The sequence below is a fragment of the Desulfovectis peckii genome, assembly GCF_055391705.1.
In genome coordinates, this window is the sequence record NZ_AP042409.1 from 747,913 (window position 1) to 805,583 (window position 57,671).

The window sequence follows — 57,671 nt, forward strand, 5'->3', positions numbered from 1 at the left end:
CACCTTGGGGCTTAACCACTTCAAAGCCCAGTTCCACCAAGCTGTTATAAAATAAATCTCTCTTTTCCCGGTAGGCATCAATATCCACACTTTCTCTTTGCAGACCGGCAACTAACCGCTGCATTAAGGCCGGAGCGTTTACATAACCCAAAATGCGGTTGCTGAAGATCATGGCGTTGACCAGTAAGTCTACCTGCTTAATTTTAGGGCTGGCGGCAGCATAGCCGATGCGCTCGCCGGGCAGGGCTAAATCCTTACTGTGAGAAGTAACAATAATGGCATTGTCGATGTATTTAAATACGTTAGGCACTTCTAAGTCATAAGCAATTTTGGCGTAGGGTTCATCGGAAATTACATAAATAGGCCGACCGTATTCTTCTGATTTGCTGTTGATTAATTGTCCTATTTCAGCCAGTATTTCAGCGGGGTAGACTACACCGGTCGGGTTATTGGGTGAGTTAATAATGATCGCCCGGGTTTTGGCGTTAATTGCTTTGCTTAACGCCGTTATATCCGGCATAAATTTTTCGTCGGTGCTTACTTCACGCAGCACCCCGCCGTGATTGTCCACATAAAAGCCGTATTCTACAAAATAGGGTGCCAGGGCAATAACTTCATCGCCGGGATTTAAAATAGCTTTCAGCACGACATTTAAACCGCCGCCGGCACCAACCGTCATGACCACATGATCTGCCGTTACCGGAAGCCCACTGTCTTCTGCAATTACATCCGCTATTGCCTGTCTTGTTTCCGGATATCCGGCATTGCTCATGTAGCGGTGCATTCCCGGTATCGGATTTTCAGCCAGTTTTTTTAATTCTTCGTGAAACTTTTTCGGTGGTTCAACAAAGGGATTACCTAAAGAAAAATCAAATACGTTTTCTGCGCCGTAAATTTTACGCAGTCGGTCACCTTCTTCAAACATTTTACGAATCCAGGATGACTTGGATAAAGATTGCTCAATTTTATCCGCAATTACCTTCAAAAATATCAACCCCTACCTAAACTTAGTAACTTTAATAATAATATTGTATATTAGTAGAAAAATAAGCGCAATTAAATAAGCAAAATATGTTATTATTCAGTATTATACCAAATGAAAGGAAGTAAATTATGGAATTAACCGTTAAAAAGATATCCGGGGTAAAGGGAGTATTAACAGTACCCGGTGATAAATCAATATCCCATCGGGCGGTAATGTTGGGAGCATTGGCACAAGGGAAAACAGAAATTCACAATTTTTTAACCGGAGAGGATTGCCTGGCCACGATCAAATGTTTTCAGTCAATGGGGATAGAAATAAACAATGAACACGGGGTAATTACCGTTTACGGTAAAGGGCTAAAGGGCTTAGTGGAACCGGAAGATGTACTAAACTGCGGCAATTCCGGCACGACAGCCCGCTTAATGTTAGGCATTTTGGCCGGCCAACCTTTTTTTAGTGTATTAACCGGAGACAGTTCGCTGCGCCGCCGTCCGATGGAGCGGGTGGTAAAACCGCTGATGCAAATGGGAGCTTCTTTTATGGGCAGAAAAAATAGCTCACTACTGCCTCTAAGTGTAACCGGCGCCAAATTAAAGCCGATTCACTATCATTCACCGGTAGCAAGTGCCCAAGTAAAATCAGCGATACTTTTCGCCGGTTTATTTGCCAACGGCACAACGGTGGTAGAAGAACCGGCACTTTCCCGGGATCATACCGAACGCATGCTGAAAAATTTCGGCGCCCGGGTGGAAGTGGTTAATCATACCGTGGCGATTGAAGGCTGTCCGGTATTGACGGGACGGCGAGTTTTTGTTCCCGGAGACATTTCATCCGCTGCCTTTTTTCTGGTGGCGGCGGCAATAATGCCCGACTCTGATTTAACAATTAAAGATGTGGGGTTGAACCCCACCCGAAACGGCATTATCGATGTGTTGAAAGAAATGGGGGCGAATATTACCGTATCCCGCCAGCGGACCGAAGGGGGTGAACCCGTTGGGGATATCCGGGTGCAGGGGGGTGAACTTACCGGTACCGTGATTGGGGGCGAGATAATCCCCCGGCTGATTGACGAACTACCGGTACTGGCAGTAGCGGCAGCGGTAGCTCGCGGTAGAACGGTAATCAAGGATGCTGCCGAACTGCGGGTAAAAGAAACCGACCGCATTGCCGCCACGGCGGCAGAACTGGCAAAATTCGGTGTGAAAATTGAAGAAAAACCGGACGGCATGATTATCGAAGGAGGCCGAAAATTGACCGGTGCTGTTTGTCACAGTTACGGTGATCACCGCATAGCAATGGCTATGACTATAGCGGGCTTAGTGGCCGAAGGCCAAACTACCGTGCATGGGGCGGAGATTATGGATATATCTTTTCCGGGCTTTGTCGATGCATTAAAATCTATTGTTGTAGAATAATAGCTGTAGGTTTTTTTCCTTTCTGTTGTATAAAAAAAGGAATTTTCTGTGATATGTCGAACTTATAATATGTTTTGGATGTTTTTGTTTTAAATTTTGACTTAAACAATAGATAATAATAATTGAGTTTTTATTACGAGGGATAATATGAAACCTAATTTTAATGTGGCTATTGACGGTCCGGCCGGGGCCGGTAAAAGTACCATTGCCAAATTATTAGCCAAAGAATTGGATTTATTATACATAGATTCCGGCAGTATGTATCGAGCCATTACATTAAAAGCTTTGCGATTAAAATATGATTTTAATAACCAAGCTTTATTGGCGAAATTGGCCAAAGAAAGCCAGATAGATTTATTTTATGATAATGACGGAAACTATCGGGTAAAATTAGATCAGCAAGATGTGACTAAGGAAATTAGGCATCCGGAAGTATCACAGCATGTATCCTATGTGGCTAAAGTGCCTGAGGTAAGAAAACACCTGGTCAGCCGACAGCAGCAAATGGCGGCAAAAGGCAGGGTAATTATGGATGGCCGTGATATAGGTACCAGGGTTTTGCCTAATGCAGAAGTTAAGTTTTTTTTAACCGCTACCATAGAAGAAAGAGCTAAAAGGCGGCAGTTGGATTTAGCCCGGCAGGGCTATCAAGTGCCGCTGGATAAACTAATTAAAGAGTTATCAGAGCGAGATGAGATAGATCGCAATCGCAGTGTTGATCCTTTGGTGCCGGCAGCCGATGCAATTATTGTCGATACTACCGGGATGACAATTAATCAGGTGGTTGAGCTGCTCAAAAAACATATTGCCGACAAAGGTTTTGGAGGTTTTAATTAATGTTTTATGATTTCGCCAGGGCTGTTTGTCGGATAGTTTTATTCATCTTGCGCCGCTGGAAAGTTACTGGTTTAGAAAACTTTCCTGCCGAAGGCGGAGTAATTGCAGCGGCCAATCACACCAGTTATTGGGATCCGGTAATCATCGGCTGTGCTATTAATCGTCGGATACATTTTATGGCTAAAGCAGAACTTTTTGATATACCTCTGTTGGGTTTGCTGATTCGCAAACTGCATGCTTTTCCCGTTCACCGGGACAAATCTGATCGCCGTGCGCTGCGGCAGGCAACAGAGGTATTAAAAGCCGGGAATGTGCTGGGGGTGTTTCCGGAGGGAACCCGCAGCTCCACCGGGGAACTGCTGAAACCGCATTTAGGGACAGCATTAATTGCCTTTAAAGCAGGTGTACCGATTGTGCCCATTGCCCTTATTGGGGCACGGGGTTTTTGTGGAAAAGTAACGGTACAAATCGGTAAGCCCGTGCCGCTGCCGAAAGTAACCGATAACAAACCCCAGCGTCAGGATTTAGAAAACTATATAAATCAAGTAATGCTTGAAATTTCCCGTCTTATTGGGGATAAGTCAGCTTGAGGTGATTTTTTTGGAAATATTGGTGGCGCCAAAGGCAGGTTTTTGTTTTGGTGTAAAACGGGCAATTGATATTGCGGAAAAGGCTGTCAATGAAAAAAGCGGGCCGATTTACACATTGGGTCCGATTATCCACAATCCGCAGGTAGTGAAGAAACTAAGCCAAAAAGGCGTTAAAAGTATAGATAATGTTTCTGACGGAGATCCGGGGGATTTAATTATCCGATCTCACGGTGTAAGTCCCGATATTTTGGAAGAAGCCCGTCAGTATGGACATAATATATTAGATGCCACCTGCCCTTTTGTGAGTAAAGCGCAGCAGTTGGCAAAAAAACTTACCGAAGAAGGTTATCAGGTTGTTGTGGTTGGTAACCCTCACCACCCTGAAGTCCGGGGGATTGTGGGCTGGACGGGCGGCAAGGCGTTGGTAGTGGAAAATGCCGAACAAGCAGAAAAGGTTACAGGCAATGGCAGGGTTGGTGTGTTGGCACAAACTACCCAACCTGTTGAAAATTTTGATCACGTGGTTCGTACCCTACAACTAAAAGGGTTTGAAGTAAAGGCGTATAATACCATCTGTCACGCTACCGGGCAGCGTCAAAAAGCAGCGCGGGAGCTGGCAGAACAAGTAGATGTGGTGGTAGTGGTAGGGGGAGCAAACAGTGCTAATACCGCTAAGCTTACCCAAATATGTCGACAAACCGGCACACCTACTTACCAGGTAGAAAATGCGTCTGAATTAAAACCTGAGTGGTTTAAGGGGGTTAAACGAGCCGGATTAACAGCCGGTGCATCTACACCGGACTGGGTTATTGAGGAGGTAAAGTGTAGGATGAATGAATTAGGTGAAACTATGGAAATGCAAGGACAGGGCATGGAGGGAGCAGTAGAAATAAGAAATCTGCAGCCCGGCGAAGTGGTAAAAGGAACAGTTGTGCAAGTTAATCAGGATGAGGTTTTAGTTGACGTTGGAGCAAAATCTGAAGGGGTTATTCCCAAGAGAGAGTTGACCAGTTACCAGGCCGACCCCCAAGATGTGGTTAAGGTTGGCGATGAAATAGAGGTTGAGGTTATCAAGGGTGAAGATGAAGAAGGCAAAACAATTCTTTCTAAAGTACGAGTAGATGTTGCCAAAAACTGGGGTAAACTGGAAGAAGCGATGGAAAAGGGTACCGTAGTTGAAGGAGTTGTTCGGGAAGCCGTTAAAGGCGGACTGTTGGTAGACGTAGGTGTGCGGGCATTTTTGCCGGCATCACTGGTGGAAATCGGCTATGTAGAAGATCTCACCCAGTATGTAAATAAAACAATAAAGGCAAAAGTAATTGAAATGGACAAAAGCAAGCGCAAAGTAATTCTCAACCGTAAAGTTGTTTTAGAAGAGGAAAGGGCTAAGGCACGGGAAGAGCTGTTTAACACCTTAGAAGAAGGTCAAACCGTTAAAGGTGTGGTACGCCGTCTGACAGATTTCGGCGCCTTTATTGATATCGGTGGGGCTGACGGTTTACTGCATATTTCTGAAATGGCTTGGTACCGCATTAATCACCCGTCAGAGGTTGTTAATGTGGGCGATGAAGTTGAAGTGAAGGTACTGAAAGTAGATAAAGAAAATGAAAAAATATCACTGGGCTTAAAGCAGCTTTTACCCAACCCCTGGGATAATGTAGTTGAAAAATACCCGGTAGGTGATATTGTTACCGCTAAAGTAGTTCGCTTGGCTCCCTTTGGTGCCTTTGTTGAGCTTGAACCGGGTGTAGAAGGTTTGGTGCATATTTCTCACCTAGCCGATCATCATGTAGAAAAACCGGAAGATATAGTTTCTGAAGGAGAAGAAATTAAGGCAAAGGTGCTGTCGGTAGATCCGGAGCAAAAGAGAATTCGCCTCTCTATCCGTGAGGTTAATAAAGACAACGCCAAACGTCAGCCGAAAAAGCAGCAACCAAAACCCCAACCGGCACAAACCCATGAGGAATCTGAGGGTATTGGCATTAACCTCGGCGAAGTTATGCCGGAAGAATTAACCAAAATGCTTAAAGACAATCAATAAATATCTATTGAGATTTTAGCAAAAGATAAATCCCAAGGTATTAACCTTGGGATTTTTTTATTTTCCCGGAAAATGGTTTAGGAGGCTGACAATGAAAAAACTGCTGTCGCTGATCATTTGCATTTCATTAATAGTCAGTTTGTATTTTCCGTCAGTGTCTCTGGCGGGCGGTAGTTGGAGTCCGACAGCACTACTTACTATTAAAGAAAATGACCATTCGGTGGGGCACAGTTATGAAGTGGTTGATAAAAACGGTGAATTGATTACCACCACTTCACGCCAAGTTTACCGTGGCGATGAAATTATTCTGCCTGACGGCCGGCATTATCGGGTGACGCGTGTTAACAAAAATCAAGCCATAGCCAAACTATTGGGACGGGATAAAGATTATCTTTCATGGGTAGCTTACTTTAAAGAAACCGCCGTTCCGGTTGCCGATATAGAAGAATTTAAAAAGCGGCCGGTAGGCATTTATCACACCCACACTGCCGAGTCATACTTGCCCACCAGCGGTCAGGCATTGGAAGCCTTTGACGGTGATATTTACCAAGTGGGTGAAGTTTTTGCAGACAAGCTGCAAAAACATAAAGTTAATGTTTTATATTATAAAACTCCTCATGATCCGCACAACAACACCGCTTATATGCGTTCCCGCCGTACGGCCAGCGGCATATTAAGAAATAATCCGATTGCATTATTTGATCTGCATCGGGACGGCGTTCCCGATCCGACGCAATATCAGGCAAATGTTAACGGTGAACAGATAGCAAAAATTCGCCTGGTGGTCGGCCGACAAAACCCAAAATATGAAGCCAATACTGATTTTGCCAAAAGGTTGATGGCTTACGCCGAGCAGCAGTACCCCGGTATTGTTAAAGATTTGTATATGGGCAAGGGAAACTACAATCAGGATTTGCTTTCCACGGCAATACTTTTAGAGGTAGGTACTTATACCAACACGCTGGAGGAATGCCAAAAGGGAATCGCTATCTTTGCCGATGTGGTGCCGGTGGTGCTGGGTTTAACCGGGGTAGACGGTAAAAAGGCAGAAGGGGCGGCGGCTGCCCCGGTAAAAGGTCACGAGCAAAGTGCTTGGAGAACGGCGCTGTCTTTAATTAGCCTTACAGCACTGGCTGCGTTGGCATTTTTCCTGATCAGCACCGGCCGTTTAGAAAAAGTTGTAGAAAATGCCGCTAGTCAAGCGCAAAAAATATTAAACTTACCCACAGTGGCGGCAGTGAAAGAAAGAACGGCTAAAGCAATGCACAGCCTCAATATGAGAGTGCATAAGTTTTTTCCAAAGACAGCGGGGAATAGAGGCCGGTTGATTAAAGGCTTAAACCGCTTTGTAGCAGCAACACCGGCTGCTAAACCGTTAAAAAATAAAAAAAAGAAAGATTAACTTTAAAGGCATAAATATTTTCTTATCAGGTTAGTCTACAGAGATGAAAAGTATACCAAATGAGGAGGCAGAATAATGACCCAATTTCCTTTTGGTTTAATAGCTTTAATTATTGTATCTTTCTTAATTTATTTCGGACTGGCCCAACGGGTTTTGGATCGCATGCGGCTCAGTGATAAAGCGGCGTTGGCCATAATTGTGGCCATGATTATCGGCAGTTTTATCACCATTCCGTTGCCAATCGCCGGGATTAGAGCTTCAATAAACGTGGGCGGTGGGCTGATTCCGATTGCTTTAGCCGTTTACCTTTTGGCGAAAGCAGGTACCACCAAAGAATGGGTGCGGGCTTTAGTAGCCACTGCCATTACCGGGTTGGTGGTGTATTATTTAGGCTCATGGCTAATGAGCGGTTTACCTGAGCCCGGAGGCCGGTTCGCAGTGATAGATTCAATTTACTTGTTTCCGCTGGCTGCCGGTATAACCGGATACTTAGCCGGGCGCTCCCGCCGATCTGCATTTGTGGCGGCAACTTTAGGTGTCGTTTTGGTAGACGTATTTCATTTTATTTGGCTGGTACGGAGCGGTGCCGTCGGGGGCACGGTAGCTATCGGCGGTGCAGGGGCCTTTGATGTTACGGTATTGTCCGGTATTGTAGCCGTACTTTTAGCCGACATATTTGGAGAACTGCGGGAACGTCTGCAGGGAGGACCGGAAAGCGAAGGCCGCCCGAAAGAACTGTTGGCCGGCTTGCGCAAACCGGAGGTGAACCGCAGCGATAAAGAAACAGAGGAAAGACGCAATGAATCGCCGCTGACTATGGAAATGGGGGAAATGGATGTTAATGAGCGGATACCTACTCCGGCGGAAAAAGGCGATCTTTTTCGCGGGGAAGAAATAGTTGAAACTATTGAGGAAGATACCGGTATTGGGGGTGAGGGCCGTGAAAAAAAATAACTATAGGTTTACACTGGCGGCAGTAATGCTGAGCGTCGGTGCTGTGCTTACGTTTTTAGCGGCAACAGATTTTTCCCTGCCGGTCAAGCCGGCTTTAAGTCCGACAGCGCTGGTCAAGGCCGACGCCGATGACTTTGTCGATCATACTGTCGGCCGTACAATGGAGATATTTGACGAAAGCGGTGCGCTGATTACTAAAATGGCCAGTAATGTGGGTGTAGGCGATCAGGTGATAAAACCGGACGGACGTCACTACGAAGTGAAGAAAGTGGATGGTAGCAGAGCAACGGCTAAACTGTTGGGTGCAGATAAAGAGTATTTAGCCTGGGTTGATTATTTTAATAACTTGACAGAAGTGCCGGTGGCAACTAAAGAGTGGAAAGATCGTCCGGTGGCAATCTATCAAACCCATACCGATGAGTCTTATGTGCCTACGGAAGGCACCGAATCAAAGCCTTTTAACGGGGGAATTTTAGAAGTTGGTAAGCATTTTGCTGAAGGACTGAAAAACAAAGGGTTAAATGTGATCTATAACGATAACAAACACGATCCGCACGACAATAATGCTTATATGCGCTCGCGGCGTACAGCCACCGAATTGATGAAACAAAACCCGATTGCCATGTTTGATGTGCACCGTGACGGCATACCTGATCCTAGCTATTATAGTGAGAATATCAGCGGAAGGGATGTGGCCCAACTTCGCCTGGTAGTAGGCAAACAAAACCCGAAAATGTCTTCCAATATGGATTTTGCCAAGCGGTTAATGGCTTATGCGAATAAAGAGCATCCCGGCATCATTAAAGAAATTTTTGTTGGCAAGGGGAACTATAACCAAGATTTAATGTCCACGGCACTGCTCATAGAAGCCGGCACCCATACCAATCCTCGTGAGCTGGCTGAGGAAGGGATAGCTTTGTTGGCTGATGCAGTGCCGGTAGTACTGGGGGCCACCGGCGGGCCAACACCGGGCGGACCCGGTGCGGAAACCGGCAGTGACGCCGGGGCACGGGGTGGCTGGAAAACGGTAGCCTGGATTTTAGGGGCTTTACTGTTAGGTGGCGGTGCATTTCTGTTAATCAGCACCGGCAGTTTTAAAGGAGCGGTTGAAAAATTAGGCGGTATCGGTAAAGAAATGACCGGTTTTTTGGCCCCGGCTCGCAAGAAAGAAATTAAGGTAGGCCAAAAACGGTCATTACAGGATAAAATTGACGATGAAGATACCGGAGACGAAATCAGAAATGACTAACTGGGGGTAACAATTGTGGAACTGCATGGCCATATATTGGTAATTGCCGTAGGTACCTTTTTTGGCACACTGACGAGGTTTATCCTGCTGCGGGTTGATTACCGGCAGTATCCCGGTTACCCCCACGGCTACATTGTGCACATGTCCCTAGGGTTTATTGCTTCCGCCCTAGGGGCAGTGGCCGTTCCGGCCATCTTGGAAAAAGATTTTGCCGCTTTTACTTTTTTGGCATTGGCAGCGCAGCAGTTTCGGGAAATTCGCACCCAAGAAAGAAACACACTGGAAAGCTTGGAGGAGTCGGAACTCATTGAGCGTGGCAAGGACTATATTGAAGGCATTGCCCGTACTTTTGAAGGGCGCAATTATTTAGTAATGATTACCGCTTTTATTACCGCCCTGGCTACGCAAATCGGCCTGAGCACCGGAATTGACTGGTATATCGGAGCGGTCGTGGGTTTTATTGCTTTAGTCATCAGCCGCAAGTATATGACCGGCAAAGTCATCGGGGACTTGTGTGTAGTAAAACCGGTTAAGTTGCGCTTTGAAGGGCCCACTTTGTATATTGAAGATGTTAATATAATTAATGTTGGTTTAAAAAGCCGCCGGGAGAAAATTTTAAAAGAAGGCTTAGGCGTGATGATTCATCCTAAAGACGACAATGCCCGGGCAACAATTCACGACCCCGGTCAGCGCCAGGTAATAGCCCATACTGCCGGTGTCATTTTAGGCACCAAAAAGGATGTAGACATACCGGAATTCAGCCCTGTTTTACGCAAAAACCCCGATACGGGGGCGGTGGCGATGTATATCATGCCGGTTGAAAGGGATATCAACGCTTTGATTGAAGCGGTAAATCGCACGCCGGTATTAGAAACCGCTTACAGCAAGCCTTTAGCAGCTAGGGCAGGTCGCTATGCTGCAGATTAAACAAAAAAGAGGTGCAGGAAATGTCTGTCGAAATTACCGGAATGATTTTAGCGGCTATTACCACCGAACCCAGTGAGGTGGGCGGTGGAATGCCGATTTTTTATGTTCAAAATACCGATGAATTACAAAGTAAGGCGATCAGCTTGGCTAATATTTTAGATGGGATGGTGCATGAAGTGACGCCCAATACACTAATCATAGTTAAACACTAAAAGCTTGACTAAATTTCCCAGGTATTAGATAATTTATGAAGTAATAAAATGGGGGTTCTTATGTTTAAGGGACTTAAAGTTTGCGAGGTTAAACCAAACAGCATTGCAGCAGAGTTGGGCATTGTGCCCGGGGACAGAATTTTAGAAATTAACGGTGAAAAAGTGCGGGATATTATTGATTACCGATTTCTTACCGCAGACGAAGATTTAACGCTAAAACTGGTAACCGCTGCCGGTGAGGAATGGTTAATGGAAATAGAAAAAGATTACGATGAAGATCTGGGTTTGGATTTTGGCACTGATACTTTAGGTGGGTTAAAAAGATGTAGGAATAAGTGCCTTTTTTGCTTTGTAGATCAAATGGCACCTAATATGCGCCAATCTTTGTATGTAAAGGATGACGATTACCGCACCTCGTTTTTGCATGCCAGCTTTATTACTTTAACCAATGTCACAGATCAGGAGTTGGAGCGCATCATTAAGCAGCGTTTAAGTCCGCTGTATATATCGGTACATACCACCAACCCCGAACTGCGCCGCAAGATGATGGCTAATCCCAAAGCCGCCAATATTATGCGGCAGCTCACCGCTTTAAGTGAAGCCGGCATTGAGATGCATACGCAGGTGGTGTTATGTCCGGGAATAAATGACGGCGCGGAACTGGAACGTACGGTGCGGGATTTGGCCGGCTTTTGGCCGCAAGTCAGATCGTTGGCAGTAGTACCGGTGGGGCTGACCAAATACCGGGAAGGTTTAGCGCCGTTGCGTGTATTTAACCAAGATGAGGCCCTGGCGGTAGTAAAACAGATAGACGGGTGGCAGCGGGAGTTTCGCGCTAAGTTTAACTACCCCTTTGTTTTTGCCGCAGATGAATTTTATATTGAAGCAAAGCTGCCCATTCCCCCCGATGAATACTATGCCGACTACCCACAGACGGAAAACGGTGTGGGGCTTGTGAGGTTATTTCTCGATCAATGGGCGGATGTGGAGAAAAGGCTGCCAACAAAGATTTGCCCGGCGAAGAAAGTTTCGCTGGTGACCGGTTCTTCTGCTTATAAAATTATAAAAACCGTAGCGGACAGATTAAACCAAATTGAAGGGCTGACCGCTGAACTTTATTGTGTACCCCATCGGTTTTTCGGAGAAACGGTAACCGTGGCCGGATTGCTAACCGGCAGTGATTTGCGGCAACATTTGCGTGGCCGCGACTTAGGAGATCTGCTGCTCATTCCTGAAGTGATGCTGAAAGATCAAAAAGAAGATGTTTTTTTAGATGATATAACAGTTGATGAGTTGGCGAAAGAGTTAAAGGTAAAAATATTGCCGATAGACAGCCCCTACGGGCTGCTGAAAGCACTGCAATAGAGGGTTAAAACAGGAGCTTTTTTGTATAAACTTTAGAATAATTAAACTTTAAATAGAAAGGGCGTGAATTGATTTGCCGAAGCCTATTGTAGCAATCGTCGGTCGACCTAATGTCGGCAAATCTACCCTGTTTAATCGAATCATTAAGAAGCGGGTGGCGATAGTAGAAGATGAGCCCGGTGTGACCCGCGACCGGTTGTATCACGATACTGATTGGAACGGGCGGGAATTTACCCTTGTAGATACCGGTGGCATTGAATTTAGCGATATTGATGATTTTACTGCTCATGTCAGGCGGCAGGCTGAACTGGCCATCAAAGAAGCTGATTTGATTTTGTTTGTAGTAGACGGACGAGCAGGGGTGAACCCTACCGATGTTGATGTTGCTGCGGTACTGCGGCGCACGAATAAACCGGTGATCCTGACAGTCAATAAAGTAGAGCATTTTGATGCCGTGAAAATACCCTATTATGATTTTTATGAACTGGGCTTAGGCGAACCGATACCGATTTCCGCCGCCGAAGGGATGAATACCGGTGAACTGCTGGATAAAGTGGTGGAATTATTACCTCCGCCGGTAGAAGAGGAATACGATCAGGATGCAATTAAAATTGCGGTCATTGGTCGCCCTAATGTGGGCAAATCTACCCTGGTTAATGCCATTTGCGGCGAGGAAAGGGTTATTGTCAGCAATATACCGGGAACCACCCGAGATGCGATTGATACTTTTATTGAACGTGACGGCAAACATTATGTACTTATTGACACTGCCGGCATGCGCCGACGAAAGCGCATTGAAGAGCCAACGGAACGCTACAGTGTAATTAGGGCACTAAGGGCAGTGGATCGTTCCGATGTGGTTTTAATGGTTATCGATGCGGTAGACGGGGTTACCGAGCAAGATAAAAAGATTGTGGGATATGCAGAAGAAAAAGGTCGCGCCATTATTTTGGTGATCAACAAATGGGACTTAATTGAGAAAGACGAGAAAACCATGCTGCGTTACAATGAAGAGATCAGAGAGCAGCTGGGCTTTGTGCAGTATGCTCCCACCGTCTATATATCAGCCTTAACCAAAAAAAGAGTACCCAGAGTATTAGAATTAGTAGATTATGTCATCGAACAGCATAACCTGCGCATTGCTACCAGCAGTTTAAATCAGCTGGTACGCGAAGCCGTTATGCAAAATCCGCCGCCTACCGATAAGGGCAGACGTCTAAAATTTCTTTATGCCGTGCAGAGCGGTGTTGCTCCGCCGACATTTATTTTCTTTGTCAATGATCCGGAATTAATACACTTCTCTTATAGGCGTTATTTGGAAAACTATTTCCGTTCTGCTTACGGTTTTGAAGGAACACCAATCCGTTTTGTTTTCCGTAAACGCACTGAAGAGGAGTAACCTGTGGGGGAAGCAGAATTGGCAAGTATAGTAATTACCTTATTAATTGGGTATTTATTAGGCTCGATACCGACGGGCTACATTGTAGCCCGCCTATGGAAAGGCATTGACATTCGCCAATATGGCAGCGGCAATATCGGTGCCACCAATGTTTGGCGAACTTTAGGCCGTACCGCCGGTATATTGGTATTGATTGCTGATGCCGCTAAAGGTGTGATACCGGTTTTAATCGCCCGCTATTATTTTGGCGGCACAGAGGCGGAAATAGCTGCCGCAGTAGGGGCGATTTTAGGGCATAGTTTTCCTCTGTTCTTAAAATTTAAAGGAGGCAAAATTATTGCTACCGGAGGCGGGGTAATATTTGCCTTTTCCCCACTGTCCGGGCTGATAGCACTGGCAGTTTTCTTGCTGTTCTTAGCGCTGTTTCGCTATGTTTCCCTTAGCTCAATTATGGCGGCAATCAGCATACCGATAAGCTTTTATCTGCTGGATATGGATTTGCCGTATCAGATATTTGCCCTGTTAGCCGTTAGCTTTGCTATTTATAAACATCGTTCCAACATTCGACGGCTTATTAACGGGACAGAATTTAAAGTAGGACATAAAAAATGATCGCCGGGAGGGATGACAATTGAAAAAAACAGTTGCGGTAATTGGGGCGGGAAGTTGGGGAACGGCACTGGCGATACAATTGGCAAACAAAGGATATAACGTAAAGATGTGGGCCCGCAATGAAAACATTGTTAACACCATAAATGAACAGCGGGAAAACATTCGTTATCTGCCGGGAGTAAACTTACCGAAAAACCTCACGGCAAGCACTGACTTACCGACGGTGCTGGCCGAGGCAGATGCGGTTTTATACAGTGTGCCTTCGCATGCTTTTCGGGAAACTTTAGTTAAAACATTACCGTCATTACCGGAAAATGCTGTCATCATCAATGCAGCCAAAGGGATTGAAGAGGACAGCTTAAAACGGATGTCTGAGGTGTTTAGCGAAGAAGCCGGCAGCGAGCAACTAAACCGTTACGTTGTTTTATCCGGTCCCAGTCATGCGGAAGAGGTTGGCTTAAGCATACCTACCGCTATCGTTGCCGCTTCTAAAAACATGGGGCGGGCGGAATATGTGCAGGATTTATTTACGTCTAACGTGATGAGAATTTATACCAACCCTGATGTGGTAGGCGTAGAGTTAGGCGGGGCACTGAAAAACATTATTGCTTTGGCTACCGGTATTGCTGACGGTTTGCAGTTTGGGGATAATACCAAAGCGGCCTTAATGACCCGGGGACTGGCGGAAATAACCCGTTTAGGGGTGGCCATGGGGGCAATGCCCTTAACCTTTGCCGGTTTATCCGGGCTGGGGGATTTAATTGTTACCTGCACCAGCATGCACAGCCGCAACCGACGGGCAGGGATTGAAATCGGCAAGGGTAAAACTTTAGAACAAGCATTAAGCAGCGTACAAATGGTGGTAGAAGGAGTAAGAACCACCAAGGCGGCCAAAACGCTGGCCGCCCGGCTGAACATAGAGATGCCGATTACCGAACATACCTACAAAGTACTATATGAAAACTATCCGCCTCGGGAAGCGGTGATGGATTTAATGGGACGAAGCAGTAAACCGGAGCTGGAAGAGGTTGCCCTTGTTAAGTGGAATCCTCCAAAAGCCGGCTGCTAGATTCCACGTAATCAACTGCCTCTTCACCGAGCAGCTGTTGTACGCAATTTTTTAACCATTGCTGTACTTCTTGACAATTTTTTGCTTCTTCAGCGATTAGCATCAGACTGTGTTTAAACTCTCCGGCCTCTTTTGATATATACCGGGCGGCAAGATTTTGGCCTTGAGCGGTGGCGTGTAAGGCCGAAGTCTTGCCGTCCACCGGTGTAATGGAAATTAAATCTTTTTTATATAGTGAACGGGCAATGCGACTGGCGGTTGAGCGATTCCACAGGCAAAGATCTGCTAACTTACTCATCGACAATCCCTCATTGGCAATGATTGTTAACAAACTGATTAATTGAGCCGGAGTGAGGTTAAACTGGCTTAGTTCTTTTTCCCACAAAACATCCAGGCTGTGGTACAGACGCCTAAGATACATGATCAATTGCATTCGTTGAGCCAACATTGGGTCATCAGCGCAGGGATGCTGTTTTAACAAAGCTTTCACCACCGATTGCTTGGAACGGGGTGCGGTTAATTTTTTTTCGTTATCGCTTTTGCCTGGGCTTAGCTGGGAGTTGTCGTTGCGTTTCAAAATAACCACCTCTGCAATAAAATGTTTAAACAAGTGCCCGGCAAAAAAAATTTTTTGCCAAAAGGCGCTCTTTTTTGACAGTCTGTTTTTTCCTTTAGTCTATGGGATTAAGTCAAATAATGTTCCACAATATGGAAGATAAAATGGCAGAAAAAAAGTTATTTTTCTGTCATTTTTTTACTACTTTGAATCATAAAATTAATCAGTGATTTATAAAAATTAATAGTCTGATGACTGGTTGTCATATTATCGCTGGCTGCTCATATATATATAGTGTTATTGTATGTTACTGGAAAAAAATCACTCTGACGGGACTGCCCGACGCCGGATAACCCTATTGCTGGCGGAGGAGGGATGCGCGATTTTATATATACGTTAAATAAAATAGGTTTTATTATATATTCTTTCTAAAGGAGGGAGCGTGTGCATGGAAAAAATAGATCTTTTCCGTGATATTGCTGAACGTACCGGCGGAGATATTTATTTAGGCGTAGTCGGTGGTGTGCGTACCGGCAAGTCTACATTTATAAAACGGTTTATGGAATTGACGGTTATTCCTAATATTAAAAATATACATGAAAGAGAACGGGCAAAGGATGAGCTGCCTCAAAGCGGCGCGGGTCGCACCATTATGACCACGGAACCGAAGTTTGTTCCCAATGAAGCAGTTGAGATTACCATTAGTCCTAATTTACAGGTTAAAATGCGCCTGGTTGACTGTGTAGGTTACCGGGTGGAGGGGGCACTGGGCTACGAAGAGGAAGATGGGCCGCGGATGGTAACCACGCCTTGGTTTGAAGACCCAATTCCTTTCCAGGAAGCGGCTGAAATCGGAACTCGCAAAGTAATTGCCGAACATTCTACAATCGGGGTAGTGGTAACTACTGACGGTTCAATAACTGATATTCCCCGGGAAGATTATGTTGATGCTGAAGAGCGGGTAGTTGCGGAACTTAAAGAGTTAGGCAAACCTTTTGTGGTTTTAATGAATTCCATTCATCCGCACTCGGATGAGGTAATCAATTTATCACAAAGCCTGCAGGATAAATATGATGTTCCGGTGCTGCCGGTTGACGTAGCGGAATTAACTCAAGAAGACATTCTTTACATACTGGAGCAAATTCTCTTTGAGTTCCCGGTGAATGAGGTGAGCATTAACCTGCCTTCTTGGATTGAAGAGTTGGAACCCAAACATTGGCTTAGGGATAAATTTGAAGATGCCGTTAAAGCCACTGTTCATCACGTGCGCCGGCTGCGTGATATAGAAACCGCCGTGGAAGCATTGGCCGATTATGATTTTGTTGAACAAGTAAACTTGCTCAGCATGGATATGGGCACCGGTTCGGCCAGCATTGAAATGGTGGGTAAAAAAGATTTGTTTTATCAAGTACTGTCTGAAGAAATCGAGTATGAAGTTAAAGATGAGGCAGATGTTCTCCGCATGATGCGGGAGTTTGTAGTGGCAAAACGTGAATGGGACAAAGTTGCCGATGCTTTTGCAGAGGTGCGGGAGCATGGCTACGGTGTAGTTACCCCCAGGTTGGATGAGATGAACCTGCAAGAACCGGAGTTAATTCGCCAGGGCAGTCGTTTTGGGGTTAAACTAAAGGCCAGTGCTCCTTCGCTGCATATAATTCAAGCCGATATTACCACTGAAATAACTCCGATTATCGGTACGGAAAAACAGTGCGAAGAACTGGTAAGATATATGCTGGAAGAATTCGATGATAACCCGCAGAAAATCTGGAAATCGGAAATCTTTGGCAAGAGCCTGCATGATTTGGTAAGAGAAGGCATTCAAAACAAGCTGCATCGGATGCCGGAAAATGCGCAAGTTAAGTTACAGGAAACACTGCAGCGGATAGTAAACGACGGCGGTGGTGGATTAATCTGTATAATTATATAAAAAATTTAGGCTTTCGTCACAGCTTTATAGTTGGACGGAAGCTTTTTTATGTCTAATATATAAACAAAAAATATTGTCGTTTACGGGCATTAATGATATAATGTCTACCATACAAAGAAATTAATCCACCCCACAAGGACAGAATGGAGAGATAGGATTGGCAGCTAAAAAAGATGCCCGTTTTTTTTTGGTTCGGGAAGACATTTTGCCTGAAGCAATTTTAAAGACCGCGCAGGCAAAAGAATTGCTGCGTAAAGGACAAGCTGCTACGGTAAATGAAGCGGTAGAAAAAGTAGGGCTGTCCAGAAGTGCATTTTATAAGTATAAAGAAGGTGTATTTCCCTTTTCTCAGTGGTGCAGGGGGAAAGTCGTTACCATTTCACTGGAATTGGAGCACCGCTCCGGTGTGTTATCTAATCTTTTAAACAGCATTGCCCAAGTACATGGAAATGTGCTGACTATTAACCAAAATGTTCCTTGGGAAGGGGTTGCCGGCGTAACACTTACCATTGAAACAGCAGAGCTGAAAGGGGATTTAGAACAGTTAGTAGCCATTATAAAAAGATTAGACGGTGTTAGAAGAGTGGTAGTAGTCGGTCAAAATTAATCAATTTATTTATAAAACCAATGGTGGAAGCGGAGGGAATACAATGTCGGACAGAGTAATTAAAGTCGGTCTTTTAGGAATGGGCACGGTAGGGCGTGGGGTTTATCGGGTGCTCACAAAAAATGCCGATGCTATAAGCTCTCGCATCGGAGCGAAAATAGAAATTAAGAAAATTTTAGTGCGCGATGTGACCAAAGATCGCGGACTGGAATTGGAAAAAAATATCTTAACAACTAATATTGACGACATTATAAATGATCCGGAAATTGAAATTGTTGTCGAAGTGCTGGGCGGAATACATCCGGCGCTGGAATATGCGCTCAACGCCTTAAATAAGGGTAAAAGTGTGGTTACTGCCAACAAAGATATGATAGCCGCCCATGGTAAAGAACTGTATCAGGCGGCAGAAGAAAATAACTGTGACCTGCTGTTTGAAGCCAGTGTAGCCGGTGGAATACCGATTATTCAAGTAATGAAGCAAAGTTTAGCAGCCAATAATATAGAACAGGTTTTTGGCATAATTAACGGGACAACCAATTATATGTTGACCAAGATGACTAAAGAAGGTTCAGATTTTGCCGAAGTACTTAAAGAGGCCCAAGCAAAAGGCTATGCGGAAGCTGACCCCACCAGTGACATTGAGGGATATGATGCAGCCCGCAAAATTGCCATTCTCTCATCAATTGCTTTTAACACTCGCATTACTTTAGATGATGTTTTTGTGGAAGGTATTTCTAAAATCACCAGGCATGATATTGCATATGCCCAAGAATTGGGATACATTATCAAATTATTGGGCATTGCTAAAGAGGATAACAACGGCATTGAAGTGCGTGTGCATCCCACGCTGATACCTCAGGACCATCCTCTGGCCGCAGTAAATGATGTTTTTAATGCGGTATTTGTTAAAGGTGACGCGGTAGGGGAAACAATGTTTTTTGGCCGCGGTGCCGGAGAACTGCCTACCGCCAGTGCAGTGGTGGCGGATATTATGGATGCCGCACGTAATTTGCTACATAACGTGCCCGGTATCATTGGCTGTACTTGTTATACTCAAAAAGCGCTTAAACCGATGACGGAAACTGTCAGCCGCTTTTATGTGCGCATGGTAGTAGTTGATAAACCGGGCGTGTTGGCTTCTATATCATTAGTATTTGGCAACAAGAATGTAAGTTTGGCTTCGGTAATCCAAAAAGATAAAGCCGGTTCGGAAGCTGAACTGGTGCTGGTTACTCATCAAACCAAAGAGGAAAATATGCAGGACGCCTTAAGTGATCTGCGGCAACTTTCCTGTGTAAAGGAAATTGCCAACGTCATTCGCGTTGAAGGGTAGGGATTAAATGATTCGTGTGCAAGTACCGGCGACAACGGCAAACTTAGGACCGGGATTTGATACCCTGGGAATGGCGCTGAAACTTTACAATACCGTAGAGATGCAGTTGATTCCCAAGGGTTTGGTTATAGAAATATTCGGAGACGGAGCTTCGGATATTGCACGCAATGAAAGGAATCTTGTTTACCGGGCAGCGGTAAAAGTTTTTGAACAGACCGGTTATCAACCCTCCGGTTTGAAGATTAAGCTGACCAACCAGATACCCCTCAGCCGCGGTTTGGGCAGCAGTGCGGCTGCCATTGTCGGTGGAATTGTGGCTGCCAATAAACTTGCCGGCAGCAAATTGAGTACTGAAACATTGCTCGCTTTGGCTACGGAAATGGAGGGGCACCCTGACAACGTGGCCCCGGCACTGCTCGGCGGTATTGTGGTATCTGCCGCAGTGGAGGGGGAAGTGCAGTGGGCAAAAATTCAGCCACCCTTGGGCCTAAAAACTGTGGTGGCGGTTCCTGACTTTAAATTGTCAACCCGTTCAGCCCGCGAAGTACTTCCCGGACAGGTATCGCTGTCAGATGCAGTGTTTAATGTGAGCCGCACGGCATTGTTGGTGGCGGCCCTTTGTCAAGGTGACTTAAGCAAACTAAGCTATGCGATGGAGGATCGCCTGCACCAGAATTACCGGGCAGCGCTGATCCCCGGTATGAAAAAAGTGCTGGCGGCGGCAAAACTGGCCGGGGCTAAAGGTGTGGTTTTATCAGGTGCGGGGCCGACAGTTATTGCTTTAGCTGATGATAACTTTGATTTAATTGCTCAGGTAATGCGCAAAACTTTCCACGAGAACGGGGTAATGGCTAAAGTAATGGTGTTGGAACCCAGTGCTTCCGGAGCACGAGCCTTGGAAAGGATCTAAACTTTTATCTTTTATTGACTTGCTTGCGAGAAATATCTTTTTGCAGTAAAATACTACATTATAAAAACACCGCATACATATGAGGCAGGAGTGAATATTTATAAATGTTAGTAGTGCAGAAATACGGTGGTAGTTCGGTTGCTACTCCTGAACACATTAAGCGGGTAGCACGCCGCGTAGTGGAAAGACGCAAAGAAGGAAATGATCTGGTAGTGGTAGTATCGGCAATGGGCGATACTACTGATGAGTTAATTAGTTTGATGAAAAAAATATCCCTTCAACCTTCCGAAAGGGAAGTGGATATGCTGCTCAGTACCGGAGAGCAGGTTTCGATCGCGCTGTTGGCGATGGCCATCCAGGAGTTGGGTTTTGAGGCCATATCCCTTACCGGTGCTCAAGCCGGAATTAAAACCAATTCTGTGCATAATAAAGCTAAAATTGCCGCGATAGATACCAAAAGGGTAGAAAATGAGCTGAGATGTGGGCGAATAGTTATTGTTGCCGGATTTCAAGGCGTAGATGAAAACAACGAAATCTTTACCTTGGGGCGCGGCGGTTCTGATACTTCAGCGGTGGCATTAGCAGCGGCATTGAAGGCAGATGTTTGCGAGATTTATACCGATGTTGACGGAGTTTATACCACTGATCCGCGGCTTGTACCTGAAGCCAGTAAGTTAAGTGCCATTTCTTATGATGAGATGCTTGAACTGGCCAGCTTAGGTGCCGGGGTACTGCATCCGCGGTCGGTAGAATTGGCTAAAATGTACAACTTACCGTTGCATGTCCGCTCCAGTTTTAATGACAACCCGGGTACCGTTGTTCAGGAGGTCGAAAAGATGGAAAAAGATTTAATTGTCAGCGGCGTTACTTATGATTACAACGTGGCTAAAATAGGTTTGTTTGAGGTTCCCGATATTCCGGGCATTGCCTATAAAATATTTGATGCGTTGGCAGCGGAAAACATTGACGTTGATATGATTATTCAAAGTGCTATGCGCGGTAATAACGTTAACGATATTTCTTTTACCATTGCCCGCAATGACCTGCGCAAGGCGCTGACAGTAGTGGAAAGGTTAGAGAAAGAAATTGGCTTTCGAGGTTATACCCATGCCGAAGACTTGGCCAAGGTTTCCATTGTCGGTGCCGGAATGATCAGCCGTCCCGGTGTTGCCGCTAAAATGTTTGAGGCAATGGCTGAGGTAGAAGTTAACATCGATATGATTACTACATCGGAAATAAAAGTTTCTTGTGTAGTGAAAGAAAGCGATGCAGAAAAAGCGGTAAAAGCTATCCACAAAAAATTTGCCCTGGATAAACTGGAGTAAGTAGATTATGTACGCCAATAAAGGGGCTGAAGTGCTGCGAGATAAAGCTATGCAGTACTTCAGCTTTTTGCTTGTAGGGACAAATTTACCTGCCCTTTCTCGCCAATGCTACGCTGCTTTTAAGCCGCCAAGGCATTTGAACTTATGCTTTCGATTAGCCGGCGCATAGAAATAAACGGGCTTACCGCCTCCGGCTGCCGGGCGGCAACAGTCCTCGGCGCTAATCCTCCGGGGATAATATTACCTTTCGCCGTAAAAGGCAGGGATGCTTCCCTGCCTTTTATGAGCTTGACGTTTCAAAACACGATAAACGCGGTTTAATATTATGTTCATTTACTTATTTGCCATCTTTCTTGTAACCGTCCCAGTGCACCAGCTCCTCCAATTCCTTTCTTTTTTTCTTCACTTGGCCGCGATCGGCCGGATAGCCCAGGGGCAGCAAGGCAATTGGTTCTAAGTTTGCGGGCAGCCCCAGTATCTTACTGCACTCATAAGCGTTAAAAGCACCGATAAAACAGGTACCTAGATCAAGTTCCGCAGCTGCCAACATCATATGATCAATGGCAATGGCAGCATCGACATCGCAGTAGTCCTTGCCGTCAGCCCGCCGCCAGGATTGGCTGTGATCCCCGCAGATCACAATAATTATCGGTGCCTGCTGCAGCCAATCTAAGCTGTAAGTGGCGGCTACTTTTTTCCTTATTTCTTCATCCTGCAGTACGATAAACCGGAAGGGTTGATAATTTACTGCAGTAGGAGCCAGCCTGGCCGCTTCCAAAACCTGCAACAATTTTTCCTTTTCTACAGGCTGATTGCTGTACTTTCTTACCGAATATCTTTTTTTCGCCAGCTCTAAAAATGTCATATCTTAAATCACTCCCAAACCGTTGGTGTTAGTTTTTTAACATTATGGAATATTATACAAATCTTTTTATGGTGCAGACAAGCTGACAGAAAGCAGAAAAGCAATGAGCCGGCTTATTTAAAACAGAAAGAGATAAATTATGCTTTTAGCGGTTGTGGTTTTTAGCAATAATAAACGGTGCTATAATATTACCAGAACATACTTTCTGTTTTGAGGTGCAATTATGGATTTGGCCGAAAAATTTAAAATATTAACCAACGCTGCCAAATATGACGTTTCTTGTTCGTCCAGCGGAAGCTCGCGAAAAAATACTCCAAATGGAATCGGAAACGCTGCCGCCAGCGGCATTTGCCACAGCTGGACCGCTGACGGACGCTGTGTGTCGCTGCTGAAAATTTTATTATCCAACTGCTGTACATTTGATTGTGCTTACTGTATAAACAGGGTTTCCAACGATCTGCCGCGGGCTACTTTTACACCGCAGGAATTAGCCGATATAACGATAAACTTTTACCGCCGCAATTACATAGAAGGCTTATTTTTAAGCTCGGCGATACTAAAAAACAGTGACTACACTATGGAACTGCTGCTGCATACCGTGCGTTTGCTGCGCCGGGAATATAAATTTAACGGCTATATTCATGTAAAGGCCATTCCCGGAGCGGATTTTTCACTGATTGCCGAAACCGGAAAATATGCTGACCGCATGAGCGCCAATATTGAACTGCCTACCGAAAAAAGTTTAAAATTACTGGCGCCGCAGAAGAAAAAATCCCTCATCTTAAGCTCGATGGGTGGCATTCATGCCAAAATTTTAGAATATCAGCATGATAAACGGCGCTATAAAAAGGTGCAACCCTTTGTCCCAGCCGGACAAAGCACGCAGCTAATTGTAGGAGCAACTGCAGAACATGACTTGCAAATTATCAGGTTGACTGAGGCCCTTTATAAAAGCTATCGGTTAAAACGGGTTTATTATTCCGCTTATATTCCGGTTTCCAATGATCCGAAACTGCCGCAGGATGCCAAACCCCAACTGGTAAGAGAAAACAGGTTGTACCAGGCCGACTGGCTTTTGCGCTATTATGGCTTTTCAGCCGGTGAACTGCTCAGCGATGACAACCCTTACTTAGACTTAGAGCTGGATCCTAAGGCCGGTTGGGCGTTGCGGAATCTGCACCTGTTTCCTGTGGAAGTAAACAAGGCAGATTATCAGCTGCTATTGCGTGTGCCGGGAATCGGCATAAAGTCGGCGAAAAAGATAATTGCCGCCCGCAAAGTGGGCCCCCTTAGCTATGAACACTTGTCAAAGCTGGGCGTGGTGCTTAAACGGGCGCGCTACTTTATTACTTGTAAAGGCAAATATTACGGAGATGCCCCCTACAGAGAAGATACCTTAAGAAACCGCCTAATAAGCGGTAAAAAAACAAAATACCGGCAGCTTACTTTATTTTCCGATCAGCTGTCGCTGCCGGATGCGCAGGATATGCTTACTGCGGTGACAGGAGAGTTATAATTATGAATTACTATCTTTATGACGGCAGTTTTGAAGGACTGCTCAGCGCGATATATCAGGCTTACTATCATCATGAAAAACCGGATGTGATTATGCCGCGCCGGCAGTACCGTGAAGGCTTATTTATCAGTCCGGTCGATATTACAACAGATCTGGCGAAGGCAGATAAAGTTTACCGGGCAATTATCAAAAAAATATCACCGGTATCACTAAGGGCGGTTTATCGGGCTTATCTTTCCGAGTTAAAAGGAATTGAAAACGATATCTATCATTATCTGCGCCTGGGGTTTAAAGTGGGCAAAGCAGTAGATTTACATCTTACTAATCAGCATGTAAAAAAAGTCCACGATGTCAGCCAGAAGGTGAGCCGAGAAAAACACCGCATGTTGGGTTTAATACGCTTTCAACTGCTGGCAGGCGGTATTTATTACGCCCCCATTGAGCCGGATTATAATATTGTTGGTTTGCTGGCACCCCACTTTGCCAAACGATTTGCCGATCAAAAATGGGTTATTCACGACTTGCGTCGGAATTTGGCTGCCCTTTATAACTGTGAGGAGTGGATTTTAACCCCTTTGGCCGATAAAAACTTTGTATTAGCAGAGCAGGAAACTTTTTATCAAAATTTATGGCGGGATTATTATAAAACAGCCGGCCTGCCCGAGCGGGAAAATCCCAAACTTATGCGGCAGTTTATGCCTACCAGATACTGGAAACACCTAACTGAAAAGCAGTAGTTTTAGCTTTTTAAATAAAGGTTAATTCGCAACTGCTATAATTGTAGGATTTCTTTGACATATGTTCAAAAAATGCCTTAAAATATTGCCAAGGGGGTGATGGGGGTTTGTCGCGACCACCGAAGTGCAGACGGGTTGAGTTTATACCGGAAATTACTTATTTTAAACCTGCCGGTGTACCGTTGGTTAAGTTGGAAGAAATATCATTGAATATAGAAGAACTGGAAGCGATTCGCTTAAAAGACTTAGAGGAACTGGAACAAGAACAGTGTGCCGAAAGGATGCAGATATCCCGACCGACCTTTCATCGCATCTTAGTTGCTGCCCGCAAGAAAGTTGCCGAAGCATTGGTAGAAGGTAAGGCCATCAGAGTTGAAGGAGGCAATTACAAACATGTCGGTGATGGCTCACCCGGAGGCAGGCGCTGCCGAAGGAGAGGGAATAAAGGGCAAAACTTTTAATACTTAATATACTATAATTAAATATTGTTATGCAGATGGGGGGAGTGGAGATGTCAGGATTAATACCCTTTGTAGTGGAGCAAACCAGCCGTGGGGAGCGCTCGTACGACATTTATTCCCGCCTTTTAAAGGATCGGATCATTTTTTTAGGTGGGACGATTGATGACCCGGTAGCTAATTTAGTAGTTGCTCAAATGCTGTTTTTAGAAGCTGAAGATCCGACAAAGGACATTTATTTGTATATTAATTCTCCCGGCGGTGTAATTACTTCCGGGATGGCCATTTATGATACTATGCAGTACGTTAAATGTGATGTTTCTACCATCTGTATGGGTCAGGCCGCCAGCATGGGTTCTTTTTTATTGGCTGCCGGAACACCGGGCAAGCGCTTTGCATTGCCCTATTCGCGGATTATGATTCACCAGCCGATTGGCGGTGCTCAAGGTCAGGCAACAGATATTGATATTCATGCCAGAGAAATATTATACATGAAGGCTACGTTAAATAAGTTGCTGGCTAAACATACCGGTCAACCCCTAGAGAGGATTGAAAGGGACACCGAGCGCGATTTCTTTATGTCAGCCGAAGAGGCCCGAAAATACGGCATAATTGATCGAGTGATTGCGCGGAAAAAGTAATACCGACAAAGGAGTTGCATTACTGGGAGCATTTAAAGAAACGGGCAGGGGATGAACCCTGCCCATATAGGTGAAAGGGAGGACACGGCCTTGACCGTGCCGCTGGTTCAGATAAGCGGGACGGTCAAGGCCGTTCTTTTTTTCTGCCAAAAATACATTAATGGTTTAATGGAATTGTTATTGTTCAGAAACCTTCGGTTAAATGCCTTGGCAGCCCTTCAAGAAACGGTGCATTTAAGAGGCGAAAGGAAATAATTATTATTTTTTACTCTTGGGGGCACTCTAATTTAAAACGCCTTGGGGGTGAACATGTGGCTAATATTTCTTTAGAAGATATTAAAGCAGCCCGCGAAGTATTAGCCCATGTAGTGCGTAAAACCGACATTATAAACAGTCCGTTTAGTGATTTATGTGACAGTGATGTTTACCTTAAACTGGAAAACCTTCAGCGTACCGGTTCATTTAAACTGCGCGGTGCTTATAATAAAATATATAATTTAACACCGGCGCAGCGGGCAAAAGGGGTAATTGCCTCTTCAGCCGGCAACCATGCGCAAGGGGTGGCACTGGCGGCAGCGGAATTTGGCATTAAATCAACCATTGTAATGCCGGAAACCGCGCCGTTATCAAAAATATCAGCCACTAAAAGTTATGGTGCCAATGTGGTGCTGCACGGTTTTAACTATGATGATTGTTATGCTAAAGCTGTAGAAATACAAAAACAAACCGGAGCGGTATTTATTCACCCCTTTGATGATCCTTACATAATTGCCGGTCAGGGTACACTGGCGTTGGAAATACTTGAGGAACTGCCGGATACCGACGCCATTTTGGTGCCGGTTGGCGGCGGCGGACTACTTGCCGGTATTGCGCTGGCAGCCAAAACAATTAACCCGAGAATTAAAATTATTGCCGTCGAAGCGGCTAATGCTCCTTCAATGAAATTTTCTGTAGAGAAGGGAGCAGTGAGCCGCTTAGACAGTGCAGCTACTTTTGCCGACGGTATTGCGGTAAAAATGCCGGGCGAACATACCTTTGAAATTGCCAACAAATATGTAGATCGCTTTATTACCGTGGAAGAGGACGAAATAGCCAACGCTATACTGCTGTTGTTGGAGCATTTTAAACTGGTGGTTGAGGGCGCCGGAGCAGTGACCATGGCCGCAGTGTTAAACGGCTGTTTAAAAATGCCCGGCAAAAAAGTAGTGGCTGTAATCAGCGGTGGAAACATCGATGTAAATTTATTATCCAGAATTGTCGATCGCGGCTTGGCCAAAGCCGGCCGCAAAACAGAACTGACCACGGTCATTCCTGATCAGCCGGGCAGCTTGCATAATATGTTGCGCATTATTTCTGAAATAGGGGCAAATATTGTGGAGATACACCACAACCGCATCACGATGGAGGCAGAACTAAACTGGGCACGGGTAGATTTAGTAGTGGAAACTAAAGATAACCGACATTTACAAGAATTACTGACCAAACTGCGGCAGCATGGGTATCAGGTAACGAGAAGAATGTAGTATTGGCAAAGGCACAGACAGAGGGTAAATATGAGCCGTAACAACCAACTTTAAACAAACAGAAGCTTCCGCTTAAGCTTAATTGGCTTAAGGGAAGCTTCGGTTTGTCAATTTTGTGGTAGTTGGCTAATTATTAAAGTTTTACTTCAGCATTTCAACCAAATCGGTTTTGGGGTCGCCGATTAGTTTAAGATTAAAGTTGTCCTGCAGTACTTTCAGTACGCCGGGGGTAATAAATTCCGGCGGGGTTGCGCCAATGTAAATGTTCTGTACACCTAAGCTGAACAAACCAAGCAAAATGGCAACGGCCTTTTGTTCAAACCAAGAGAGCACAATGGTTAACGGCAACTCGTTAACTGAGCAGTTAAAAGCTTCGGCCAAAGCAACGGCAATTTTTACTGCGGAAATTGAGTTATTGCATTGTCCTAAGTCAATGTAACGTGGAATATTGGTTCCCGGTACGGTGCCGTAGTCTACGTCATTGAACCGGAACTTACCGCAGGAAGTGGTTAAAATTACACATTCCTTCGGCAGGGACAAAGCCAGTTCGCGATAGTAATCGTTGCCTTTACCGGGTTTGTCGCAGCCGGCAATGACAAAGAAGCGTTTAATTTTTCCGGCTTTAACTGCTTCAATAATTTCCGGAGCCAACCCTAAAACTGTTTCGTGGTGGAAACCGGTAACCATTACTTGGTCAGATTCTATATTAGCTTCCGGTAAAGAGAGTGCTTTTTCAATTACCGGGGTGAAATCATCGTTTTCAATTTTAGTTACGCCTTCCAGGCCGGCTACATCATAAGTGAAGAAACGGTCAGCATAGCTGCCGCGAATTGGCATTACACAGTTGGTAGTTGCTAAAATAGCACCGGGGAATTCTTCGAATAATTTTCTTTGATCGAACCATGATTTACCAATGTTACCTTTTAAGTGCTTGTATTTTTTCAGTTCCGGATAACCGTGGGCCGGTAGCATTTCAGAGTGAGTGTAAACGTTTACCCCTTTGCCTTCTGATTGTTCCAGCAGTTTTTTCAGGGCAAACAGGTTGTGACCGGTAACTACAATGCACTTACCTTCAATTTTATTTGAGCTTACCGTTACCGGCTGGGGCACGCCAAGTAACTTAGTATGTGCTTTATCCAGCATATCCATTACTTTTACAGTGGCTGTACCCACTTTCATAGCCATGTTAATGGTTTCTTGTAAGTTAAAGTTTACGTTGGTCAGTGTGGAATACAGCGCTTCTTGAATAATGGCATCTACTTCCGGGTCGGTGTAGCCCAGCTGTCTGGCGTGAGTAGCATATGCAGCTACACCTTTCAAACCGAAGATGATAGTATCCTGCAAGCTGGCCAAATCAGGATTTTTACCGCAAACACCTATTTTAGTGCAGCCGCCCTTGGGTGTTTGACCGCATTGGTAACAAAACATTTCCCGCGTTTCTTTTTGCTTTTTGTTTTCTTTACTGAAGAAAGATATCATTATAAATTCCCTCCTAATTTTTATTTACGTACCTTTCATTGATTATGGTTAAATTATACCGGGTTAAATAATTGAGGAATATGATGGAGATCACACTGAGTGTATGATCTTGATCACATTCTTACCGCTGTTCTAACAACACCGGCCCCCCAAAGAAAGGATGTATTTATGAGGGCAGGCAGGTGTGCTTCTTATGGCCAGGATGAAATTATATAAATATGAAAACGGGCAGGTAAGCTTCCTGCCCGTATGTTACTCCATAAAAATATTGCGATCGTATTTATAGCCGCCGAAGTCGATATAACCGGCTACTTTTGCTTTTGGCGGTAGCGTTACTCCTTGCAGCACATACTCTTTAAACACGTTAAACCCGGTGCGGTCAACAATATAGCCGACGTGCTCTTTGGGCAGCGTGCGGTCAATATGCTTGTCAATGTAGGTGTATAGGTTTTCGCACACTTTAAGCACCGTGTCCCGATCTACCCAGTCTAAGAACGTGCGGGCAATGCGCGGGTTTTTCTTGCCGGTGCGGCCCATAATGACCATTCGGAAGTATTGTCCGCCCCGTGTCCAAGCTCCGGTGGGGCATTTTAACACGCACTCGCCGCAGCCGATGCAGCGGTTGGCATCTCTTCTTACTTTGAAATTTTCTTTGGTTAAAGCTCCGGTAGAAACCTTTTGACAGTTTTTCACGCAGGCACCACAGCTAATGCACCGGGAAGGATCGTAAACCGGTTCCACCTGGCCGATTATACCGATATCCTGCATGTGTACTTTACTGCAGTCGTTTGGGCAGCCGGTAATGGCAATTTTTACATGGGGATCATTGGGGTAAATTACTTTTTCTACTTGATAGGCCAAGGCAGTGGTGTCAAAAACAGCATTAGGACATACCCGATTGCCGATGCAAGCGGTAACATTGCGTGTGCCGGCGGCGGGATACCCTGCCTTGGGGTTGTCAATGGCCACACCCATGTTTACTTCTAACTCATCAATTAATGGAGCAATTTTTGCATTTATTTCTTCCATCTTGTCAAAGGGGATACCCGGTATTTCAAAACCTTGGCGGGTAGTAATGTGTACCGTACCGTTGCCGTAAGTTTCTGCAATTTCCTGAATTAAGCTGAAATACTTTACCGGCAGATGCCCTCCGGGCACTCTTATGCGTAAGCAAGTAAGGTTTCTGTCTTTAGTAATGCGCCAAGCGTTTTTAATAACTTTTTTCGTATTAATGGACATATTTTCACCCCCCAATCTAATCCAGCAGCTTTTTCGCCTTCGGATAATTAAACACCGGGCCTTCTAAGCAGACATAAGTGTCATCAATTTTGCAGTGTCCGCATTTGCCGACACCACAGCACATTTTCCGCTCAAAGGAAACCCAAATGTTGTCTTCCGGAATGCCGCGTTTTAGGAATTCCTGTACCGAAAATTTCATCATTACCGGCGGTCCTACCACTACCACCTTGGTAGTTTCCGGTTGGGGAATATCCAACTCCGGTATAAACTTAGTGATTAAACCAACGCGTCCGTTCCAATCGGCTTGTCCGTCCAATTGATCCACGGTGGCGATGACATTGATTTTTTTGCTCCAAGCTTCTAATTCATCTTTAAACAACACATTTGTCGGTGATCTAAACCCAACCAACAAATCCATTTTGGTAAGCAAATCAGGCTGGCGGTAAAAGTGATTAATAATACTTTTTACCGGTGCCAGTCCGGTGCCGCCGGCGGTGACAATTAAATGGCTGCCGTAGAAATCGGGTACCGGGAAGTGATTGCCGTAAGGCCCGCGAATAAACAAGTGGGAGGATTGCTCTAATTGATGAATGACATTAGTAACTTTACCCACTCGGCGAATGGTCATTTCAATATAACCGTCTCCATAGTCGCTAATAGATATCGGGCATTCACCCACACCGGGGATAGATACCTCGGCAAACTGTCCCCATTTGGGTTGGAAATTGCTTTCTAAGCGGTAAGTCCACTCCACGTCGGTTTGCTTTTTAATATCCAATATTTTGGCCTTCACCGGCAGGTAGTAATTATTAGCCATTAGTTTCCACCTCCTCGGCTATATCCGCCAGTTTATTGACGCAGCGCACATAGGAAATATATTCCGGGCAGACATCTTCGCAGCGGCCGCAACCAACACACATTGGTACGCCAAAGCGTCTTTTATAGTCAGAGATTTTGTGCATTACTTTAAAACGCATGCGCTGCCCCAGCTCTTTGCGGTAGCTGTGTCCGCCGGCTACGTCGGTAAAGCCGTCAATCATACAGCTGGCCCAAACTCGCCGTCTTTCGCCGCACTGCGGGTTGTCGACATAAAATATGTCCTGCACGGTAAAACAACTGCAGGTAGGGCAAGAAGTGTTGCAGCGTCCGCAGGCAACACAGCGGGAAGTGTATTCATCCCACATCGGATGTTCGATCACTTTAGCCAAATCTAAATGCTCCGGTATCTTAACAGACAGCTTGTTTTCAGTAACAAATAGCGGCTGCACCTCACAAGCGGTGCCGTATTGAGAAAACAGGCCGTCAATGTCTTCTTTAACATCACAAAGATAGATGTCCTTTTCCTTGCGTATTGAGGCGCTGTAGTTTTCGGTAGAATTAGTGCCAAAAGAACAACAAAAGCAGTTGTCAAATTCAGTCGGGCAGTCCATCAAAATAAATTTTAATTTGCTGCGATATTGCTGATAGTAGTAATCCGGATAGGGGCCGTTTTTTAGCATTATGTTATCTAGCCGCTCAACTGCATGGATGTCGCATGAACGCAGAAAAATAACAATCGGCTTTTGAGCAATTTTCGGCTCGCGATATTCATCTTCAGTGAAGTAAAACAGTGTTTGATTAATTGGATAATAAACTTCTTTCGGAGAGAAGTAGCTTTTGCGATCAAAAACCACATCCGTTATCTTTTCAATTTCACCGTAGCCGACAACATCGGTGTCGGAAAAACGCCCTTTGCCTTTTAAAAGTACCGGTGCGTAGATACGGTGACTTTTCTTCAAATCTGTCAACAGCCTATTAAAGGCGTCAGCTGTAAACTGGTAACCCACATTTTTCGCCACCTTTCTTATAATGTTTAATGTATATTAACATAAACCCGGTTAACTGTTCATGATTTAGATCATAGTTTAGTAAAAAAACTCGCCCCAAAACAAACTTTGCACTGATGGTAGAAACCCGCCCCACAATGGACAAGCCCAGGGAAGATATATTACAATGAAAATGGATAAATAAGTTAAGGAGAGTATTGTCTTGCCGGAACTACTTAAAGCTTTACATAAATACTTCGGATTTGCTGATTTTCGCCCCGGTCAGCGTGAGGTAATCGAACAAGTGCTAAAGGGTACGGATTTGTTAGCCGTAATGCCTACCGGGCGCGGCAAGTCTTTATGTTATCAGCTGCCCGCTTTAATGATTCCCGGGGTAACGTTGGTGTTCTCCCCGCTGGTAGCATTAATGAAAGACCAAGTAGACAGTATGCATACCCTAAACCTGCATCAGGTCACTTTGTTAAACAGTCAATTAACCTGGGAAGAACAGCGCGAGCGCATGCAGGGCATTCGGCGCGGACTTTACAAACTGATTTACGTGGCTCCGGAACGCCTGCGCAGCCGCAGTTTTATCAATTTAATTTCCGAAATACCGCCGCAAATGGTAGTAGTAGATGAAGCACACTGTATCTCACAATGGGGGCACGATTTTCGCCCCGATTATCTATTTTTGAAAGATTTTATTAACAGTTTGCCCAAAAGGCCGACCGTTTTGGCACTTACTGCAACTGCCACACCGCGGGTGCAGCAGGATATTTTAAAACAGTTGGGCATTGAAGGGGCAGCCAAAGTGGTGGCCGGCAGTGATCGCCCTAACCTTTATTTAACGGTAAAGCGTCTGGATAACGGGGAAGAAAAATTAAAAATGCTGTCCAAAGTATTGGCTCAAGAAACGGGTAGCGGCATTATTTATGCCGCAACGCGCAAAGAAACGGAAGAAGTGGCACAGTATTTAATTTCCCGCCTGAAAATCAATGCCGCTCCCTACCACGCCGGCATGGGTGCTGACCAGCGGGCTGAGGTGCAGGACGGCTTTATCAGCGGAAAATATTCGGTGGTAGTGGCTACCAATGCTTTTGGCATGGGCATTGACAAGCAGGATATTCGCTTTGTGGTGCATTACAGCATTCCGGCCAGTCTGGAGGCTTATTATCAGGAAGTGGGACGGGCCGGCCGGGATGGGCTGCCGGCTCGCTGCACGCTGTTTTATACCAAACGTGACCGTGCTTTGCAGGAGTGGATGATTGATAACGATGCCATTACTCGTGAGCATTTGGTAATTTTATGGAAGGCCTATCAGCGTTCTTTAAATAACGGGCATGCGGTTTTAAATTTAGCTGAATTAGCTAATGTAGAATTGGATGAAAACCGTTTGCGTTTGCTGATTAGCGCATTGGAACGTCATGGTGTAATGTCGCTGGTGGAACGGAACGGAGAGTACATGGAAGTTGCCAGCGGACAGGTGGCAATGGGCCCCAAGATAGCACAAGGGATACTGGCAGAAGCACATAAACGGCAGATGGAGCGGCGCAGCAAACTGGCTGCCCTGGTGAACTGGATCAACACCGGATACTGCCGTCGGGAGGTACTGCTAAAATATTTTGGCGAAAAGTTGCAAAATCGCCCGGAAAATTGCTGCGACAACTGCAGTGTGGCGGATAAGGAGGAAGAAGAGTATTCCTTTGAACCGCTGGAAGTGCTGCATTGTGTGCGTCAATTGCGATATGGCGTAGGGCGCACAAAACTGGCAGCCATTCTTCAAGGCTCTAAAGCCAAAGACATTCTGGAGCGGGATTATCACTTGCTGCCCCATTACGGAAGACTAAAGAAACACTCCCAGGCGGCGATTTTAGCCATGGTGGATCGACTGCTTGGTGACGGTTACTTGATGGTTGATGGAGACCGGTATCCGGTGGTGGAGCTTACTCCTAAAGGATGGGAAGCGATTTCGCTGGGCAACCCACTGCCGCTGCCGCCGGAGGCTGTAAAAAGCTCAAGCCCGTCCTCTAAAAAGCCGGATGATCGGCTGCTTTCGGCGTTGAAGGAATACCGCAGCAGCTTAGCCAGAAAGTTTCAAAAACCGCCCTTTTTGTTTTTTCACGATCGGGTGTTAGAGGAAATTGCCGCTGTTAAGCCAACCACAATGGAGGGCTTAGCACGCATTCCCGGTATCGGCGATAAAAAGTTGCAACAGTACGGCGCAGATTTATTGGCCATTATTGGCTACCATAAGTAAGCATTGATGTGCTATTTCCTGCCGGTCCGAAAAGAAATGTTGCATCTAGCGAGAACGGGCGGAGGTGAGATTCTCCCCACAGGCGGGAAAAAGGAAGTGTTAGCGATAAAATGGGGGCGGCAGGCATACTGACCCGTAAAGAAACGTTGCGATAAAAGACGCCAAGGCATTTGACCTTATGCTTTCGATCAGAAAACTAAAGCTTTCGCCTACGCCCTAAAGGGCTGGCCGGAACCTAAGTTTTCTTTACGTATTGTAAATGCCATGGCGGCAAAGTAACGTTACATTTACGAAAACGGGCAGGGGCGGAACCCTGCCCTTGCAGGTGAAAGGAAGAATTATCGGTAAAATGTAGGGGTCGGCAAGCAGGCCGACCCGTTAGGAAACATTACATTGGTGATAAGCGGGCAGCTGCAGCACTGCGAACTGGCAGTGCTGCAGCTCTCCAAAAACAAACCGCCGGTATTGTAAAAGGCTAAACTTATGTCCGTGGTATACAGATAATTTGGCCGACGCGCAGGTTATCGGGGTCAACATCCGGGTTAGCCCTTCTGATTGCCTCTACGGTAGTGTTGAAGCGCTGGGCCAGTCTAAAGAAAGTGTCGCCTGCTCTGACGGTGTACTCGAAAGTACCCCGCGGGCATCTGCCCGGCTCAGAAGTTTCCGGTATACAGATAATTTGGCCGACGCGCAGGTTATCGGGGTCAACATCCGGGTTAGCCCTTCTGATTGCCTCTACGGTAGTGTTGAAGCGCTGGGCCAGTCTAAAGAAAGTGTCACCTGCTCTGACGGTGTACTCAAAGGTACCCCGCGGGCATCTGCCCGGCTCAGAAGTTTCCGGTATACAGATAATTTGGCCGACGCGCAGGTTATCGGGGTCAACATCCGGGTTAGCCCTTCTGATTGCCTCTACGGTAGTGTTGAAGCGCTGGGCCAGTCTAAAGAAAGTGTCGCCTGCTCTGACGGTGTACTCAAAGGTACCCCGCGGGCATCTGCCCGGCTCAGAAGTTTCCGGTATACAGATAATTTGGCCGACGCGCAGGTTATCGGGGTCAACATCCGGGTTAGCCCTTCTGATTGCCTCTACGGTAGTGTTGAAGCGCTGGGCCAGTCTAAAGAAAGTGTCGCCTGCCCTGACGGTGTACTCAAAGGTACCCCGCGGGCATCTGCCCGGCTCAGAAGTTTCCGGTATACAGATAATTTGGCCGACGCGCAGGTTATCGGGGTCAACATCCGGGTTAGCCCTTCTGATTGCCTCTACGGTAGTGTTGAAGCGCTGGGCCAGTCTAAAGAAAGTGTCGCCTGCTCTGACGGTGTACTCGAAAGTACCCCGCGGGCATCTGGGCTGCGGTGATCCCGGTATACAGATGATTTGACCCACACGCAAATTATCTGGATCAACGCCGGGGTTAGCTCTTCTGATAGCTTCTACAGTTGTATCAAATTGTTGGGCTAAGCTGTAGAAGGTGTCACCTGCTCTGACGGTGTAAGCAAATGTCCCCCGTGGGCATGGTCTCGGCCCCGGATCCGGTACTCTGGGAATACAGATAATTTGCCCGACACGTAAATTATCAGGATCAACCCCCGGGTTTGCGGCCGCAATTGCTACTACCGTAGTATTAAATCTCTGTGCCAAAGAGTAAAAGGTATCGCCTGCTTGTACGGTGTATTCAAAAGTGCCGCGGGGACATCTTCCCGGTCCCGGTGCTACCGGCACACAAATTGTTTGACCGATTTGTAAATTATTCGGATCAACACCGGGGTTTGCATCAATTAAGGCCTGTACGGTAGTGCCAAATCTGCGGGCAATAGCAAAATAGGTGTCTCCTGCGCGAATAACGTACGGCATTGTTCCACGCGGACATCTGTCCGAATCAACACCCGGGATACAAATTACCTGGCCGATGCGCAATCTATCCGGTTCTACATCGGGGTTGGCATCCATTAATTCATCTACCGATACATTAAATCGGCGCGCAATAGTGAAGAAAGTGTCGCCTGCTCTAATGGTGTAAAGTCTTCCTCCCGGGCAGTCCGGCTGCTGGCGGGATTCAACATCTGCCGATGCTGATTGTTCCTGAACTGTAGCCCGTCCGGGAATACAGATTGGCTGGCCTACCGAGATGTTATCCGGATCTTGAATTTGCGGGTTTGCCTGCAGCAAACGCTCTAACGTAATGTTATTGCGGCGGGCAATATTAAACAGTGTATCGCCCGGTCTGACGTTATAAATGGTGCCTCCCGGGCAGTTAGGCTGTGTGCCGATTGGGATGCAAACTACCTGACCGATTCTAAGTCTATTGGGATCAACGCCGGGGTTAGCCCGAATGATTTCATCTACACCGACACCAAAGCGCTGGGCCAGTCTAAAGAAGGTGTCGCCGGCCTGAATAGTATATTCCCGAGTGCCCGGTCCGCATACACCGGGTTCTTGACCGGGGATACAAATAACTTGGCCGATGCGCAAATTATTGGGGTCAATGCCGGCGTTAATTTCTAAAATAGCGTTAACGGTAGTGTTAAACCGTTGCGCCAGCCGGAATAAGGTATCACCGGATCTGATGGTATAAGCAAATGAGCCCTCCGGACATTCGCCATCTATTGCCCGCGGTATACAAATTCTTTGACCGATGCGTAAATTATTGGGATCAATACCCGGGTTTACCCTTATTAGTTCATCTAAGGATACGTTAAAGCGGCGGGCAATAGCAAACAAGGTGTCGCCCGCTCTAATGGTGTAAAAAATTCCGCTTTCGCAGGGCGGTTGACGGGTTAAATCACTCATGATATTTATCAGCTCCTATTCAGAGGTTCTATCACATATTACGTAGAAACAGTCAGAAGAGTGATTGATGTCGACCAAAAAATATAAAAATCTTTTTAGGGGATTCAAATTATGAAAGTTATTAAAATTGTTTTTCTGCCAATTGCCGCGGCAGTGCTGGCTGTTTTGTTTTTTGGTTTAAGCGGGGTAAATTTGCTGCCAAAATGTGAGGTAGAGAAAATAGTAGCAGCAGTAGACAAAGATACCGACGGAATATATGACGCCGATGACATAGTACAAGGGGCCAGAAAAGAGGTAGCTAACCAACCCCGTTACCGTGATGCTTATTACAGCGGTGGTTATCCGCCGGAGAATGAAGGGGTGTGCACTGATGTGGTTTGGCGCGCTCTGAAAAACGCCGGTTATGACTTAAAAGCAATGATGGATCAAGACATTGCTCAAAATATAAGTCACTACCCCAGAGTAAACGGCAGTCCTGATCCTAATATTGATTTTCGCCGGGTGCAAAATCAAATTGTTTTCTTTAGTCGGTATGGCAAAAGTTTAACCACTGAAGTTATACCTTGGGATGCCGAAAATTTAAAACAATGGCAGGGTGGGGATATTGTTATGTTTGGGCCAAATTATGAGCACGTGGCTATTGTATCCGATAAGCGCCGGCGTGACGGTGTGCCCTTAATCATCCATAACGCCGGGCCGGTGCCGCAGGAAGAGGATTGTCTGCTATCCTGGCCGTCGCCCATTACTCACCACTTTCGTTTTCCCAATCCCGATAATAACTAATAATCGGGATTTTTTATTACCTTAAATTACTTATCTTATTTTTATTAAATTTGTAACCGGTTATTTTAGTGTGGTAAAATATAGCACGGCTGTTTTTATAACGGTCTCATAATTATTGATTATAGGGTGGTTTGTTCATGAAAAAGGTAGAAATATATACTGACGGTGCTTGTTCCGGCAACCCCGGACCGGGAGGTTACGGGGTGGTTTTATTGTATGGAGATCATAAAAAAGAATTGTCCGGCGCTTATGCCAACACAACCAACAACCGGATGGAAATTATGGCAGCCATTAAGGGTTTGGCAGCTTTGAAAGAACCATGCCAAGTTACCCTCTATACCGACAGTCAGTACTTGGTAAACGCAATAACAAAAGGCTGGGTAAAAAAATGGCAGGCCAATAATTGGATGCGCAATAGAAACGAGCGGGCTAAAAACGTAGATTTATGGATGGCTTTGCTTGAGCTGTTAGAAAAACACCAAGTGGAATGGGTTTGGGTAAAAGGCCATGCCGAGAACGAGTTTAACAACCGCTGTGACGAGTTGGCAGTCAAAGCAATAAAAGAACAGCCACATCAAACAGATATAATACAACGATAACTGTCATTAGGAGTGATTACTTTGCAACTTAAGCCATTCTTGCTTGAACGCTGGTTTGCCAAGTATGAGTTTGAAGTTAAACATAACCTTTGTGCCAGCTGCGCTTCATCAACCAATACTACGCGGCTGCTGCGCCTGGCCGGCTTAGATGTTGCTAACGAATACCTAAGTTTAGATTTGGATTATACGCAAAACCCCGGTGACCCCAGACTGCGTGAGCAAATCAGCACTCTTTACCATAAAATAAGCCCGCAGCAGGTGCAGGTAACTACCGGCGCTTCTGAGGCAATATTTTTATTAATGAACGTTTTAGTTGAGCCGGGGGATAACCTAATAGTGCTGGATCCGATTTATCAATCGCTGTTTGAAGTAGCGCAAGCGGTGGGAGCGGAAGTGCGACGCTGGCCGCTGGTGGAACCGAATTTTACCTTAAACCTGGAAGCACTGCCGCCGTTAATGGATGAACGCACCAAAGCGGTAGTGGTTAATTTTCCTCATAGCCCTACCGGTGCCATGATTACCCGCAAAGAACAACAGGCATTAATTGAGATCATAGAAAAACATAAATGCTACTTAGTATCGGATGAAGTTTATGCGGGAATTGTCTATCACCCGGAAGATGCACTGCCCCGGGCAGCGGATTTATCACCCTGGGCGATTAGCATCGGCGATATTACCAAGCCCTGGGGACTGGGCGGTTTAAGAATTGGCTGGTTGGCAGCACAAAATACCGAGCTTTTGGCTGCTTGTTCGGCCATGCGTGATTATACCACGATGTGCAATGCTGCCCCGGCAGAGTTTTTAGCGGCCATTGCCATTGAATACAGGGAGCAAATTTTGGCAGAAAAAATACAACAAGCGAAAGAAAACATCCGGCTTTGGCAGCAGTTTTGCGATCAGCATCCCGGTGTGTTTTCTTGGGTGCCGCCCCGCGGCGGGTTTACTGCTTTTCCTCGGTTAGAACCGGATATGGACGCGGACGATTTCTGCCGCCGCTTAGCAGAGGAACACAGCGTATTGCTGCTGCCCGGATCCACCTTCAATCGGCCGAAACATGTGCGCATTGGTTTCGGCAAAGAACCGGCTGAATTTGCCGCCGGTTTAGCAGTACTGGGCAAATTTATAGAACAACTGATGAAATAAAAAGTAGGGCATTGTACTTAGAAAAAGCGGCAATGATTATTCTCGGCCGTTGGTTATTGAAGGAGCAGGCCGGCCAACGGCCGAGAATATTCACCGGCCTGTTTGACAATGTATCTAACTAATATATAAAAAGTTCAACTACAAAAACAGAAAGACAGGCTAAAATAGATACCTTGAACAAACTTGCGCCGTGATAGGCAAAAACAACGGCTACAATAAAGCCGGCAAGTGCCGACCAAGGGGAAGCGGTGGCCCCCAGTATGGCCGGGAAGATCATTACCGCTAAAGTTACATAGGGTACATAATATAAAAACGACTTAATATAAGTATTTTTAATTTCTCTTCTAATCAGCGTCAACGGCAGCATTCTGATCAGATAAGTCACAACTGCCATCACTAATATGTAGGTATAGACATTATCCTTCATTAGTATCCTCCTCTACCGGGAACAATGCCGCTGCAATGCCGGCAATTAAAATTGTCAACAGAATGATCTTAACACCTGATGAAAGGGTGTTCAGCAGAGGAAGTACTGCGAACAACAAGCTGGCGGTCATAGAAATTAAGATAATAGTAGCAAGCAATTTGTTGCCTTTGGTTGGGGGTATGATTATAGCTAACAGCATGCCGTACAAAGCAATGCTTAAAGCACTGACAATCCTTGGCGGCAGGATGTTTCCGGAAACCACTCCTAAAAGGGTGCCCAATGTCCAGCCGGGCAAAGCAACACTCATCGCCCCGTAAATATAATAAGGATTTAGCTTGCCGTTAACGGCAACTCCTAACCCGAAAATTTCATCTGTGACACCAAAAGCCATGACAATACGCTGCCATAGCGGTGTATTGTGGTCAATCTTTTGTGACAGTAAACAAGACATCAAAATATATCGTGAGTTAATAATTAGTTGAGCAATTGCCATTTCTAAATAGGTAGCAGTTGTGACGATTAAAGTAAGCCCGGCAAATTGCCCGGCTGAGGTAAAATTAGTTGCTGACATTAATGCTGCCGGAAACGGGTGCAGGCCGGCTTCCTTGGCAATGATTCCGAAGGAAAAGGAAACAGCAAAATACCCCAAACAAATGGGAATGCCGTCTTTTATCCCTCTCTGCCATGCTGTAAAGTTTGTGTTCATCAAAAACGGCCTCCATACAAGTAATATGTATAATTATACATTAAAGAGCGCAAAGAGAATATAAAATTTATAAATTTTTTGGTACTTGTTCACTTGTCAGAACAGCGGTAAAGGCCGTTCCCACCAATTAGGAAAGGCGGTTTTAGGCTGCCAAGGCATTTACCTTCGCAAACACGCCGGCGCATATAAATTAACGAGCTCTGCCGCCTCCGGGCGCCGCTAATTGAAAGCATAAAATCAAATGCCTTGGCAGCAAACAAAAAACTCTCTGTATGACCGGTCAGGCATGCTTCTTCCTGCACTACAATTGAAAGACCAAATTATCGGTGAGATGTAGGGGCCGGTTTCCACGCCGGCCCGCTTAAGTAACGTTGCATTTGCGATAACGGGCGGGGGCTGGAACCCCTTACAGGCAGGCAAAAAAGGAATAAAATATAGGGGCCGCTCTATAGCCCCTTTTAGCTAGTCCATAACAGACAGAATGTAATATCCCAAGTAGCCGACTAATATTACGCCTATTACGTGAACTATCCAAAAGCCGACATTGGGATAGCCCCAGATTGTTCCGGCCAGCGGGCTGGGGTTTTTTGTTTCTTCAGCCATAAAAAAACCTCCTTAATTAATTTTTTTATTAGCTTACCCGCCGGCTGGCTTTAATATCAATTTTTAGGCTTTAAATTTCTTTTTGAACGGTGTTTGTTTGCTCTTTGTTTTTGCTAGGCAGCGAAATTTGCACTAAAATGACACTGCCAATAACCAGCAAAATACCAAATCCCTGCAATAAAGTAATCTGTTCGTGGAAAACTATTGCAGCCAATAACACAGCCACTACCGGTTCCATGGTGGCTATAATGGCGGCCTTGCTTGATTCAACAAGCTGCAATCCACTAGTATAGAAAATATAGGCAAGTACGGTAGGAACCAGCGCAATCAGCAGGGCAAAGCCGGCAACCTTAGGGTCCTGCAGCATGTCAACCGTTTTCCAAGGGTGGCCAAACAGCGACAAAAATATTGCACCGAAGGCAAAGGAGTAGAAAACGGTAGTCCACGGCGAACAATTATCTAATGCCTTTTTACTGAAAATGCTGTATAATCCGTAAGAAAGCCCGGCCGCTAACCCGGCTAAAAGTCCAAGAAGATTTAATTTAATTTGTTCAATATTATAGGCCTCTGCCACCAGTACACAGCCGGTTAACGTCATCACTAAAGCCAGTGCTTTTTGCACGGTAATGGCTTCATTAAAAACAAATCTGGAGATAACCGTGACAAAAAACGGAGCGGTGTAAAGCAAGATGACGGCAGTAACAATGGTTGTTAGGTTAACGGCCGTTAAGTAGCTCAAATTAAAAATACATACCGATATTAAGCCGGCAGCTATAAACAGCGGCAGCTGCTTTGCATTGACCGTCAACTCTTGACGACGGAAAAGCAGCAAATACAAACCAAGAATTAGCGTGGTGATTAACACTCGATAGTTAGCAACTGTTACCGATGACAGTCCCAGATTAAAAAGTACGGTACTGATGGCTCCCAATGTTCCCCAGCAGGAAGCACCTAAAGCAACTAAAATGTAGCCTTTTTTCATTAAGAAGAGTCCTCCGTTAATGCTTTATTAGTGGAAATAGTTTTAGTTTTTTGACGGTTTAACATATCATTTAACATATCATTTGCTTGATGGTTTGTCTATATCTCGAATATAACTTTTAGGAGATGGAAAAATGAGTGCGGTGATTATTGTCAGTGCCTGTTTGGCCGGTGAAAAATGCAAGTACAACGGGGGAGATAATTATCATCCCCAAATTGCTAAAATGGTGCGGGAAGGTCGGGCGATTGCGGTGTGTCCGGAAGTGCTTGGCGGGCTGCCCACACCGCGAGCGGCATGTGAAACCCGCGGCGGTGACGGAAATGATGTGTTGGACGGCAGGGCGGAAGTGTTCAACAAATACGGTGAGAATGTAACCAAAGAGTTTATTAACGGAGCCCAAAAGGTGTTACAAAAGGCTATTGATAATAATGTACAGGTGGCGGTGCTAAAAGAACGCAGTCCTTCATGCGGTGTGCGGCAAATTTATGACGGCAGCTTCAGCGGGGTAAAAATTAGCGGTCAGGGAGTAACGGCTGCCTTATTGGCGAGACATGGCATTAAACTATACAGTGAGGAAGAGCTGGATGATTTATCTTAGCTTTTTGCTGATTGTTTTTGGGCTTTTAGTTTTTACCGTTTCCCTGTTGGCGGTAATTTATCGGCTGGTAAACACCGGCGGCTGGCAACGAGGGGATGATGTTGCCCGCCGCTGGATTAAAATCGGCTTAAGTGGCTTAGGTATGATTTTGTTGGGGCAAATCATTGCTGCCCGGCTGTTTTAAATTTCCCTGGCGCTCAACTTTTCTTGGCGGTGACTTTTCACGCTGCAGAAAAACACCGACTATTACCAACAGTCCGCCCAGCATTTGTAGTAGGGTAAGTTTTTCATTAAGAAATATAAAACCTAAAATTGCCGTTAACAGAGGTTCAGACGTACTGACAATAGCGGTGCGTGATGCTCCTATGAGGCTTACGCCGTGGAAAAAGCAAAAAGTGGCAATTACGGTGCAAACCACCGCTAAGGAAAAAATTGCTGTCCAAGCGCTAAAGTTAAGTTTTAAAGTCAGTGTGCCGCTGAATAGTGCACCGGCAGTAAAAACCACAGCCAGTGCAGATGTCATATAGGTGTTTAGAATCAGTACAGAAAGGTTTTGCAAAAATTTTGCCCCGCCTATTATATAAATAGCATTAAACACAGCGGCGACAACGGCAAATGCCACACCGCGCGGATCTAAGTTGTTTACCGGCTGGCCTAAAATAACCGCACTGCCAACCAATGTGAGCACCAGTGCGGCGATTTTATTGGCGGTAAGCGGTTCTTTCAGCAGGAAGTAAGCCAATAGGGTGACAATTGTCGGATAGAGGTATAAAAATAAAATTGACATCGCCGCCGGAATATAGCTAAAAGAATAAAACAAACAAACCACCGCTACCCCTTGTGTGCAGGCGGCAAAGGCCAGCAGCTTAACCAGCTGACCAAAAGGCAGGCGAAAGTTTTGTTTAGTTATTAGCACAATGCTCCAATAAATAGCGGCAGCCATTAGATAACGAAAAACCAAGGCAGTAAGAACGGTTGCTCCGCCTTGGTAAGCAAATTTGGCAGCTATCCCTTCGATACTATAACTTAGCGTAGCGATTAATACCAGCAAGATACCGATGTTACCTTTTTTTAAAATCTTAGCTTGCTCCGTCAACTTATTGTCCCCCAAAGAATACTTTCTATATTATATCATATTAAAAAAGAAAGCAGCCCGGGCTCGATAACCTTCATCGAGCGTCGGGCTGTCTATTTATTATTTAGCGTTATTTTACAATATAACACTGGTAAATTCAACAAGTTTAAAAATAAAGATAATTTTCACATACTTTCTTGCTCAAATTTACCCTATGATCGTTTTATAAAACGGTATATAATGGTGAAAGTGAGGTGATATGATGATATTGGTAACCGGTGCCACTGGATATGTAGGACGTTACGTGGTAAAAGCGTTGACAGACGCCGGTGCTAAAGTACGCTGTCTCGTTCGTAACCCTAAAAAGTGTAATATTTCCGGTGTAGAAGTGGTACAGGGGGATATTACCGATCCGGTATCCCTTGCTGTGGCAGTTTCGGATATAGATATAGTTATTCATTTAGTTGCAATAATTCGTGAAAATAAGAACCTTTCTTTTAATGACATAAACGTTGTAGGCACGCAAAATATAATTGCTGCGGCGCAAAATAGCGGCGTTAAACATTTTATACATATGAGTGCGTTAGGTGCCTGTTTAGATCCGAAGTACAAGTATGCTTACTCTAAAGGGATGGCAGAAATACCGGTAGTTAACAGCGGTTTGGATTACACTGTTTTAAGGCCTTCAGTGATGTTTGGCCCCGGTTTTGGTTTTGTTAACCGCTTGCTGCAGTCAATTCGGATGACGCCAACCTTTGTAGCTATGCCGGGTAACGGCACAACCAAATTTCAGCCGATTTCGGTAAAGGATGTTGCCAGGTGTGTGGTGCAGATTGTTAATCAGCCGGAACGTTATCGCAATAAAATTATTGAAATAGGTGGGCCGGAACATTTAACATATGAACAGATGCTGGATGCGGTGATGGAAGTAACTGAAATTAAAAAAACAAAGATCGCAGTGCCGCTGCCGCTGGTGCGTATCGCAGCTTATTTTATGCAGCTGTTCATGCCGGATCCGCCGGTAACGCCGGCAGAATTGGCACAGTTAGAATTTGACAATATTACCGATATTGATGTTATTGAAAAACAATTTGGCTTTACCCCCATTCGCTTTGCCGACGGCATTGAGTACATTAAACATCAATTGCAAAACGAGTTAAAGAATAAGCACAAATTTAAACATAAACAGTAATTTAAAAAAAGGGGTCGATTAACTGCCCCTTTTTATGTATTTTTACCGATTTTTTGTTACAAAACAATTTTTGCTCACGTCTAACAGGATAGAACACAAAGCGGAGGATATTTTTATGGCTACCTTAAAAATTCGGCAACATCCGGATGCCGATTTAACATTTGAAGAACTTTACAACCAAAATTTTGCCCGAGTTAACCGCTACCTGCGTTATCGGGTGGTAAACACATGGGATGCCGATGACTTAACCACACTGGTTTTTATCAAGGCTTATGAGAAGTTTCATACCTATCGTGGACAAAGTGCTTTTTCTTCATGGATTTTTCGCATAGCTCATAATGTTTACGTTGATTATGTGCGGGCTCAACGAGAATTAGTGATGTCTGATCAGCAACTTGAACATGCGACGACGGCAGCGGGAGAGGGGCCGGAAGAGCAAATACTGCATAATGAGGAGCTAAACCGGCTGCGCCAACTGTTAAACAAACTGCCCGATGATTACCGAGATGTGGTGGCGCTGCGCTACTTCGGGGAACTGCGTTTTGCCCAAATAGGGGAAGTGCTGGGTAAAAACGAGGCTGGGGTGCGCATGATTCATCACCGGGCTTTAAAATTAATGCGTCGCCATATAAAAAACCGTTAGGAGAGAACTTGCATGAAGGACAAGGAACATCAAAAGCCGGAGAACAACAAAGTTCTGCCTATTGATCAATACCGCCCGCCCGCCGTCAGACAAAAAAATGAGGAAGAGTCGCTGCACCAACTGTTAACCCATATCCGGCAGGTGCGGGATATGGTACCGGTAAACAGTCAACTGCAGGAAGAACTGCGTCAAAGGCTGTTGCACGGTAAAAGTGCTACCGCAGCGGCAACCGCCGCTTTGCAGCCAAAAAGCAAAAATAAAACCCATTGTCCGCGCCTGGTTTTATGGATTGGTTTATTAGCCTTGACAATTTTAACAGTTATTGTATTGTTCTATCATTCACTGCCAAAAACGCTGCATGCAGTGGGCAATCCCTATGAACTGGTGAATTTTTGGAGCAGCGACGGCAATTGGAGCTACACCGTATCACCAAAGGGAGATATATTAATCTCCCGGCAGGGGCAGCTATTACTGGTTGATGAGCAAAAAAGATACCGCGTTTTAAACCTGCCGGACAGCTGGCAGTACCATGCCCCCGCCTTCTCCCCTGACGGTAAACAGGTGGCCATGGTACGTCAAAACAAGGCCGGCGAACAGCAAATTATTGTTGTGCCGGCAGAAGAATTAACCGGACTGACCAATATCAGTCCGAAACATAACTTAATAACGCTGGTTCAAGGCAGTAACAACCACTACTTTAGCGATCTCAAATGGTCGCCTAACGGAACTATGCTGTGCTATACCGAAGATAAGCATTCAGAGCGGCCGCAAATTTTCACCGTCAGCTTGGCAGATCGCCGCCCTAAGTTTATTACCTATGGGGTTAATCCTGCTTGGTCGCCGGACAACACTAAGCTGGTGATACAGCGGGAAGAATCAAAAAACAACCACAATTTGTTTTTAATTGACTTATCAACGTCAAAAGAAGTGCTGCTGGGGCAAGGAGAGCAGCCGGCTTGGGGAGTAAACGGCTTTATTGCTTTTGTGGTTACCGGGCAACAGGAAAGAATACTGACCTTTACGGCTGATGGCTCGCCGCAGCACACGGTAAGACAAAAAATAGCGGAAATCCGTTCCGTTTATGCCGGCAATGACGGCAACCCGGTTTTAAAAGAGTTAGAGGAGCAAAATTGGCTGGCTTTAAGTACGCTGTTGGTCAGCCCGGCGGCAGAAATAACCGCACAAGAAATGAACTGGCTGCACCGGCTGGAAGCGCAGGGCGTGCATGAACCGCGGGTGCTGTTGTTAGATGATGCAGACCGCAGTAAAAACCCGCTGTTTGACATTCAAGGAAAAATGCTGTACTTTGCCCGCCAAGACGGGGCCGGGGCAGGCGTGATGGCGGTCAACATAAAAGAGCAAATGTTTAACAGAGGAGAGAATTAATAATGAAACGGATAAAAATAACCTTCATCTTTTTAGCGCTGCTGATAATATTACTGCCCCAAAGCTCTTTTGCCGATGTCTTGCTGCAGGTGCAGCCCGGCTTAAACGGCCTGTATAAAGGCGACCGGCCGGTACAGTTAAACATCAAGATAGTAAATAACGGTCCGGCTGTGGAAGAAGGAGTGTTGCAGGTAAAATTCCACCCTGTGGTGTCCTCCGGTTTGCCGCAAAATTACGCTGTTTATCAGCAGCAAGTAAAAGTTCCTGCCAATGATAGGGTAAGCACGACTATGTTTGTACCCGGTGAACTGGTGGCGGCAAAGCCGGTAGTTAGCTTATTAAGTGGCGGTAAAGAAATAGCCCAAACGGCTGTGCAGGGCCTGGCGGTAACCGAAGATTTTGTTGTGGTCAGTATCAGCGAAAAAGCGCTGGGCGGCGGACTGCCGGCCTATTTGGACAGCAATATGAATAACGCCATGCTGAAATATTTATCAGCTGAAGAAGTTCCCACCAACCCGCTGGCTTTGAATGCCGCCGATTTAATTATTATCGATCCGGAAAAAACAGCTGCTTTAACCGAACGGCAGGCGGAAGCTATCCGTCAATGGACGGCTTTAGGCGGCAGTTTGCTGCTTTCCGGCGGTGCCGGTGCTTGGGAAGGGCAGCCTTTTTATGATCTCAGTCCGGTAAAAGTCACCGGCACAACAACAATATCAGGAAACTGGGATGGAAAGCGACACACTGATGAGCCCCTTACGGCAGCCGTCGGTAAGCAAACTGCCGGGATAAAGTTAATTGCCCAGGGGGAACTGCCCCTTGTGGTAACTCAGACGGTCGGTTGGGGCAGTGTCATTTACAGTGCGGTTGGGATAGAAAACTTCCGGCAGCAGGAAGCCGCTGTGTGGGAAGCGCTTTTCACCAACCAAGGCAGTTTTGCAAAGTTTGAAAAGCACAACGCAAATTTATTTGTACATAACATAGTACAAAACAGCGCTGATCTGCCCCAGCTGCAGCTGCCGTCAATTAAATTAATCGCCGTTATTTGGGGCATCTACCTGTTGGTGATCGCCCCCGGCCTGTACTTAATTTTAAAAAAATACTGCCGCCAGAGCTGGGGATGGGTGCTAATTCCGGCGGTGGCGGTAGCAACCGCGGTAGGGATATATTATGCCGCTCCTTTCCACCGGTTAAGCGGCCCGGTAGGTCATACGCTGGCTTACGTGGATGTTGTTAATGAGCAAATTGCCGAAATACAAGCCGGAGGTTCTTACGTTTCACCACGGGGCGGTAAGCTGGTTTTGCAGGCAGAAGGCATGGGATTAATCACCCCCAAACCGGTTTACCATGGGGCAGAAAAAAGCCCGGTTGTGGAATACACTGACGGCGGGCAAACCGTGACTTTTGCCGATGTAGAATTTTGGTCGATGCGTCAAGCCTCGTGCTATCAATTACGCAATGATTTCGGTTATCTATCCGGCAGCTTAATGCTGCAAGACAATAAATTGGTAGGAGAGCTGAAAAACGAAACTAAAGCCGACTTGTCTAAATCAATAGCGGTGATAGGGGAGCGGGCAGTGGAAATCGGCGCTATTCCTGCCGGCGAAAGGGTTAAAATTAATATTGACCTCAATACCGCCCGCCCCTTTGTTTGGCAAAGCGATGTCGGCGAATGGTTTGAAAAGCGCGCAAATAATACTGCAATGGCCTACAGCGACAGATACATGGCCACCTGGGAGCAAAAAAGAGGCCGTCAGCCCCTGTCGGATGTGCAGTTTATTGCCCTTAGTGAAAAAATACCAAACTTGATTACATTAGACAATGCACAACCTGACACCGGCAGTATGGGACTGATTGTACAAAGTATTCCTTTGAATTTGCCGGATGCCGGCGCATTTAAGCTGCTGCCGGGTTTGCTGCCGGCCCAGGTAGTTGAGGGTGGGCTGGAACAAACACCGGAAGGCTATATCCTTCACGGCAAACGTATTACGGTAGAATATAACTTGCAGCTGTTTGCCGATTGGCGCCCCTATAATATTAAAGCATTGGAGCTAGTTAATTTCTTTACCGACAATGTTTATCAGGTAGAGGTATTTAATCATACAAAAGGGCAGTGGGTTCAGCTGACGAAAGAACAACAACGACTGCAGGGCGAAACACTGCAAAATATTTTAGGTGATGATTTGTTGCTGAAAATGAGGATACACAGCCAAGAAGAAAAAACATTTATACCCATGCCGGGATTAGCGGTGGAGGGGGTGGTAAAATGATTGCCATTAACGGTTTAACTAAAAGCTTTGGCAAAACCAAGGCACTGCAGGGGTTAACCTTAAACATCCCCGCCGGGCAGGTTTACGGTTTAATTGGCCCAAACGGTGCGGGAAAAAGCACCGCGATGGCTATTTTAGCCACCCTGCTGCCGGCAGACGCCGGAACCGCGACGATAAACGGCATTGAAGTATCCGCCCAGCCGCGAGAGGTGCGGCGGCTGATTGGTTACATGCCGGATTTCTTTGGGGTATATGACGGTTTAACCGCCGGTGAATACTTGAGCTTTTTTGCTGCCGCCTATCACATACCGGAAAACCGGCACGACAAATTAACAGACAATTTACTGGAACTGGTAAATTTATCCGATAAAAAAGATATTTATGTTGATGCTTTATCGCGGGGAATGAAACAGCGGTTGGCACTGGCACGCTGCTTAGTGCATGATCCCGCGGTGCTGATTTTAGATGAGCCGGCTTCCGGTTTGGATCCCCGGGCAAGGGCGGAAATGAAAGAAATTATTCGCCAGCTGAAACATTTAGGTAAAACAGTGCTGATTAGCTCGCACATTCTGCCGGAACTGGCGGAAATGTGTGATCAAGTAGCCATTTTAGAAAACGGCCGTTTGGTGGCCACCGGCTCGGTGGCGGAAATTACGGCCGGTCAAGGTACATCACGCCTTATCAGTATCGAGGTAAAAGACCGCCTGCCCGAGCTTTTGACTTACCTATCTCAATACCCTGGGGTAGTGCGGGCAGAAAATATCGAGCAAAGGGCGCGCATAATTTTTCAGGGAGATCAAGAGGCGCAAATTGCTTTGTTAAAAAAGCTAATTGAACAAGACTATGCAGTTTTGCAGTTTACTGAAATGCACAGCAGTTTAGAGGATGCCTTTATGGCAGTAACCGGGGAGGTGACAACGAAATAATGGGGATTAATCCGGTATTAACCAAAGAACTGCGCCTGCGCTTTAGAAGTTATAAAGGACCGCTGATACTGTTTCTTTATTTGGCGGTAATCGGCGGCTTTATATTAGGCTTTATTTATTTAAACTGGCGATATTCCGTCGGTTTTAACCCTGCCCACAGCAGAGACATTTTTGCAGTGCTCAGCATGGCGCAGCTAATTCTTTTGGGCTTTGTTACCCCCGGCCTTACTGCCGGGGCAATCAGCGGTGAACGGGAAAGGCAAACACTAAACGTGCTTTTAACTACCGAACTTACCCCGCTGGGTATTGTCGTCAGTAAAATGATCTCCGGCTGCGCATTTACTTCACTGCTGATTGTGGCCACGCTGCCGCTGTACAGCATTGTGCTGATGTTTGGCGGCATTGCTCCCCGGCAATTGTGGGAGGTATTTGGCTTTTATTTACTGACGATGTTTTTGTTTGCCGCCGTTGGCATTGCCTGTTCTACATTCTTCCGCCGCACCGGGGTGAGCACGGTAGCTGCTTACGCTGTTACCGCCTTTTTAGGCGCCGGCACGGCATTTTTGGCGGCGTTTATCAATGAGATTGCCAGCCGTTCTGAACAATACAGCGGCATACCGCTAACGGCTCAGCTTTTATTGGATATCAATCCGGTTGTGGTGTTATTGAACATTTTAGGTGGCCAACCCCTTTACGACAGCAGTGCATGGCCCTTGCCCTATTGGGTGACCTTTATCGTTTTTTACGCCGGTGTCGGTGTACTGCTGGTTTTATGGAGCGGCCACAAACTAAACCCGTTACAAAAGAAAAAAAATTATTATCGTTAGAGCCAAAGGCAACGCCTTTGGCTATCTTACTTATATATGGTAATATGTTAAGTAATGTATATAATACTAAATTGGATAAACTACAAAACAACGGGCTAAGTGAGGGGGGAATTACTTGCCAGATAAGCTAGTAACTCATAACAGTGAATTGAAAAAAACCGCCCCCATAAACAAAGGTGCTAAAAAGCGACCTGTCCGCAGAAAACAACCGCCGTTGATTTCCGACGGCCCCCTGCAACTGGATGAATTTCAGCTGGAAGCCATTGAAGCGGTTTTAAGTGGCCATAATGTGCTGGTGGCGGCACCGACGGGTACCGGCAAAACACTGATTGCGGAAAAACTGGCCGAAAAAGTATTGAGTGAAGGAAAAGGCTTGGTGTATACTTCGCCTTTAAAAGCTCTTTCTAACCAAAAATTTTCTGATTTTACCGAAATGTTTGGTCCGGAAAAAGTAGGTTTGGTTACCGGCGATATCACCATTAACGGTGATGCGCCCCTTACCGTGATGACTACCGAAATATTTCGCAACAAATGTTTTGAAGATGTGAAAGAGCTAGATAATATCGTTTATGTGGTATTTGATGAAATTCACTATCTAGATGATCCCCATCGGGGTACGGCGTGGGAGGAGTCAATTCTTTTTGCCCCGCCGCATATTAAAATTCTAGGCCTGTCAGCTACCGTACCCAATGTTGAAGAAGTGGCTGCCTGGATTGCCGAAGTGCGTCGCTCTGATGTACTGGTAGTGGAAGAACATCAACGGGCGGTACCGCTGGATATTAAATGGATTACACCCGACTATAAAATTATCGGTTACTCCCAGGCAAGGCGCTGGGTAAAAAAGATGATTAAAAAACGCAACGAAGAAGAAAGCATGAGACACAAAAGAAGGTTCTAACACATTAATCGGAGGTTGATACATGGCACGCGCATTAACAAACCCTTCAGCAGTGATTGAAGAAGTACAAGACCACCTGCCTGCCCTGTACTTTGTCTTTGGTCGGGCAAAGGCAGAAGAACTGGCTATGGAATTGGGTCGGGAGTGGGATTTTCTTTATCCGGATGAAAAGCAAAAAGTAAAACAATATATTGCCGCTGCCGAGGAGGAATACCCCGATATTTTTGCCCACCGTGACCGTGCGATGTTAAAAAGATTGCTGCTGCAGGGCATTGGCTATCACCATGCCGGCGTTTTGCCGGCCTTAAAACGTTTGGTGGAAAGATTATATGAAGAGCGTTTAATTTGGGTACTGTTTTGCACGGAAACATTTGCAGCGGGTGTTAATTTTCCGGCATCCAGTGCGATATTTGAATCCTGCCGCAAATGGGACGGCCGCGAATTTCGTTCGTTGTTGAACCGAGAATTCTTTCAAATGGCCGGCCGGGCCGGTCGCCGCGGATTTGACGAAATTGGGCGTGTGTTTATTCAAATGGATAGCGATCATCCGGAAGAAACCGGTTTCTTTGACGAAAGCGATGTGGAAATGGTACACGGTCGGTTGACGGTATCGGCAAACACGGTACTTAGTTTACTTATGTGGAAAACCGATGAAGAAATTGAACATTTTTTAAAAAGTAACTTTTCTGCCTTTCAAAAAAAGCGCCGTATAAAAGAAGTAAAGGAAAAAATTGCCGATATCAATAACAAAATTAAAGAACTGGAGCGGCATTTTTGTGAGGAGCGAGAAAGCGCTACCTGTCCGCTGATCAGAAAAAAATTAAAACGGGAACTGCAGCGCTTAAAGAGCCGGCGCTACCGGCAGCTTCCCGGCTCACAAACACGGATAAAAGAAATTCAAGCCCACATCAAATCCCTAAGTAAAAAGAAATGTAAAAAAACCCGCTGTTTTGAAGCGGTGCGAACAATTCGCGAGTTAAACAGCAAACTCGATTTAATGCAATATAACAAAAAACTGCTGACGGCAGAGGCTAAAAAGTACACCGCTGACTTTCACAAAATGCGTCAGCTGCTGGAAAGGCTAGGCTATATACATGGCCGGGAGATTTTACCGCGGGGTAGATTTGCCTTGCATCTGCACATTCAAGAAATTTTTGTAACTGAACTGGTTTTCTCCGGCTTAATTGATGATTTGCCGGCAGACGTTGTGGCCGGTATATTAGCCGGTGTAGATTATGTTCCCGGTCGTCGGGATTATGTGCAGGCTCCGCCGTACAACATTGATCCGATTAACCAACTGCGAGCCCAGTTAATGGAGCTGGGGGTTTCTGAAGAATATATGGTGTGGTCCCCGGTACCGGGATATTTGGCCTATGCCTGGTATAACGGCAAAGACTTTGCCCATTTGCTTGAAAATTGCAGTTTACAGGAAGGTGACGTGGTATCGATTATTCGGCGGGAAATTGATTTGCTGCGGCAAATTGAAAAAGCGGCTGTTGAACACCCGGCTTTGTTGGAAAAAATTCGTGGTATTCGTCGAACATTAGATAGAGATCAGGTAGCGGTACTGTTTTAATGCTTAGTTTTTGCAAATAATGACATATCTGCTTTTTTTATAGCAGGAAAAAAGTCCTAGGTGCCGAATAGAATAGAAATATGATGTTATTTTGAATATTTTTATAAGTGCTTATTTGTATCTTGGAGGTAATGCAATGTGCCTGATAAGGCCGGGGACAATAAGAGCATTTTAGCCCAGTTGGAAGAACTTCGAATATTAAATAAAAAGTTAACTTCCCTGCATTGGATTTCAGTTCAAATTGCCGCCGAACAGGATATTAACACGTTGCTTAATCTAATCATTAACGGTTATAGCAATATTACCGGCATTGGCAAATGCGGGCTTTATATAATTGATGAACAGCAAAAGTTTGTTGAAGCTGTCAGCCGTGAAAAGGAAGATGACGAGCCTTTTTGGTCTTGCCCATGTATCAGCAAAATATTTGAACGGTTTTCTACAGAAAAAACAATTATCGTAAAATTAAGCAGCGATTATTGCGGCAGCTGTTTTCATTCGCAGTGTAAAAAATTGTGTCTGCATATCAGTGCAATGTACGACCGTTGGGGCAAAACCACCGGTTTATTGGTTGGTTATAGCAGGCAATATATCGGCAATCAAGATGATTGGTCTAAAATATTAGAGTTGTATATATTACAGGTTAGTTTGGCTTTAGAAAATGCCATGTTAAATGCCCGCCTGCGCAATTTGGCTATTACCGACGGCTTAACGGGTTTGTACAATCATCGCTATTTTAAGGAGTGTTTGGAGGAAATTCACCAACACTGCCAAAAACATCAAAGTTCATACTGTTTGATGTTTATAGATGTAGATAACTTTAAAAGATTTAACGACAATTTTGGTCACCTGGCCGGTGATTCGGTACTGCAAATTATTTCTAGTATTATGCGCCGCATTGTTGACAAGCCCGGAACTGTATACCGCTATGGCGGTGAAGAGTTCACGGTACTTCTTCCCGGCTTTTCGTTAAAACAAAGCTATTACATGGCGGAAAAAATTCGCCGACAAATTAGCAAGCAAAAATTTAATTCCTGTCAAATTACTGTTAGTATCGGGTTGGCACAATTTGACGGTGATTTAACTTGTACTGCCAGCCAAATTTTACAGCTCTCGAATAAGGCGCTACATGAAGCAAAAGCACGGGGAAAAAATTATGTATGTATTGCAAACTGTGATAAAACATTTAACAACAACGAACATTGTTTATAAGACAAAATGTAGGGGATGACCTAGACCCTTTTGCCAAAAAGGTGTTACGTCTGTGTGAAGGAATGGGAGGGAAATGGGAAAACGGTTTTAGCCGCCAAGGCATTTGGCTTTGTCAAGGAACTTGGCTTCCGCCAGAAGGGCACAGAGGGAAGCTTTTTTAATACTGTCAGCCTTAAGTTGAAACTAAACCCGCTAACGCTCAAACAATTCTCGGCGCTATTCCTTCGTTAGCAATGCTTTGGCTAATCGAAAGCATCAGGTTAAACGGCCTTGGTTGCCTTCAAAATATGCGAGAACGGGCAGGGATGTTTTCCTGCCCGTTTCCTTTATATCTCAATTACATTTCCCACGTTGTTTAAAACAAACTTATTGTCAAAATTCCGGTATAATTCTGCTTGGGCGGTAAAACCGGTGCAGTGGCTTACCGCCAATAACTGCGGATTATAACGTTTTAACTGATTTATAGTTTTATCTAACCTTTGTTTATCTGCTTGAATTAAATGGGTGCCCCCCACTAAACCGTAAATGTGCCGGCTGTTTGTTATTTGTAGCGCATAACAAATGGTGTTAATCAGCCCGGCGTGAGCGCAGCCGGTAATGACAACCGGCCCTTTGCCGGTTACAGCTACCAATGCTTGATCATCCGGCATAATATCCGGTAAATAGCTACCTTCCTTTTCGATAAAATGAGTGGGGTTAACGGTTTCATAGTCCGTATTGCGGGGAATCTCGCCGGTGAGATACAGCCCCGGCGTCAGCTCAGTGGTTGTGGTATTGCAGATAAATTCCCCGCCAAAGTTGATCAATTCCTGTTTGGCGTGTGGAATGCCGCAGGCGCAATAAGAATTGCCGTCTGCTAATTTATACTTCGGACGCAACGCTGCCGGATGGCAATAGATGCGTTTGTTTCCTGTTTTGCGCAGAACCAAAAACAAGCCGCCGGTGTGATCGTAATGACCGTGGCTTAAAACAATACAGTTGATATCCGCCAAATTTATATTCATTGCCCGGGCGTTAGCCACTACCGAGCTTCCTTGGCCGGTATCAAACAAAACCCGAAAGCCGTGATACTCAATCAACAATGATAGACCGTGTTCGGCGATTAATCCGCGGCTGTTTGCCGTATTTTCAGATAGAGTTGTTATTTTTAGCTCACACATAATCAAACCTCCTAATAACAGCAACTTCGGCATCGGGTTAAAAAATCCTGCTTAAAAAATATAAAAAATCCTGCCTAAAAAACATACGGTTTACTAATTTATAAAAATTTAATATAACAGGTATAAAAACTTGAATTTTGGAGATTATAAAAGGCTGTCACACACTTTTTGTGCAACAGCCTATATACTGCTAACTAATCATTATATAGTCTTCAGAAACATGTTCATCGTCAGGACATTCATCAAATTTTAAAACATATGATTTAGGAATAACTTTTGATTTATTATTAACAGTGAACAGAGTTAGCTTTGCTTTTAAACACCCTTCGTTTGTGCGTTCTAAAACGTTCCAGTTAAATGCACCAATGTTTCTGACAATTAAAGTTTTGCCAATACCCTTATATTGAAAACCTAGGTCTAGCAACTTACACTGCCCGTCTTCAAATTCTAATACCGATACTGCTTTTACCGGATTATAATTCATTATATTATCATCATTTGCATTTTCTGTTACATTTTCTGACGCTAGGTGCACCTTCTTGTCTGACCCTAAAACCTGAATCCATGTTAGCCTTGCTTTTAACTCATTAATTGACGTTTGGTCAAAACATGTGGTGTGCATGGCAAACTCCTCCATTCACTTTTTATATTATATTCGACAAAATTAAAATTTTCCCTGTTGAAATTAACAATACTTTAACAAAAACTTAACATGATGTTTTATTGGTATTATTTACAATTATATGAAAATTATCCTTTACTTTATACTTTTAAAGAGCAATTTACTTAATCGACTGTTTGTAAATGCATGTGCTTACCTGCTTGACCTAAGGTGCTTGATGAGTAAAATTTCCTATTGATTTAATGAAGATATTCTGTTAAACTAACTAATTGTTGCTGCTAATTAATTGCCCCTTTCGGCAAAATTTAACAAGAGGTTGACATTTGACTAACCGACAGATATAATAGTCTTTGCAAACAGCATTCATCGGGACGTGGCGCAGTTTGGCTAGCGCGCTACCTTGGGGTGGTAGAGGTCGCAGGTTCAAGTCCTGTCGTCCCGACCAGCAAAACCAAGGGTTTGCGAATTCGCAAACCCTTGGTTTTTTTATTGTCTTCGGGTAAATGGCTCCAAAGAAGAACTTACCGCCGAAAAAGTAAAAAGGGCGATGGAAACAATCATTGCGCCCTACATGTACTCGGTTAATATTGCCTTTGGCCGGTAATAGAGGGAATTCATGCCCGTCTCATAAATACAATGTTATTTGGGGGTTTTACCAAAGTCGCGTTTATTGCTAATTTCCTTTACGGGTCGGCATGACCGCCGTCCATACATATTACAAATTTCCGGCAGGAAAACAAAGCAATAGAACAGAAAAATAGGGAATAAATGCACAAGCAACTTACTGACGGAATTTTGATCAGGCTCAAGGTAACAACAGCAAAAGAGGCAAAACAAAAAATGCGTAAAACGCAGCTGGAACGAGAGGGGGCTTTTGAAATGAAAAAACGCATAGCAGTATTAACGGGCGGTGGTGATGCACCGGGGCTAAATGCGGTGATCAGGGCAATTGTAAGGACTGCCATCAGGCAATATGATTATGAAGTTATCGGTTTTAGAGACGGTTTTAAAGGGGTAATAGAAAGAAAT

55 protein-coding genes and 1 tRNA gene (2 of these 56 only partly in view) are annotated in these 57,671 nt (G+C 45.3%); 41 read left to right on the plus strand and 15 right to left on the minus strand.

The features are described 5' to 3' along the window. On the minus strand, positions 1-925 hold the 5' portion of the coding sequence (locus ACZ5NG_RS03765) for a pyridoxal phosphate-dependent aminotransferase (protein ID WP_464253103.1). 206 nt of this gene lie to the left of the window's left edge; 925 of the gene's 1,131 nt are visible here — the first part of the coding sequence; the start codon lies at positions 923-925; its stop codon lies off the left edge, out of view. 188 nt (positions 926-1,113) lie between these two features. On the opposite strand from ACZ5NG_RS03765, the gene aroA reads away from it, so the two are divergent. The 13 genes from aroA to ACZ5NG_RS03830 all read left to right on the plus strand — a co-directional run bounded on the left by aroA (position 1,114) and on the right by ACZ5NG_RS03830 (position 15,057). Continuing rightward, positions 1,114-2,400, plus strand: a complete 1,287-nt coding sequence (gene aroA / locus ACZ5NG_RS03770; RefSeq protein ID WP_464252666.1) for a 3-phosphoshikimate 1-carboxyvinyltransferase — start codon at positions 1,114-1,116, stop codon at positions 2,398-2,400. A 147-nt stretch (positions 2,401-2,547) separates the two neighbouring features. Then, positions 2,548-3,237 (plus strand): (d)CMP kinase, encoded by a 690-nt coding sequence (gene cmk, locus ACZ5NG_RS03775; RefSeq protein ID WP_464252667.1) that lies wholly within the window; start codon positions 2,548-2,550, stop codon positions 3,235-3,237. Further along, on the plus strand, positions 3,237-3,827 hold the full coding sequence (locus ACZ5NG_RS03780) for a lysophospholipid acyltransferase family protein (RefSeq protein ID WP_464252668.1): 591 nt from the start codon (positions 3,237-3,239) through the stop codon (positions 3,825-3,827). The genes cmk and ACZ5NG_RS03780 overlap by 1 nt, the downstream gene beginning before the upstream one ends. A gap of 10 nt (positions 3,828-3,837) precedes the next feature. Beyond that, on the plus strand, positions 3,838-5,868 hold the full coding sequence (locus ACZ5NG_RS03785) for a bifunctional 4-hydroxy-3-methylbut-2-enyl diphosphate reductase/30S ribosomal protein S1 (RefSeq protein ID WP_464252669.1): 2,031 nt from the start codon (positions 3,838-3,840) through the stop codon (positions 5,866-5,868). Positions 5,869-5,959: 91 nt separating this feature from the next. Continuing rightward, positions 5,960-7,270, plus strand: a complete 1,311-nt coding sequence (gene spoIIP / locus ACZ5NG_RS03790; protein WP_464252670.1) for a stage II sporulation protein P — start codon at positions 5,960-5,962, stop codon at positions 7,268-7,270. A 75-nt stretch (positions 7,271-7,345) separates the two neighbouring features. Beyond that, positions 7,346-8,224: a DUF1614 domain-containing protein gene (locus ACZ5NG_RS03795; RefSeq protein WP_464252671.1), complete on the plus strand. Its 879-nt coding sequence runs from the start codon at positions 7,346-7,348 to the stop codon at positions 8,222-8,224. Beyond that, complete coding sequence (gene spoIIP / locus ACZ5NG_RS03800) at positions 8,211-9,473, plus strand: stage II sporulation protein P (protein ID WP_464252672.1); 1,263 nt, start codon at positions 8,211-8,213, stop codon at positions 9,471-9,473. Before ACZ5NG_RS03795 ends, spoIIP (ACZ5NG_RS03800) begins: the two co-directional genes overlap by 14 nt. Positions 9,474-9,488: 15 nt before the next feature. Next, positions 9,489-10,400 carry a YIEGIA family protein gene (locus tag ACZ5NG_RS03805; protein ID WP_464252673.1) on the plus strand — a complete coding sequence of 304 codons (912 nt, stop codon included), beginning with the start codon at positions 9,489-9,491 and terminating at the stop codon, positions 10,398-10,400. A 20-nt stretch (positions 10,401-10,420) separates the two neighbouring features. After that, the gene (locus tag ACZ5NG_RS03810; protein ID WP_464252674.1) at positions 10,421-10,612 is read left to right on the plus strand and encodes a capping complex subunit for YIEGIA; all 192 of its coding nucleotides are present in this window, start codon (positions 10,421-10,423) and stop codon (positions 10,610-10,612) included. Between the two features lie 60 nt (positions 10,613-10,672). Further along, a complete protein-coding gene (locus ACZ5NG_RS03815) occupies positions 10,673-11,977 on the plus strand; it encodes a DUF512 domain-containing protein (protein ID WP_464252675.1) in 1,305 nt (434 codons plus the stop codon). Between the two features lie 73 nt (positions 11,978-12,050). Next, positions 12,051-13,376 carry a ribosome biogenesis GTPase Der gene (gene der / locus ACZ5NG_RS03820; protein ID WP_464252676.1) on the plus strand — a complete coding sequence of 442 codons (1,326 nt, stop codon included), beginning with the start codon at positions 12,051-12,053 and terminating at the stop codon, positions 13,374-13,376. A gap of 18 nt (positions 13,377-13,394) precedes the next feature. Beyond that, positions 13,395-13,988 carry a glycerol-3-phosphate 1-O-acyltransferase PlsY gene (gene plsY / locus ACZ5NG_RS03825; protein ID WP_464252677.1) on the plus strand — a complete coding sequence of 198 codons (594 nt, stop codon included), beginning with the start codon at positions 13,395-13,397 and terminating at the stop codon, positions 13,986-13,988. Between the two features lie 19 nt (positions 13,989-14,007). Further along, positions 14,008-15,057, plus strand: a complete 1,050-nt coding sequence (locus tag ACZ5NG_RS03830; RefSeq protein WP_464252678.1) for an NAD(P)H-dependent glycerol-3-phosphate dehydrogenase — start codon at positions 14,008-14,010, stop codon at positions 15,055-15,057. Here ACZ5NG_RS03830 and ACZ5NG_RS03835 read toward each other — a convergent pair. Next, positions 15,026-15,634, minus strand: a complete 609-nt coding sequence (locus ACZ5NG_RS03835; protein ID WP_464252679.1) for a MarR family winged helix-turn-helix transcriptional regulator — start codon at positions 15,632-15,634, stop codon at positions 15,026-15,028. The genes ACZ5NG_RS03830 and ACZ5NG_RS03835 overlap by 32 nt on opposite strands. A gap of 427 nt (positions 15,635-16,061) precedes the next feature. On the opposite strand from ACZ5NG_RS03835, the gene spoIVA reads away from it, so the two are divergent. The 5 genes from spoIVA to ACZ5NG_RS03860 all read left to right on the plus strand — a co-directional run bounded on the left by spoIVA (position 16,062) and on the right by ACZ5NG_RS03860 (position 21,715). Continuing rightward, positions 16,062-17,540, plus strand: a complete 1,479-nt coding sequence (gene spoIVA, locus ACZ5NG_RS03840; protein WP_464252680.1) for a stage IV sporulation protein A — start codon at positions 16,062-16,064, stop codon at positions 17,538-17,540. Between the two features lie 157 nt (positions 17,541-17,697). Then, positions 17,698-18,147: an ACT domain-containing protein gene (locus tag ACZ5NG_RS03845; protein ID WP_464252681.1), complete on the plus strand. Its 450-nt coding sequence runs from the start codon at positions 17,698-17,700 to the stop codon at positions 18,145-18,147. A 43-nt stretch (positions 18,148-18,190) separates the two neighbouring features. After that, positions 18,191-19,480 (plus strand): homoserine dehydrogenase, encoded by a 1,290-nt coding sequence (locus ACZ5NG_RS03850; RefSeq protein WP_464252682.1) that lies wholly within the window; start codon positions 18,191-18,193, stop codon positions 19,478-19,480. 7 nt (positions 19,481-19,487) lie between these two features. Then, the gene (gene thrB, locus ACZ5NG_RS03855) at positions 19,488-20,390 is read left to right on the plus strand and encodes a homoserine kinase (protein ID WP_464252683.1); all 903 of its coding nucleotides are present in this window, start codon (positions 19,488-19,490) and stop codon (positions 20,388-20,390) included. 104 nt (positions 20,391-20,494) lie between these two features. Further along, the gene (locus ACZ5NG_RS03860) at positions 20,495-21,715 is read left to right on the plus strand and encodes an aspartate kinase (protein WP_464252684.1); all 1,221 of its coding nucleotides are present in this window, start codon (positions 20,495-20,497) and stop codon (positions 21,713-21,715) included. Between the two features lie 337 nt (positions 21,716-22,052). Here ACZ5NG_RS03860 and ACZ5NG_RS03865 read toward each other — a convergent pair whose 3' ends face one another. After that, positions 22,053-22,580, minus strand: coding sequence for a nitroreductase family protein (locus ACZ5NG_RS03865; protein ID WP_464252685.1), 528 nt, complete (start codon positions 22,578-22,580; stop codon positions 22,053-22,055). Positions 22,581-22,803: 223 nt separating this feature from the next. Here ACZ5NG_RS03865 and ACZ5NG_RS03870 point away from each other — a divergent pair, with 223 nt between their 5' ends. From ACZ5NG_RS03870 to ilvA, 5 genes are all read left to right on the plus strand, one after another. Beyond that, positions 22,804-24,096 (plus strand): putative DNA modification/repair radical SAM protein, encoded by a 1,293-nt coding sequence (locus ACZ5NG_RS03870; RefSeq protein ID WP_464252686.1) that lies wholly within the window; start codon positions 22,804-22,806, stop codon positions 24,094-24,096. Between the two features lie 2 nt (positions 24,097-24,098). Beyond that, positions 24,099-24,833, plus strand: coding sequence for a TIGR03915 family putative DNA repair protein (locus ACZ5NG_RS03875; RefSeq protein ID WP_464252687.1), 735 nt, complete (start codon positions 24,099-24,101; stop codon positions 24,831-24,833). A gap of 107 nt (positions 24,834-24,940) precedes the next feature. Then, on the plus strand, positions 24,941-25,294 hold the full coding sequence (locus ACZ5NG_RS03880; RefSeq protein WP_464252688.1) for a DUF134 domain-containing protein: 354 nt from the start codon (positions 24,941-24,943) through the stop codon (positions 25,292-25,294). 50 nt (positions 25,295-25,344) lie between these two features. Further along, complete coding sequence (clpP, locus tag ACZ5NG_RS03885) at positions 25,345-25,932, plus strand: ATP-dependent Clp endopeptidase proteolytic subunit ClpP (protein ID WP_464252689.1); 588 nt, start codon at positions 25,345-25,347, stop codon at positions 25,930-25,932. 311 nt (positions 25,933-26,243) lie between these two features. Beyond that, positions 26,244-27,455, plus strand: a complete 1,212-nt coding sequence (gene ilvA / locus ACZ5NG_RS03890; protein WP_464252690.1) for a threonine ammonia-lyase — start codon at positions 26,244-26,246, stop codon at positions 27,453-27,455. Between the two features lie 141 nt (positions 27,456-27,596). Here the strand turns inward: ilvA and hcp are convergent, their stop codons facing one another. From hcp to asrA, 4 genes are all read right to left on the minus strand, one after another. Next, positions 27,597-28,883 carry a hydroxylamine reductase gene (gene hcp / locus ACZ5NG_RS03895; RefSeq protein ID WP_464253104.1) on the minus strand — a complete coding sequence of 429 codons (1,287 nt, stop codon included), beginning with the start codon at positions 28,881-28,883 and terminating at the stop codon, positions 27,597-27,599. Between the two features lie 303 nt (positions 28,884-29,186). Then, positions 29,187-30,173 (minus strand): sulfite reductase subunit C, encoded by a 987-nt coding sequence (gene asrC, locus ACZ5NG_RS03900; RefSeq protein ID WP_464252691.1) that lies wholly within the window; start codon positions 30,171-30,173, stop codon positions 29,187-29,189. 16 nt (positions 30,174-30,189) lie between these two features. After that, entirely contained in the window at positions 30,190-30,990 is an 801-nt protein-coding gene (gene asrB, locus ACZ5NG_RS03905) for an anaerobic sulfite reductase subunit AsrB (protein ID WP_464252692.1), read from the minus strand. After that, complete coding sequence (gene asrA, locus ACZ5NG_RS03910) at positions 30,983-31,999, minus strand: anaerobic sulfite reductase subunit AsrA (RefSeq protein WP_464252693.1); 1,017 nt, start codon at positions 31,997-31,999, stop codon at positions 30,983-30,985. Before asrA ends, asrB begins: the two co-directional genes overlap by 8 nt. Positions 32,000-32,201: 202 nt before the next feature. On the opposite strand from asrA, the gene ACZ5NG_RS03915 reads away from it, so the two are divergent. After that, a complete protein-coding gene (locus ACZ5NG_RS03915) occupies positions 32,202-34,235 on the plus strand; it encodes a RecQ family ATP-dependent DNA helicase (protein WP_464252694.1) in 2,034 nt (677 codons plus the stop codon). A gap of 481 nt (positions 34,236-34,716) precedes the next feature. On the opposite strand, the gene ACZ5NG_RS03920 is transcribed toward ACZ5NG_RS03915, so the two are convergent. After that, positions 34,717-37,020, minus strand: coding sequence for a LysM peptidoglycan-binding domain-containing protein (locus tag ACZ5NG_RS03920; protein WP_464252695.1), 2,304 nt, complete (start codon positions 37,018-37,020; stop codon positions 34,717-34,719). A gap of 111 nt (positions 37,021-37,131) precedes the next feature. On the opposite strand from ACZ5NG_RS03920, the gene ACZ5NG_RS03925 reads away from it, so the two are divergent. The 3 genes from ACZ5NG_RS03925 to ACZ5NG_RS03935 all read left to right on the plus strand — a co-directional run bounded on the left by ACZ5NG_RS03925 (position 37,132) and on the right by ACZ5NG_RS03935 (position 39,545). Continuing rightward, positions 37,132-37,803: a DUF1287 domain-containing protein gene (locus ACZ5NG_RS03925; RefSeq protein ID WP_464252696.1), complete on the plus strand. Its 672-nt coding sequence runs from the start codon at positions 37,132-37,134 to the stop codon at positions 37,801-37,803. Between the two features lie 137 nt (positions 37,804-37,940). After that, complete coding sequence (gene rnhA, locus ACZ5NG_RS03930) at positions 37,941-38,402, plus strand: ribonuclease HI (protein ID WP_464252697.1); 462 nt, start codon at positions 37,941-37,943, stop codon at positions 38,400-38,402. Positions 38,403-38,423: 21 nt separating this feature from the next. After that, positions 38,424-39,545 carry an aminotransferase class I/II-fold pyridoxal phosphate-dependent enzyme gene (locus tag ACZ5NG_RS03935; RefSeq protein WP_464252698.1) on the plus strand — a complete coding sequence of 374 codons (1,122 nt, stop codon included), beginning with the start codon at positions 38,424-38,426 and terminating at the stop codon, positions 39,543-39,545. A 118-nt stretch (positions 39,546-39,663) separates the two neighbouring features. Here the strand turns inward: ACZ5NG_RS03935 and ACZ5NG_RS03940 are convergent, their stop codons facing one another. From ACZ5NG_RS03940 to ACZ5NG_RS03955, 4 genes are all read right to left on the minus strand, one after another. After that, positions 39,664-39,972, minus strand: coding sequence for an AzlD domain-containing protein (locus ACZ5NG_RS03940; protein ID WP_464252699.1), 309 nt, complete (start codon positions 39,970-39,972; stop codon positions 39,664-39,666). Next, on the minus strand, positions 39,962-40,678 hold the full coding sequence (locus ACZ5NG_RS03945; RefSeq protein ID WP_464252700.1) for an AzlC family ABC transporter permease: 717 nt from the start codon (positions 40,676-40,678) through the stop codon (positions 39,962-39,964). The genes ACZ5NG_RS03940 and ACZ5NG_RS03945 overlap by 11 nt, the downstream gene beginning before the upstream one ends. Positions 40,679-41,140: 462 nt before the next feature. Next, positions 41,141-41,281 carry a hypothetical protein gene (locus tag ACZ5NG_RS03950; protein ID WP_464252701.1) on the minus strand — a complete coding sequence of 47 codons (141 nt, stop codon included), beginning with the start codon at positions 41,279-41,281 and terminating at the stop codon, positions 41,141-41,143. Positions 41,282-41,351: 70 nt separating this feature from the next. Further along, on the minus strand, positions 41,352-42,263 hold the full coding sequence (locus ACZ5NG_RS03955) for a DMT family transporter (protein ID WP_464252702.1): 912 nt from the start codon (positions 42,261-42,263) through the stop codon (positions 41,352-41,354). 142 nt (positions 42,264-42,405) lie between these two features. Here ACZ5NG_RS03955 and ACZ5NG_RS03960 point away from each other — a divergent pair, with 142 nt between their 5' ends. Continuing rightward, the gene (locus tag ACZ5NG_RS03960; protein ID WP_464253105.1) at positions 42,406-42,861 is read left to right on the plus strand and encodes a 2-thiouracil desulfurase family protein; all 456 of its coding nucleotides are present in this window, start codon (positions 42,406-42,408) and stop codon (positions 42,859-42,861) included. Next, positions 42,848-43,045 (plus strand): hypothetical protein, encoded by a 198-nt coding sequence (locus ACZ5NG_RS03965; RefSeq protein WP_464252703.1) that lies wholly within the window; start codon positions 42,848-42,850, stop codon positions 43,043-43,045. The genes ACZ5NG_RS03960 and ACZ5NG_RS03965 overlap by 14 nt, the downstream gene beginning before the upstream one ends. Here the strand turns inward: ACZ5NG_RS03965 and ACZ5NG_RS03970 are convergent. After that, positions 42,998-43,957, minus strand: coding sequence for a DMT family transporter (locus ACZ5NG_RS03970; RefSeq protein WP_464252704.1), 960 nt, complete (start codon positions 43,955-43,957; stop codon positions 42,998-43,000). The genes ACZ5NG_RS03965 and ACZ5NG_RS03970 overlap by 48 nt on opposite strands. Positions 43,958-44,195: 238 nt before the next feature. Here ACZ5NG_RS03970 and ACZ5NG_RS03975 point away from each other — a divergent pair, with 238 nt between their 5' ends. From ACZ5NG_RS03975 to ACZ5NG_RS04020, 10 genes are all read left to right on the plus strand, one after another. After that, positions 44,196-45,128: a complex I NDUFA9 subunit family protein gene (locus tag ACZ5NG_RS03975; RefSeq protein WP_464252705.1), complete on the plus strand. Its 933-nt coding sequence runs from the start codon at positions 44,196-44,198 to the stop codon at positions 45,126-45,128. 115 nt (positions 45,129-45,243) lie between these two features. After that, positions 45,244-45,771, plus strand: coding sequence for an RNA polymerase sigma factor (locus ACZ5NG_RS03980; RefSeq protein WP_464252706.1), 528 nt, complete (start codon positions 45,244-45,246; stop codon positions 45,769-45,771). 12 nt (positions 45,772-45,783) lie between these two features. Continuing rightward, the gene (locus ACZ5NG_RS03985) at positions 45,784-47,157 is read left to right on the plus strand and encodes a hypothetical protein (protein WP_464252707.1); all 1,374 of its coding nucleotides are present in this window, start codon (positions 45,784-45,786) and stop codon (positions 47,155-47,157) included. 2 nt (positions 47,158-47,159) lie between these two features. After that, positions 47,160-49,424 (plus strand): hypothetical protein, encoded by a 2,265-nt coding sequence (locus ACZ5NG_RS03990; RefSeq protein ID WP_464252708.1) that lies wholly within the window; start codon positions 47,160-47,162, stop codon positions 49,422-49,424. Further along, positions 49,421-50,350, plus strand: coding sequence for an ABC transporter ATP-binding protein (locus ACZ5NG_RS03995; protein WP_464252709.1), 930 nt, complete (start codon positions 49,421-49,423; stop codon positions 50,348-50,350). The genes ACZ5NG_RS03990 and ACZ5NG_RS03995 overlap by 4 nt, the downstream gene beginning before the upstream one ends. Beyond that, a complete protein-coding gene (locus ACZ5NG_RS04000; RefSeq protein ID WP_464252710.1) occupies positions 50,350-51,177 on the plus strand; it encodes an ABC transporter permease in 828 nt (275 codons plus the stop codon). The genes ACZ5NG_RS03995 and ACZ5NG_RS04000 overlap by 1 nt, the downstream gene beginning before the upstream one ends. A gap of 115 nt (positions 51,178-51,292) precedes the next feature. Further along, positions 51,293-52,075, plus strand: a complete 783-nt coding sequence (locus tag ACZ5NG_RS04005; protein WP_464252711.1) for a DEAD/DEAH box helicase — start codon at positions 51,293-51,295, stop codon at positions 52,073-52,075. 22 nt (positions 52,076-52,097) lie between these two features. Next, positions 52,098-53,651, plus strand: a complete 1,554-nt coding sequence (locus ACZ5NG_RS04010; RefSeq protein WP_464252712.1) for a DEAD/DEAH box helicase — start codon at positions 52,098-52,100, stop codon at positions 53,649-53,651. 138 nt (positions 53,652-53,789) lie between these two features. Further along, entirely contained in the window at positions 53,790-54,860 is a 1,071-nt protein-coding gene (locus ACZ5NG_RS04015) for a sensor domain-containing diguanylate cyclase (protein ID WP_464252713.1), read from the plus strand. Positions 54,861-54,914: 54 nt separating this feature from the next. After that, positions 54,915-55,091 carry a hypothetical protein gene (locus ACZ5NG_RS04020; protein ID WP_464252714.1) on the plus strand — a complete coding sequence of 59 codons (177 nt, stop codon included), beginning with the start codon at positions 54,915-54,917 and terminating at the stop codon, positions 55,089-55,091. A 95-nt stretch (positions 55,092-55,186) separates the two neighbouring features. Here the strand turns inward: ACZ5NG_RS04020 and ACZ5NG_RS04025 are convergent, their stop codons facing one another. Both ACZ5NG_RS04025 and ACZ5NG_RS04030 read right to left on the minus strand, forming a co-directional pair. Continuing rightward, a complete protein-coding gene (locus ACZ5NG_RS04025; RefSeq protein WP_464252715.1) occupies positions 55,187-56,020 on the minus strand; it encodes an MBL fold metallo-hydrolase in 834 nt (277 codons plus the stop codon). Positions 56,021-56,210: 190 nt separating this feature from the next. Continuing rightward, the gene (locus ACZ5NG_RS04030) at positions 56,211-56,642 is read right to left on the minus strand and encodes a hypothetical protein (RefSeq protein WP_464252716.1); all 432 of its coding nucleotides are present in this window, start codon (positions 56,640-56,642) and stop codon (positions 56,211-56,213) included. A gap of 367 nt (positions 56,643-57,009) precedes the next feature. Here ACZ5NG_RS04030 and ACZ5NG_RS04035 point away from each other — a divergent pair. Together ACZ5NG_RS04035 and ACZ5NG_RS04040 are read left to right on the plus strand one after the other, a co-directional pair. Further along, positions 57,010-57,087: transfer RNA gene (locus tag ACZ5NG_RS04035), tRNA-Pro, on the plus strand. A gap of 434 nt (positions 57,088-57,521) precedes the next feature. Next, positions 57,522-57,671, plus strand: the beginning of a protein-coding gene (locus ACZ5NG_RS04040) for a 6-phosphofructokinase (RefSeq protein ID WP_464252717.1). The gene runs 921 nt beyond the window's last position; the window shows 150 of its 1,071 coding nt (coding positions 1-150); it begins with the start codon at positions 57,522-57,524; the stop codon falls past the right edge of the window.

Bases quoted from the DNA above. Each gene is read 5' to 3' on its own strand.
- aroA (WP_464252666.1), top strand. From the start codon at position 1,114: ATGGAATTAACCGTTAAAAAGATATCCGGGGTAAAGGGAGTATTAACA.
- cmk (WP_464252667.1), top strand. From the start codon at position 2,548: ATGAAACCTAATTTTAATGTGGCTATTGACGGTCCGGCCGGGGCCGGT.
- ACZ5NG_RS03780 (WP_464252668.1), top strand. From the start codon at position 3,237: ATGTTTTATGATTTCGCCAGGGCTGTTTGTCGGATAGTTTTATTCATC.
- spoIIP (WP_464252670.1), top strand. From the start codon at position 5,960: ATGAAAAAACTGCTGTCGCTGATCATTTGCATTTCATTAATAGTCAGT.
- ACZ5NG_RS03795 (WP_464252671.1), top strand. From the start codon at position 7,346: ATGACCCAATTTCCTTTTGGTTTAATAGCTTTAATTATTGTATCTTTC.
- ACZ5NG_RS03810 (WP_464252674.1), top strand. From the start codon at position 10,421: ATGTCTGTCGAAATTACCGGAATGATTTTAGCGGCTATTACCACCGAA.
- ACZ5NG_RS03815 (WP_464252675.1), top strand. From the start codon at position 10,673: ATGTTTAAGGGACTTAAAGTTTGCGAGGTTAAACCAAACAGCATTGCA.
- spoIVA (WP_464252680.1), top strand. From the start codon at position 16,062: ATGGAAAAAATAGATCTTTTCCGTGATATTGCTGAACGTACCGGCGGA.
- ACZ5NG_RS03850 (WP_464252682.1), top strand. From the start codon at position 18,191: ATGTCGGACAGAGTAATTAAAGTCGGTCTTTTAGGAATGGGCACGGTA.
- thrB (WP_464252683.1), top strand. From the start codon at position 19,488: ATGATTCGTGTGCAAGTACCGGCGACAACGGCAAACTTAGGACCGGGA.
- ACZ5NG_RS03860 (WP_464252684.1), top strand. From the start codon at position 20,495: ATGTTAGTAGTGCAGAAATACGGTGGTAGTTCGGTTGCTACTCCTGAA.
- ACZ5NG_RS03865 (WP_464252685.1), bottom strand. From the start codon at position 22,580: ATGACATTTTTAGAGCTGGCGAAAAAAAGATATTCGGTAAGAAAGTAC.
- ACZ5NG_RS03870 (WP_464252686.1), top strand. From the start codon at position 22,804: ATGGATTTGGCCGAAAAATTTAAAATATTAACCAACGCTGCCAAATAT.
- ACZ5NG_RS03875 (WP_464252687.1), top strand. From the start codon at position 24,099: ATGAATTACTATCTTTATGACGGCAGTTTTGAAGGACTGCTCAGCGCG.
- clpP (WP_464252689.1), top strand. From the start codon at position 25,345: ATGTCAGGATTAATACCCTTTGTAGTGGAGCAAACCAGCCGTGGGGAG.
- hcp (WP_464253104.1), bottom strand. From the start codon at position 28,883: ATGTTTTGTTACCAATGCGGTCAAACACCCAAGGGCGGCTGCACTAAA.
- asrC (WP_464252691.1), bottom strand. From the start codon at position 30,173: ATGTCCATTAATACGAAAAAAGTTATTAAAAACGCTTGGCGCATTACT.
- asrB (WP_464252692.1), bottom strand. From the start codon at position 30,990: ATGGCTAATAATTACTACCTGCCGGTGAAGGCCAAAATATTGGATATT.
- ACZ5NG_RS03920 (WP_464252695.1), bottom strand. From the start codon at position 37,020: ATGAGTGATTTAACCCGTCAACCGCCCTGCGAAAGCGGAATTTTTTAC.
- ACZ5NG_RS03925 (WP_464252696.1), top strand. From the start codon at position 37,132: ATGAAAGTTATTAAAATTGTTTTTCTGCCAATTGCCGCGGCAGTGCTG.
- rnhA (WP_464252697.1), top strand. From the start codon at position 37,941: ATGAAAAAGGTAGAAATATATACTGACGGTGCTTGTTCCGGCAACCCC.
- ACZ5NG_RS03940 (WP_464252699.1), bottom strand. From the start codon at position 39,972: ATGAAGGATAATGTCTATACCTACATATTAGTGATGGCAGTTGTGACT.
- ACZ5NG_RS03945 (WP_464252700.1), bottom strand. From the start codon at position 40,678: ATGAACACAAACTTTACAGCATGGCAGAGAGGGATAAAAGACGGCATT.
- ACZ5NG_RS03950 (WP_464252701.1), bottom strand. From the start codon at position 41,281: ATGGCTGAAGAAACAAAAAACCCCAGCCCGCTGGCCGGAACAATCTGG.
- ACZ5NG_RS03955 (WP_464252702.1), bottom strand. From the start codon at position 42,263: ATGAAAAAAGGCTACATTTTAGTTGCTTTAGGTGCTTCCTGCTGGGGA.
- ACZ5NG_RS03965 (WP_464252703.1), top strand. From the start codon at position 42,848: ATGATTTATCTTAGCTTTTTGCTGATTGTTTTTGGGCTTTTAGTTTTT.
- ACZ5NG_RS03975 (WP_464252705.1), top strand. From the start codon at position 44,196: ATGATGATATTGGTAACCGGTGCCACTGGATATGTAGGACGTTACGTG.
- ACZ5NG_RS03980 (WP_464252706.1), top strand. From the start codon at position 45,244: ATGGCTACCTTAAAAATTCGGCAACATCCGGATGCCGATTTAACATTT.
- ACZ5NG_RS03985 (WP_464252707.1), top strand. From the start codon at position 45,784: ATGAAGGACAAGGAACATCAAAAGCCGGAGAACAACAAAGTTCTGCCT.
- ACZ5NG_RS03990 (WP_464252708.1), top strand. From the start codon at position 47,160: ATGAAACGGATAAAAATAACCTTCATCTTTTTAGCGCTGCTGATAATA.
- ACZ5NG_RS03995 (WP_464252709.1), top strand. From the start codon at position 49,421: ATGATTGCCATTAACGGTTTAACTAAAAGCTTTGGCAAAACCAAGGCA.
- ACZ5NG_RS04000 (WP_464252710.1), top strand. From the start codon at position 50,350: ATGGGGATTAATCCGGTATTAACCAAAGAACTGCGCCTGCGCTTTAGA.
- ACZ5NG_RS04010 (WP_464252712.1), top strand. From the start codon at position 52,098: ATGGCACGCGCATTAACAAACCCTTCAGCAGTGATTGAAGAAGTACAA.
- ACZ5NG_RS04025 (WP_464252715.1), bottom strand. From the start codon at position 56,020: ATGTGTGAGCTAAAAATAACAACTCTATCTGAAAATACGGCAAACAGC.
- ACZ5NG_RS04030 (WP_464252716.1), bottom strand. From the start codon at position 56,642: ATGCACACCACATGTTTTGACCAAACGTCAATTAATGAGTTAAAAGCA.